At 62.6% G+C, this 56,558-nt stretch carries 53 protein-coding genes and 1 tRNA gene (1 of these 54 only partly in view); 16 read left to right on the forward strand and 38 right to left on the reverse strand.

Annotation, left to right across the window (positions count from 1 at the left end):
• Nucleotides 1–145 precede the first annotated feature (145 nt).
• From ettA to GGQ67_RS05275, 3 genes are all read right to left on the reverse strand, one after another.
• Nucleotides 146–1,795 (reverse strand): energy-dependent translational throttle protein EttA, encoded by a 1,650-nt coding sequence (ettA, locus tag GGQ67_RS05265; RefSeq protein WP_183899145.1) that lies wholly within the window; start codon nucleotides 1,793–1,795, stop codon nucleotides 146–148.
• Nucleotides 1,796–1,929: 134 nt separating this feature from the next.
• On the reverse strand, nucleotides 1,930–3,675 hold the full coding sequence (locus tag GGQ67_RS05270) for a hypothetical protein (protein WP_183899146.1): 1,746 nt from the start codon (nucleotides 3,673–3,675) through the stop codon (nucleotides 1,930–1,932).
• Nucleotides 3,676–3,811: 136 nt separating this feature from the next.
• The gene (locus tag GGQ67_RS05275) at nucleotides 3,812–4,546 is read right to left on the reverse strand and encodes a ribonuclease T2 family protein (protein WP_183899147.1); all 735 of its coding nucleotides are present in this window, start codon (nucleotides 4,544–4,546) and stop codon (nucleotides 3,812–3,814) included.
• 155 nt (nucleotides 4,547–4,701) lie between these two features.
• Between GGQ67_RS05275 and GGQ67_RS05280 the strand changes: the two genes are divergently transcribed.
• Genes GGQ67_RS05280 through GGQ67_RS05295 form a run of 4 tightly spaced genes read left to right on the forward strand, consistent with a single transcriptional unit; the run spans nucleotide 4,702 to nucleotide 9,503 of the window.
• Nucleotides 4,702–5,631, forward strand: coding sequence for an alpha/beta hydrolase (locus tag GGQ67_RS05280; protein WP_183899148.1), 930 nt, complete (start codon nucleotides 4,702–4,704; stop codon nucleotides 5,629–5,631).
• A 42-nt stretch (nucleotides 5,632–5,673) separates the two neighbouring features.
• On the forward strand, nucleotides 5,674–6,633 hold the full coding sequence (locus GGQ67_RS05285; protein ID WP_183899149.1) for a DMT family transporter: 960 nt from the start codon (nucleotides 5,674–5,676) through the stop codon (nucleotides 6,631–6,633).
• A gap of 18 nt (nucleotides 6,634–6,651) precedes the next feature.
• Nucleotides 6,652–7,848, forward strand: a complete 1,197-nt coding sequence (gene caiB / locus GGQ67_RS05290; protein WP_183899150.1) for a succinate--glutarate CoA-transferase — start codon at nucleotides 6,652–6,654, stop codon at nucleotides 7,846–7,848.
• A complete protein-coding gene (locus tag GGQ67_RS05295; RefSeq protein ID WP_183899151.1) occupies nucleotides 7,845–9,503 on the forward strand; it encodes a thiamine pyrophosphate-binding protein in 1,659 nt (552 codons plus the stop codon). Before caiB ends, GGQ67_RS05295 begins: the two co-directional genes overlap by 4 nt.
• 46 nt (nucleotides 9,504–9,549) lie before the next feature.
• Here GGQ67_RS05295 and GGQ67_RS05300 read toward each other — a convergent pair whose 3' ends face one another.
• From GGQ67_RS05300 to GGQ67_RS05310, 3 genes are all read right to left on the reverse strand, one after another.
• On the reverse strand, nucleotides 9,550–9,891 hold the full coding sequence (locus GGQ67_RS05300; RefSeq protein ID WP_183899152.1) for a RidA family protein: 342 nt from the start codon (nucleotides 9,889–9,891) through the stop codon (nucleotides 9,550–9,552).
• 72 nt (nucleotides 9,892–9,963) lie between these two features.
• Nucleotides 9,964–10,302: a protein tyrosine phosphatase family protein gene (locus tag GGQ67_RS05305; protein WP_112427252.1), complete on the reverse strand. Its 339-nt coding sequence runs from the start codon at nucleotides 10,300–10,302 to the stop codon at nucleotides 9,964–9,966.
• A 96-nt stretch (nucleotides 10,303–10,398) separates the two neighbouring features.
• Nucleotides 10,399–11,238 carry a DUF4432 family protein gene (locus GGQ67_RS05310; protein WP_183899153.1) on the reverse strand — a complete coding sequence of 280 codons (840 nt, stop codon included), beginning with the start codon at nucleotides 11,236–11,238 and terminating at the stop codon, nucleotides 10,399–10,401.
• 239 nt (nucleotides 11,239–11,477) lie between these two features.
• Between GGQ67_RS05310 and GGQ67_RS05315 the strand changes: the two genes are divergently transcribed.
• On the forward strand, nucleotides 11,478–12,842 hold the full coding sequence (locus tag GGQ67_RS05315; protein ID WP_183899154.1) for a L,D-transpeptidase family protein: 1,365 nt from the start codon (nucleotides 11,478–11,480) through the stop codon (nucleotides 12,840–12,842).
• A 6-nt stretch (nucleotides 12,843–12,848) separates the two neighbouring features.
• On the opposite strand, the gene GGQ67_RS05320 is transcribed toward GGQ67_RS05315, so the two are convergent.
• The 9 genes from GGQ67_RS05320 to GGQ67_RS05360 form a co-directional block, all read right to left on the reverse strand.
• Complete coding sequence (locus GGQ67_RS05320; RefSeq protein ID WP_183899155.1) at nucleotides 12,849–13,952, reverse strand: helix-turn-helix transcriptional regulator; 1,104 nt, start codon at nucleotides 13,950–13,952, stop codon at nucleotides 12,849–12,851.
• Nucleotides 13,953–14,166: 214 nt separating this feature from the next.
• Nucleotides 14,167–14,880: a ParA family protein gene (locus GGQ67_RS05325; RefSeq protein WP_183899156.1), complete on the reverse strand. Its 714-nt coding sequence runs from the start codon at nucleotides 14,878–14,880 to the stop codon at nucleotides 14,167–14,169.
• Nucleotides 14,881–15,122: 242 nt separating this feature from the next.
• Nucleotides 15,123–16,274, reverse strand: coding sequence for an iron-containing alcohol dehydrogenase (locus tag GGQ67_RS05330; RefSeq protein WP_183899157.1), 1,152 nt, complete (start codon nucleotides 16,272–16,274; stop codon nucleotides 15,123–15,125).
• A complete protein-coding gene (locus GGQ67_RS05335) occupies nucleotides 16,271–17,656 on the reverse strand; it encodes an aldehyde dehydrogenase family protein (RefSeq protein ID WP_183899158.1) in 1,386 nt (461 codons plus the stop codon). The genes GGQ67_RS05330 and GGQ67_RS05335 overlap by 4 nt, the downstream gene beginning before the upstream one ends.
• Before the next feature lie 16 nt (nucleotides 17,657–17,672).
• The gene (locus tag GGQ67_RS05340; RefSeq protein WP_183899159.1) at nucleotides 17,673–18,089 is read right to left on the reverse strand and encodes a type II toxin-antitoxin system VapC family toxin; all 417 of its coding nucleotides are present in this window, start codon (nucleotides 18,087–18,089) and stop codon (nucleotides 17,673–17,675) included.
• On the reverse strand, nucleotides 18,082–18,564 hold the full coding sequence (locus GGQ67_RS05345; RefSeq protein ID WP_183899160.1) for a helix-turn-helix domain-containing protein: 483 nt from the start codon (nucleotides 18,562–18,564) through the stop codon (nucleotides 18,082–18,084). The genes GGQ67_RS05340 and GGQ67_RS05345 overlap by 8 nt, the downstream gene beginning before the upstream one ends.
• A gap of 79 nt (nucleotides 18,565–18,643) precedes the next feature.
• On the reverse strand, nucleotides 18,644–20,011 hold the full coding sequence (locus GGQ67_RS05350) for a glutamine synthetase family protein (protein WP_183899161.1): 1,368 nt from the start codon (nucleotides 20,009–20,011) through the stop codon (nucleotides 18,644–18,646).
• A 149-nt stretch (nucleotides 20,012–20,160) separates the two neighbouring features.
• Entirely contained in the window at nucleotides 20,161–21,708 is a 1,548-nt protein-coding gene (locus tag GGQ67_RS05355; RefSeq protein WP_183899162.1) for an amino acid permease, read from the reverse strand.
• A gap of 126 nt (nucleotides 21,709–21,834) precedes the next feature.
• On the reverse strand, nucleotides 21,835–22,605 hold the full coding sequence (locus GGQ67_RS05360; RefSeq protein WP_183899163.1) for an N-formylglutamate amidohydrolase: 771 nt from the start codon (nucleotides 22,603–22,605) through the stop codon (nucleotides 21,835–21,837).
• Between the two features lie 179 nt (nucleotides 22,606–22,784).
• Between GGQ67_RS05360 and GGQ67_RS05365 the strand changes: the two genes are divergently transcribed.
• From GGQ67_RS05365 to GGQ67_RS05395, 7 genes are all read left to right on the forward strand, one after another.
• Nucleotides 22,785–23,657: an SIS domain-containing protein gene (locus GGQ67_RS05365; protein ID WP_183899164.1), complete on the forward strand. Its 873-nt coding sequence runs from the start codon at nucleotides 22,785–22,787 to the stop codon at nucleotides 23,655–23,657.
• 178 nt (nucleotides 23,658–23,835) lie between these two features.
• On the forward strand, nucleotides 23,836–24,939 hold the full coding sequence (locus GGQ67_RS05370) for an extracellular solute-binding protein (RefSeq protein ID WP_183899165.1): 1,104 nt from the start codon (nucleotides 23,836–23,838) through the stop codon (nucleotides 24,937–24,939).
• Nucleotides 24,940–25,018: 79 nt separating this feature from the next.
• The gene (locus GGQ67_RS05375; RefSeq protein WP_183899166.1) at nucleotides 25,019–25,915 is read left to right on the forward strand and encodes an ABC transporter permease; all 897 of its coding nucleotides are present in this window, start codon (nucleotides 25,019–25,021) and stop codon (nucleotides 25,913–25,915) included.
• Nucleotides 25,912–26,700: an ABC transporter permease gene (locus tag GGQ67_RS05380; protein WP_183899167.1), complete on the forward strand. Its 789-nt coding sequence runs from the start codon at nucleotides 25,912–25,914 to the stop codon at nucleotides 26,698–26,700. Before GGQ67_RS05375 ends, GGQ67_RS05380 begins: the two co-directional genes overlap by 4 nt.
• A gap of 11 nt (nucleotides 26,701–26,711) precedes the next feature.
• On the forward strand, nucleotides 26,712–27,773 hold the full coding sequence (locus GGQ67_RS05385; RefSeq protein WP_183899168.1) for an ABC transporter ATP-binding protein: 1,062 nt from the start codon (nucleotides 26,712–26,714) through the stop codon (nucleotides 27,771–27,773).
• Between the two features lie 435 nt (nucleotides 27,774–28,208).
• A complete protein-coding gene (locus tag GGQ67_RS05390; RefSeq protein ID WP_047505879.1) occupies nucleotides 28,209–28,514 on the forward strand; it encodes an NIPSNAP family protein in 306 nt (101 codons plus the stop codon).
• 76 nt (nucleotides 28,515–28,590) lie between these two features.
• Nucleotides 28,591–29,460, forward strand: coding sequence for a hypothetical protein (locus GGQ67_RS05395; RefSeq protein WP_183899169.1), 870 nt, complete (start codon nucleotides 28,591–28,593; stop codon nucleotides 29,458–29,460).
• A 106-nt stretch (nucleotides 29,461–29,566) separates the two neighbouring features.
• On the opposite strand, the gene metH is transcribed toward GGQ67_RS05395, so the two are convergent.
• Nucleotides 29,567–33,340 (reverse strand): methionine synthase, encoded by a 3,774-nt coding sequence (gene metH / locus GGQ67_RS05400; RefSeq protein WP_183899170.1) that lies wholly within the window; start codon nucleotides 33,338–33,340, stop codon nucleotides 29,567–29,569.
• 173 nt (nucleotides 33,341–33,513) lie between these two features.
• Here metH and GGQ67_RS05405 point away from each other — a divergent pair, with 173 nt between their 5' ends.
• A complete protein-coding gene (locus tag GGQ67_RS05405) occupies nucleotides 33,514–34,773 on the forward strand; it encodes an AGE family epimerase/isomerase (RefSeq protein ID WP_183899171.1) in 1,260 nt (419 codons plus the stop codon).
• Nucleotides 34,774–34,814: 41 nt separating this feature from the next.
• Here the strand turns inward: GGQ67_RS05405 and GGQ67_RS05410 are convergent, their stop codons facing one another.
• The gene (locus GGQ67_RS05410) at nucleotides 34,815–35,393 is read right to left on the reverse strand and encodes a hypothetical protein (protein WP_183899172.1); all 579 of its coding nucleotides are present in this window, start codon (nucleotides 35,391–35,393) and stop codon (nucleotides 34,815–34,817) included.
• Between the two features lie 165 nt (nucleotides 35,394–35,558).
• Between GGQ67_RS05410 and GGQ67_RS05415 the strand changes: the two genes are divergently transcribed.
• Entirely contained in the window at nucleotides 35,559–35,828 is a 270-nt protein-coding gene (locus GGQ67_RS05415; protein ID WP_183899173.1) for an antibiotic biosynthesis monooxygenase, read from the forward strand.
• A 51-nt stretch (nucleotides 35,829–35,879) separates the two neighbouring features.
• Here the strand turns inward: GGQ67_RS05415 and GGQ67_RS05420 are convergent, their stop codons facing one another.
• From GGQ67_RS05420 to GGQ67_RS05445, 6 genes are all read right to left on the reverse strand, one after another.
• Nucleotides 35,880–36,371 carry a heme-degrading domain-containing protein gene (locus tag GGQ67_RS05420; protein WP_183899174.1) on the reverse strand — a complete coding sequence of 164 codons (492 nt, stop codon included), beginning with the start codon at nucleotides 36,369–36,371 and terminating at the stop codon, nucleotides 35,880–35,882.
• Between the two features lie 154 nt (nucleotides 36,372–36,525).
• Nucleotides 36,526–37,266 carry an aspartate/glutamate racemase family protein gene (locus GGQ67_RS05425; RefSeq protein WP_183899175.1) on the reverse strand — a complete coding sequence of 247 codons (741 nt, stop codon included), beginning with the start codon at nucleotides 37,264–37,266 and terminating at the stop codon, nucleotides 36,526–36,528.
• Between the two features lie 4 nt (nucleotides 37,267–37,270).
• Nucleotides 37,271–38,092: an ABC transporter permease gene (locus tag GGQ67_RS05430; protein ID WP_183899176.1), complete on the reverse strand. Its 822-nt coding sequence runs from the start codon at nucleotides 38,090–38,092 to the stop codon at nucleotides 37,271–37,273.
• Between the two features lies 1 nt (nucleotide 38,093).
• Nucleotides 38,094–39,008, reverse strand: a complete 915-nt coding sequence (locus GGQ67_RS05435; protein ID WP_183899177.1) for an ABC transporter permease — start codon at nucleotides 39,006–39,008, stop codon at nucleotides 38,094–38,096.
• Between the two features lie 243 nt (nucleotides 39,009–39,251).
• The gene (locus tag GGQ67_RS05440; protein WP_183899178.1) at nucleotides 39,252–40,559 is read right to left on the reverse strand and encodes an ABC transporter substrate-binding protein; all 1,308 of its coding nucleotides are present in this window, start codon (nucleotides 40,557–40,559) and stop codon (nucleotides 39,252–39,254) included.
• Between the two features lie 34 nt (nucleotides 40,560–40,593).
• Nucleotides 40,594–41,682 (reverse strand): ABC transporter ATP-binding protein, encoded by a 1,089-nt coding sequence (locus GGQ67_RS05445; protein ID WP_183899179.1) that lies wholly within the window; start codon nucleotides 41,680–41,682, stop codon nucleotides 40,594–40,596.
• 268 nt (nucleotides 41,683–41,950) lie between these two features.
• On the opposite strand from GGQ67_RS05445, the gene GGQ67_RS05450 reads away from it, so the two are divergent.
• Nucleotides 41,951–42,664, forward strand: a complete 714-nt coding sequence (locus GGQ67_RS05450) for a GntR family transcriptional regulator (RefSeq protein ID WP_183899180.1) — start codon at nucleotides 41,951–41,953, stop codon at nucleotides 42,662–42,664.
• Between the two features lie 104 nt (nucleotides 42,665–42,768).
• Here GGQ67_RS05450 and GGQ67_RS05455 read toward each other — a convergent pair whose 3' ends face one another.
• Nucleotides 42,769–43,152 (reverse strand): BRA0787 family protein, encoded by a 384-nt coding sequence (locus GGQ67_RS05455; protein WP_183899181.1) that lies wholly within the window; start codon nucleotides 43,150–43,152, stop codon nucleotides 42,769–42,771.
• A 250-nt stretch (nucleotides 43,153–43,402) separates the two neighbouring features.
• On the reverse strand, nucleotides 43,403–44,146 hold the full coding sequence (locus GGQ67_RS05460) for an SIMPL domain-containing protein (protein WP_183899182.1): 744 nt from the start codon (nucleotides 44,144–44,146) through the stop codon (nucleotides 43,403–43,405).
• A 152-nt stretch (nucleotides 44,147–44,298) separates the two neighbouring features.
• Here GGQ67_RS05460 and GGQ67_RS05465 point away from each other — a divergent pair.
• Nucleotides 44,299–44,374: transfer RNA gene (locus GGQ67_RS05465), tRNA-Ile, on the forward strand.
• A gap of 157 nt (nucleotides 44,375–44,531) precedes the next feature.
• Here GGQ67_RS05465 and GGQ67_RS05470 read toward each other — a convergent pair.
• The 13 genes from GGQ67_RS05470 to GGQ67_RS05530 form a co-directional block, all read right to left on the reverse strand.
• Nucleotides 44,532–45,263 (reverse strand): hypothetical protein, encoded by a 732-nt coding sequence (locus GGQ67_RS05470; protein WP_183899183.1) that lies wholly within the window; start codon nucleotides 45,261–45,263, stop codon nucleotides 44,532–44,534.
• A 157-nt stretch (nucleotides 45,264–45,420) separates the two neighbouring features.
• Nucleotides 45,421–46,050: a DUF4376 domain-containing protein gene (locus GGQ67_RS05475; RefSeq protein ID WP_183899415.1), complete on the reverse strand. Its 630-nt coding sequence runs from the start codon at nucleotides 46,048–46,050 to the stop codon at nucleotides 45,421–45,423.
• The gene (locus GGQ67_RS25470; RefSeq protein WP_281393542.1) at nucleotides 45,977–47,356 is read right to left on the reverse strand and encodes a DUF2793 domain-containing protein; all 1,380 of its coding nucleotides are present in this window, start codon (nucleotides 47,354–47,356) and stop codon (nucleotides 45,977–45,979) included. The genes GGQ67_RS05475 and GGQ67_RS25470 overlap by 74 nt, the downstream gene beginning before the upstream one ends.
• Nucleotides 47,357–47,358: 2 nt before the next feature.
• Nucleotides 47,359–47,958, reverse strand: coding sequence for a YmfQ family protein (locus GGQ67_RS05485; RefSeq protein ID WP_183899184.1), 600 nt, complete (start codon nucleotides 47,956–47,958; stop codon nucleotides 47,359–47,361).
• The gene (locus tag GGQ67_RS05490; RefSeq protein WP_183899185.1) at nucleotides 47,958–49,097 is read right to left on the reverse strand and encodes a baseplate J/gp47 family protein; all 1,140 of its coding nucleotides are present in this window, start codon (nucleotides 49,095–49,097) and stop codon (nucleotides 47,958–47,960) included. The genes GGQ67_RS05485 and GGQ67_RS05490 overlap by 1 nt, the downstream gene beginning before the upstream one ends.
• Entirely contained in the window at nucleotides 49,097–49,558 is a 462-nt protein-coding gene (locus GGQ67_RS05495) for a phage GP46 family protein (protein WP_183899186.1), read from the reverse strand. The genes GGQ67_RS05490 and GGQ67_RS05495 overlap by 1 nt, the downstream gene beginning before the upstream one ends.
• Before the next feature lie 63 nt (nucleotides 49,559–49,621).
• The gene (locus GGQ67_RS05500) at nucleotides 49,622–50,137 is read right to left on the reverse strand and encodes a phage baseplate assembly protein (RefSeq protein ID WP_183899187.1); all 516 of its coding nucleotides are present in this window, start codon (nucleotides 50,135–50,137) and stop codon (nucleotides 49,622–49,624) included.
• Entirely contained in the window at nucleotides 50,137–51,342 is a 1,206-nt protein-coding gene (locus GGQ67_RS05505) for a phage baseplate assembly protein (protein ID WP_183899188.1), read from the reverse strand. The genes GGQ67_RS05500 and GGQ67_RS05505 overlap by 1 nt, the downstream gene beginning before the upstream one ends.
• Nucleotides 51,342–52,586, reverse strand: coding sequence for a DNA circularization N-terminal domain-containing protein (locus tag GGQ67_RS05510; protein ID WP_183899189.1), 1,245 nt, complete (start codon nucleotides 52,584–52,586; stop codon nucleotides 51,342–51,344). The genes GGQ67_RS05505 and GGQ67_RS05510 overlap by 1 nt, the downstream gene beginning before the upstream one ends.
• Nucleotides 52,586–54,853: a phage tail tape measure protein gene (locus GGQ67_RS05515; RefSeq protein ID WP_183899190.1), complete on the reverse strand. Its 2,268-nt coding sequence runs from the start codon at nucleotides 54,851–54,853 to the stop codon at nucleotides 52,586–52,588. Before GGQ67_RS05515 ends, GGQ67_RS05510 begins: the two co-directional genes overlap by 1 nt.
• Before the next feature lie 132 nt (nucleotides 54,854–54,985).
• Nucleotides 54,986–55,465: a hypothetical protein gene (locus tag GGQ67_RS05520; protein ID WP_183899191.1), complete on the reverse strand. Its 480-nt coding sequence runs from the start codon at nucleotides 55,463–55,465 to the stop codon at nucleotides 54,986–54,988.
• On the reverse strand, nucleotides 55,462–55,827 hold the full coding sequence (locus tag GGQ67_RS05525) for a phage tail tube protein (RefSeq protein WP_183899192.1): 366 nt from the start codon (nucleotides 55,825–55,827) through the stop codon (nucleotides 55,462–55,464). The genes GGQ67_RS05520 and GGQ67_RS05525 overlap by 4 nt, the downstream gene beginning before the upstream one ends.
• Before the next feature lie 16 nt (nucleotides 55,828–55,843).
• On the reverse strand, nucleotides 55,844–56,558 hold the 3' portion of the coding sequence (locus GGQ67_RS05530; RefSeq protein WP_183899193.1) for a phage tail sheath subtilisin-like domain-containing protein. The gene runs 773 nt beyond the window's last position; 715 of the gene's 1,488 nt are visible here — the last part of the coding sequence; its start codon lies off the right edge, out of view; the stop codon is at nucleotides 55,844–55,846.

The following is a 56,558-nucleotide window of genomic DNA, read 5'->3' on the forward strand; positions in this document are numbered from 1 at the left end:
CTTGGGGCGAAACACTCTCTTCACGGCGCCGACGCGCCGTGGCTGGATCCCGGCTCAAGGCCGGGATGAGGGATGTCAAGGGTTTCCACAGAACAAAGAACCCCGCCGAAGCGGGGCTCTCAAGCATGCTGATGAACAGCAAACCTTATCGCGTCAGGCGCTTGTAGGCCTGGCTGCCCGGGTTCAGCGCGTCGGGACCGAGGCGGCGAACCTTGTCTTCTTCGTAGTCCTCGAAGTTGCCTTCGAACCATTCGACATGGCCGTCGCCTTCAAAGGCGAGGATGTGCGTCGCCAGGCGGTCGAGGAACATGCGATCGTGGCTGATGATGATGGCGCAGCCGGCGAAGGCTTCGAGCGCGCTTTCCAGCGCACCGAGCGTTTCCGTATCGAGGTCGTTGGTCGGTTCGTCGAGGAGGAGAACGTTGCCGCCGGCCTTCAGCATCTTGGCGAGGTGAACGCGGTTGCGCTGACCACCCGAGAGGTTGCCAACCTTCTGCTGCTGGTCGCCGCCCTTGAAGTTGAAGGCGCCGCAATAGGCTCTGGAGTTCATGTCGAACTTGCCGAGCTTGATGACTTCGGCGCCGCCCGAGATTTCTTCCCACACGGTCTTGTTGCCGTCGAGCGCATCGCGGCTCTGGTCGACGTAACCGAGATGAACGGTGTCACCGATGCGGATCGAGCCGGCATCCGGCTTTTCCTGGCCAGTGATCATCTTGAACAGCGTCGACTTGCCGGCGCCGTTCGGGCCGATGATGCCGACGATACCACCCGGCGGCAGCTTGATCGACAGATCGTTGATCAGCGTGCGGCCTTCGAAGCCCTTGTTGATGCCTTCGAGCTCGATGACCACCTGGCCAAGACGCTCGGAAACCGGGATGATGATCTGCGCATCGCCGGGGCGGATGTTTTCAGCCGCGTCGACCAGCTGCTCGTAGGCCTTGATACGGGCCTTCGACTTGGCCTGACGCGCCTTCGGGCTGGAGGCGATCCATTCCTGCTCGCGCGACAGCGCCTTCTGGCGGCCGGCTTCTTCGCGGGCTTCCTGCTGCATGCGCTTGGCCTTCGCCTGCAGATAGGCGGAGTAGTTGCCCTCGTAAGGAATGCCGCGGCCGCGGTCGAGCTCGAGAATCCAGCCCGTGACGTTGTCGAGGAAGTAGCGATCGTGGGTAATCATCATCACGGCGCCCGGATAATCGCGCAGATGTTTTTCAAGCCAGGCGATCGTTTCGGCGTCGAGGTGGTTGGTCGGTTCGTCGAGCAGCAACAGGTCCGGCTGCGAGAGCAGCAGGCGGCAGAGCGCGATACGGCGACGCTCACCACCCGAAAGCAGCGTGACGTCGGCATCCTTCGGCGGGCAGCGCAGCGCTTCCATCGCCATCTCGACCTGCTGTTCGAGGTCCCAGAGGTTCTGGCTGTCGATGATATCCTGGAGCTTGGCGCCTTCGTCGGCGGTCTCGTCCGAATAGTTCATCATCAGTTCGTTGTAGCGGTCGAGCACGGCCTGCTTGTCGGCCACGCCTTCCATGACGTTTTCGAAGGCGTTCTTGGACGGATCGAGATGCGGCTCCTGCTCGAGATAGCCGACGGTAGCACCTTCGGCGAGCCAGGCTTCCCCGGTGAACTCCTTGTCCTGGCCGGCGATGATGCGCAGCACGGTCGACTTACCGGCGCCGTTCGGGCCGAGGATACCGATCTTGGCATCGGGGTAGAACGACAGGTTGACGTTTTCGAGGATCTTCTTGGCGCCGTAGGACTTGTTCAGTCCCGACATGTGGTAGATGAACTGACGTGCCATCGGTAATTCTGCTCCGGGGGAAATTGGTTTGCCGCTATGTAGGCGAATTGGCGGCCGGGAGCAACGCGCCTATGGCAAAATCCAATCGCTTTGTCGCATATCACCCGCCCTTTGCAGCTGAAAATCAGCCCGCGTTACCGCAAGGCGGCATGATCGATCCGGAAAAGCTGAAAATCGCTGCGCGTGGGTGGATTGATCCGCTCCAGTCCCGGCCAGCCATCCCCGCGCGCCAGCGCGGCATAAAGCGGCGCCTGCGCCGGATCAGCTTCCAGGGGAAAGCGGCAGACGGCAACATAATCGAACGGTGCGAGCGCTTCTCGGCGCAACTGCGGGTCCGAGGTCATGAACGCCTGGAACATCCGCTTCATGCCGGGTGACGCCCGATGGAACGGAATCGCACCAACCGAAAAGCCCGTTGGCGCCGCCAGGAGAAGAGGCATTGCAATCCCCTGCGGTGTCGCAACGCGCCCCGGCGGGACGGCTTGGAGCACGGAGAAATCCTGTCGCTCGCATTCGCTCGCCGTCATGTAGTCGACCTCGTCGAACTTGTGCGCAACTGGCGGCAAAAGCACGAAGAAGAGACAAAGCGCGGCGGCAACAGCGGCGGTCGCGACCGCGGAAAGCCGATAAGCCTTGTCGAAAGCCGGCAACTTCATCGTCATCGTCGCAATGACGGCGGGCAGGAAAACCGGCATCAGCGCGATCGGAAAACGAATGTTGCGCGTCACGAAAGCGGTGAGGATGAGGGCGCCCAATGCCATCAGATAGGCGATGAGAGGTCCAAACGACCGCGTCTGCATCCTGAACCGGACCAGCGGACCGGCATAGGCGCCAACGGCAGCCGTCAATGCGAGAAGCAGCAATAGATCATATTGGCCGTTCTCGTAGAAATAGCGGATGCTCTTTTCCTGCCAAACACGGTTGAACCACAGCTCGCGCGACAGCGGGTCGATGATGCCGTACGGCCCCGAAATGCAGGATGGGAAGAGGAAGGCGGCCGCGATCAGAACGGCGCCGGCCGGAATCGCCAATGCCAGTAGCCGCATGACAGGGCCCGCACGATCACTCTGGATCGCCACACATGCGCCGAGAATGGCGGAAAATCCTGACAGCAGGAAAATATAGGGAGCCGAGAAGGCATCGCACTGCGTCGAAACGGCAGCCGCAGGCCCGAGGAACGCCATGGCGGACACAAGCGTCACGGTCGCCATGGAGACGGACGACGCAATGATGACAGTGCGAACCCCCGCGACATTGCCGATGTAGCAAAGGACGAGCCCGCCATAGGCGATGGCGATGAAAGGCAGGCATTCAAGGCCGACCACCGTCGAGATCGCCGCGCCCGCTCCAATCATCAGCCCGCCAGCCCGATCCCACCGCACGAGCCCGGCGATGATCATCATGAGCGCAACGATCTGCATGTTATGATGATCGATGCGACCAGGTGAAAACTCCAGCACACCCATGCTCATCAGCACGGTCGCAAGCATCAGCGATACCGTGAGTGCCGTTCCCGTCAGCGAAAACCCCGCAAGCAGACGCCGTGCTGTCGCAGCCACCAGCAGACAGCAGACCGCGAGCAGCATCGGCGGCCAGAGCTGAAAGGCAACGGAAAGCCCCTGCGAAGGGGCCATGAAAGGCTGCAGCAGCCAGGCAATCGCCACATAAGGGAGATCGACCAGGCGCGACCAGGGCGACACGTAGGTCGCCGGCATGGAGATGAATGGCAGCGAAAGATCGAACCAACTCCCCTGCGCGGACATCAGGTGCCGGATCTGGAGTTCGCGCAACTGATCGTCGATATCGCCGACGAACCTTATGCCATCAGCGAGATCGACCAACACGATCGCCAAGGCGGTGGCATAAACGACCAGAAACATTCGCCACAATGTCATCTCGCCTGCAGCAGCCTGATCGCTTTCACATGCAACCATATCGGACATCGGTCGTCACTCATGCTGTTTGTCACCGTCAGCCTTCATGATAGACGCCAAAAATTGAGATTATGCTACGGCCTCAAAACCCCGCCGCGTCGACGATCCCCTCGTTGCAACCGAACGATGTCTTGCCCGCTCCCTGGATGAGATCGCCGAGATCCCTGGCCTTGCCGTCCGTCGTATCGGCGGAAAGGCCGATCGTCAGTTCGCTGATGACGCGGCTGTCGCCGGACCTGCGGCAGCTCATCTTCACCCGGTCGCCGGCGCCGGGACCGAAGCTCTTGTCGAACGCCGCCCTGATCGCGTCCCCGGTCAGTGACTTTCCGATATTGGCGGCGAACAGCTGCTGGACCGCCGATCCGTTCAGGTCCTCGATCAGCCTGACGGCATCGGCGAAATAGGCGTCGGCGCTCATGCCGCTGCAGGTGCCGTGCTTTATCCATTCATGCCGCTCCAGCGCCGATTGCGTCCCCGGCATCACCCTGTCGAGCGATGCCCTCGTCCCGGCCGAAAGCGTCACTTCCGGCAGCTCCTTCCAGCCGCCATTCTTGTCGGCCGATTGCTGCGCATCGGGCACGCCGCAGTAGTTCTTGCGCATCGGCCAGAGGCCGTGCAGCGCGAAATTGCTGGCGTCGTAACGGTCGCCGCCCTGGCTGGCGCATTCCGGCTTGCGCTGGTTGGTCTGGCAGAAGGCCGGCTGCCAGCTCGCCGCGAGGATGAAGCGCGTGCGCCCCAAGCCCTCCTGGGCAAGCGCCCCACCGGCCATGATCGTCAGGAAGAACAATGCAACGACACGCGAAAGAGACCTGCCCATATCCATCCCCCAGAAAGAACAATTCATGAACATCAAAGCATGCGGCGCCTGTTCCGGCAAGCGGCAAAACGCGACGCGCGAAAATCTCCGGCACAACCCGCCGCGCCTGTTGCATTTGACCGCTGTTCTGGTCTTCTCCCGCCACGGAGGAAATCATGTTTTCAGACACAAGGCGCCTCGACCATGCGGGCGCTTCACTGGCCTATCATTATCAGCCGGCCGAAGGCACCGAGCGCGGCATCCTGCTGGTCAGCCACGGATTGGCCGAGCATTCGAAACGCTACCAGCGCTTTGCGCAAGCGATTGCCGCACGCGGCTACCACGTCTATGCGCATGACCACAGAGGCCACGGCGAGACCACCGCGCCGGACGCGCCGATCGGCCGCTTAGCAAGGCGCGATGGCGCCAGCCGCGTCATCGACGATCTCGAGGCGATGCGCGACGAAGCCGCGACCGAGCACCCCGGTCTGCCGGTCATTCTCTTCGGCCATTCCATGGGCGGGCTGATCGCGCTCAATGCCGCCGTCACCTATCCGCGAAAGTTCGATGCCGTCGCCGTCTGGAACTCGAATTTCAACCCCGGCCTCGCCGGCCGCGCCGCGCAGGCGATCCTCTTGACCGAGCGCGCGCTGAAAGGCTCAGACGTCCCGAGCGACCTGCTGCCGAAGCTGACCTTCGCGACCTGGGCGAAATCGGTCCCCAACCGCCGCACGGATTTCGACTGGCTGTCGCGCGACCCCGAGGAGGTCGACAAATACGTGGCCGATCCGCTATGCGGCTTCGGCGCGTCCGTTTCGCTCTGGCTGGACATTTTCGAGTTGACATTCCGGGCCCCGCGAAGGGAATATCTCGCACGCCTGCCGACCGAGACGCCGATGCATCTGGTCGGTGGCGGCCAGGACCCGGCGACGGAAAACGGCAAGGCCATCCTCTGGCTGTCGGATCATCTGAAGACGCATGGCTTTTCCCGTATCAGCACCGAAATATATCCGGACATGCGCCACGAGACCTTGAACGAGGTCGGCGCCGACGCCGCCATATCGGCATTCGCCGACTGGTGCGACCGGGTCACCACCGCCGCTTGAGCGGCATCCCCCGCCTCTACCTTGAAATCAGAGAATTCCGTCATGAGCAGCAACGCGGCAACCGGCACCGGCAACACGTCATCGGAAGTGATGATGGGGCTGATCCTGATGTTCGTTTCGGTGCTCCTGTCGCCCCTCATCGACATCTTCTCCAAGCTCGCGATCACCACGATCCCGTCCGCCGAGATCACCGCCGCGCGCTTCGCCGTGCAGGCGCTGTGCATGTTGCCCATCGTTCTGTGGCGTCGCAACCTCACCGACATCACCTGGAGGCAGAGCTTCTTCCACGCCATCCGTGGCGCCATCATCACCGTCTCGATGATCTCCTTCGTCACCACGTTGAAATACATGGCGGTCGCCGATGCCATCGCCATTTTCTTCGTCGAGCCGATCATTCTGACGATCCTCAGCAGCATCTTCCTCAAGGAAAAGATCGGCTGGCGCCGCTATACCGCCTGCGGCGTCGGCTTCTTCGGCGCGATCCTGATCATCCAGCCGAGCTTCCAGGAGGTCGGTTACGTCGCGCTGCTGCCCGTCGTCAGCGCCGTCTGCATCGCCATATCGGCGATGATGAACCGGGCGCTGGCGCAGCGCGAGGACCCCTGGGTCATGCAGTTCCACATGGGCCTCTGGGGCCTGCTGATCTGCGCCATCCTTCTCCATCTCGGCCACGGCAGCGGCTCCGACGTGCTCGATCCCGTCATGCCCGATGCCCGCGCCTGGCTCTATCTGCTGGGCGTCGGCGTCACCGCCGCGATCGCAGGAATCTTCGGCGTCTACGCCTATCGCGCGGCGCCCGCCTCGACGCTCGCCCCGCTGCAATATTTCGAGATCGTCTCGGCCACCGCCTTTGCCTGGCTGGTCTTCGGCGATTTCCCGAACGCGCTGAAATGGCTCGGCATATCCATCATCATGGGTTCCGGCTTCTACATCATCTGGCGCGAGCGGAGCTTTGCATCCAGGCCCGTATCCGATACATCTGGGGAGACGCGGGCACCCTGATCTGATCGTGGGAGGAACATGACGCAGACCCAGCCTAACAAAGCGCCGCTCGCGGGCATTCGTGTCATCGAGCTCGCGCGCGTGCTTGCCGGTCCCTGGGCAGGCCAGATGCTGGCCGATCTCGGCGCCGACGTGATCAAGGTCGAGAACCCCGAGGGCGGCGACGATACAAGGCACTGGGGCCCTCCCTTCGTCGAAGGCTCCGATGGCGAGAACCTCTCGGCCGCCTACTACCATTCCGCCAATCGCGGCAAGCGATCCATTGTGGCCGATCTGCGCAGCGACGAAGGCCAGGCGCTGGTCCGCCGGCTGGTCGCGACCGCCGACGTCGTCATCGAGAACTTCAAGCTCGGCGGCCTCGTCAAATACGGGCTCGATTACGAAAGCCTGCGCAAGATCAACCCCAAGCTCGTCTACTGCTCGATCACCGGCTTCGGCCAGACGGGACCCTATGCGAGCCTCGCCGGCTACGACTACATCGTCCAGGGCATGTCGGGTTTCATGTCGATAACAGGCGAGCCCGACGGACAGCCGATGAAGGCGGGCGTCGCCATCGCCGATATCTTCACCGGCATCTACGCGGTCTCGGCGATCGAGGCGGCCCTCATCCACGCGCTGAAGACCGGTGAAGGCCAGCTGGTCGACATGGCGCTTCTCGACGTGCAGTCGGCCGTGCTCGCCAACCAGAACATGAACTACCTGGTATCCGGCCGCCCGCCGACACGCCTCGGCAACGCCCATCCCAACATCTCGCCCTACGAAGTCGTCCCGACCGCCGACGGCTACCTGATCCTTGCCATCGGCAATGACGGCCAGTTCCGCCGGCTCTCAGCCATCCTTGGGCTTACAGGTATCGCCGACGACGAGCGCTTCGCCACCAACAAGGCGCGCGTCGCCAATCGCGATGAGGTCCGGCGGCTGGTCTCGACCGAGACGCTCAAATGGGCGAAGGCCGATCTCTTGAAAGCCTGCGAGGCGAACGCGGTCCCGTCGGGCGCCATCAACACCATCGAGGACATGTTCAACGATCCGCAGATCGTCGCGCGCGGCCTGCGCGTCGATCTCGAAGATAGCGCCGGCACTGTCATTCCCGGCGTCCGAACGCCGGTGGTCCTGTCGCGGACGCCGCTGCGCTACGAAAGACCCAGTCCAAGACTGGGCGAGCACCAGGAGGAGGTGCTGGCCGAACTCATCCAATGGGAGGGGAAGAAATGAAACGGACAGGCGGAGAACTGGTCGTCGAGGCATTGAAGGCAAACGGGGTGAAACGCCTCTCCTGCGTTCCCGGCGAGAGTTTCCTCGCCGTCCTCGACGCGCTCCACGACAGCGACATCGAGGTCGTCGTCTGCCGCCAGGAGGGTGGCGCCGCGATGATGGCCGATGCCTGGGGTCGCCTCACCGGCGAGCCCGGTATCTGCATGGTCACCCGTGGCCCCGGCGCCGCCAACGCGACCGCGGGCCTGCACATATCAAGGCAGGATTCGGTCCCGATGATCCTCTTCATCGGCCAGGTCCAGCGCGATGCCCGCGAACGCGAAGCCTTCCAGGAGGTCGAGTTCCGCCGCGCGCTCACCGAATACGCCAAGTGGGTGGGCGAGATCGACGACGCGGCCCGCATTCCCGAATTCGTCACCCGCGCCTTCGCGCTCGCCACCTCCGGACGGCCCGGCCCCGTCGTCCTGTCACTGCCCGAGGACATGCTGCGCGACATGGTCGAGGCGCCGCGCGCCAAACGCTACGCCCGCGTCGAAGCCCATCCGGGCCGCAGCCAGGTCGACGACGTCTATCTCCGCCTGCTCAAGGCCGAGCGCCCCATGATCATTCTCGGCGGTTCGCGCTGGGATGCCGATGCGGTGGCCGACTTCAGGACCTTCGCCGAGCGCTTCAGGCTTCCCGTCGGCTGCTCCTTCCGCCGCCAGATGCTGTTCGACAATCTGCACGAAAGCTATGCCGGCGATGTCGGCATCGGCATCAATCCGGAGCTGGCGCGCGAGATCAGGGAAAGCGACCTGCTGATCCTGCTCGGCTGCCGCATGTCGGAAATGCCGTCCTCGGGCTATACGCTGATCGATATCCCCTACCCGCAGCAACAGCTCGTCCACATCCATCCCGATCCGTCGGAACTCGGTCGCATCTACCGCCCGGATCTTGCGATTACGGCCAGCCCGCAGGATTTCGTCGCCGCGCTCGCCGATCTCGAAGCCCCCGCCGAAGCGCGATGGGCCGATCGCACCGAGCGCATGCATCGATCCTATCTCGCATGGTCGACACCGCCACGCACAGGACCGGGCGAGGTCCATATGGGCCCGATCATGGCGTGGCTCGAGGAGAATACGCGGCCGGACACCGTCTTCACCAACGGCGCCGGCAACTACGCGACCTGGCTGCACCGCTACCACCGCTTCCGGCAGTTCAACACCCAGGCGGCGCCGACCTCGGGCTCGATGGGCTACGGCCTGCCCGCCGCCGTCGCGGCTGGGCACCTGTTTCCCGATCGCGAGGTGATCTGCTTTGCCGGCGATGGCTGCTTCCTGATGCACGGCCAGGAATTCGCCACCGCCATCCGCTACGGGCTGCCGATCATCGTGCTCGTGATCAACAACGGCATGTACGGCACGATCCGCATGCACCAGGAGCGCGAATATCCGGGCCGCGTCAGCGGCACCGGCCTCACCAACCCCGATTTCGCAGCGCTTGCCCGCGCCTATGGCGGCCATGGCGAGACCGTGGAGAAGACCGGGGACTTCGCCCCCGCCTTCGAGCGCGCCCGCCAAAGCGGCCTGCCCGCGATCATCGAGATCAAGCTCGACCCCGAGGCGATCACGCCGACGCGCACGCTTTCGGACATCGCGCAAACAAAAAGCCGGTGAGCAGTTCACATGCTCACCGGCTTTTCAAATCGCGATAGGAACGATCTTAGATCGCGGCCGTGACGATGAACTCGACCTTGTACTTCGGCGCGGCCAGCTTGGCTTCGCTGGTGGCGCGAGCCGGCGTGTTGGCCGGATCGACCCAGGCTTCCCAGGCGGCGTTCATTTCAGCGAAGTCCGAGATGTCGGAGAGGTAGATCAGCGTCTGCAGGATCTTCGACTTGTCGGAGCCGGCGGCGGCCAGCAGGCGATCGACTTCGGCAAGCGCGTCCTTGCACTGCTCGGTCACAGTTGCGCCTTCGCCAACCTGGCCGGCGAGGTAAACGGTGTTGCCGTGGACGACCGCGCCGCTCATGCGGGCGCCAACGTCGATACGCTTGATGCTCATGATATTCTCCTTGTCATGGCTGAAAAGGCGCCGCGCAAGCGCTGGCGCCGGACTGGCATTCCGCGCCTTAGATTAGGTGCGGATGTGGTGGGTCTTCTGGTAGATCGCCGTCGAGCGGGCGCCGGAGCGACAATAGCCGAGCATCGGGCGCGGAAACTCGTCGAGCGCATCGACCATGCCGGCGACCGCCTCTTCCGTCACGCCCATCGGGCCGACGGGAACGTGGGCGATCTCGAGACCGAGTTCCTTGGCCCGCGCCGCGATATCGGCGAACGGCGTCTGATCCATGCTTTCCTGGTCCGGACGATGGCAGACGATGGACTTGAAGCCCATGGCCTTGATCTCGTCGAGATCATCGACCGTGATCTGGCCGGAAACCGAATATTCGTCGTCGATCTGGCGGATGTCCATCGCAAATACTCCTGAAATCGTGGGCTGAATGACTACGCCGCCCGATCAATGCCGTCAACCGCACAACATGGTTGAATCGGCCTGTTGAATTGCCTGTCAAACGAAAGCAAAGCTGAGCCCGTACTCGCGGCTTTCGCCGGGCTTCAGCATGACGAATTCGCCTGCCTCCTCGAGTTCGGCGCGCGGCACCCAGCGGTGCGAGACCGGTTCGATGCCGAGCACGTCGGCCGGCGCCGTCTGGTTGCGCCATACCTGCAGATGCGGCAGGGTGTCGGCTTTAACCCGCACCCGCAGCGTCTTGCCGCCGACTGCAACCATCGGCCCGAGACGCACTTCCGCAAGCCCATCGCGCGTGGCGGGCGCTTCGACGCAGAAGATGTCGCCGCCATCTTTGCCGAAACGCCAGGGGAAGCCGCCATCCTCGAGCATCGCGCCTTCGAGCCGCGTACCCTCGTCGAACCATTTGCCGCCGATGTTCATATGATACATCAGGAACGCCGGCACGGTCTGGTCACTGGTATTGACCACCCTGTCCTTCAGATGCGTTTCGCCTGTCCCGCCGTCGATGAACCAGTGGCGCTCGATCCGGGCAGGCAGCCCCTCGACGGTGACGATATCGATATCGGCGCGGCATTCCGCATTGCCGTTTTCGAACTTCGTCCAGAGCACCCTGGCGGCATGGCCGGCGGCCGAGCCGTGCAGCGGAAAGACCTTGTTGTCGGACCGGCCGGGGATCGGTTCGCGATGGCGGATGTGGTCGGGCCCGCAGGTAAACAGGAAGCCCTGAACCGAATGCGATATGCGCGCATCGCCGTCATCGGGCACGGCCTCCTTGGGCGCGATATCGATGCCCTCGACCACGCAGCCGCCGATATCCATCAGCGACGTCTCGTCCAGCATCAGCTTCGGCCCCGTCGCGGCGGAAAATTCCATCATGATCTCGTCTCCCTCCTCTGCACGACAGTAGGGTTAGGTGTCGCGCCGGCTTTCGTCAATCTTGGCTATTGTTGCCGCCAACGAGAATTTGATTGGAACCAGGTGGCTCTCTCAAATGTTTATGAGTAAAGGGAAATTCATGCGTTTTTTTATCTTTTGTTCAGCACGATTTCATAAATTCCACACTAGCGTCAAAATTCGCAGGTGTGTGTCGCCAAGTCACTGAAGGATACGAAGACGTGAATCGCTTTCTGAAATCGGCATTATCTGGGACCGTTATCGTGCTGACCATGTCGGCCGCGATGGACAATGCATCCGCGCAACAGTATCGCCGTCAGGGCAGCGTCGTCTTCGTTACGCCGAACGGCGAGATCCTCGACTACATGCCTCAAGGCAGCGGCTATACGCGCGACCGCAGCGGCAACCGCGTGCTGGTCGACGGCTATGGCAACATCATCGCCACGGAAGCGCGTGCGCGCGGCTATTATCCCCCGCCGCCTTCGCGCCAGGTCTACGGCCGGGACGCCTACAACAACGATCCCTATTACAGCGAAGACCCTTACGGCGACACGCGCTATTCCGAGCGCGGCGCGGTCACGGGATCCATCCCGCGCGACGCCTCGATCGATCGCCAGCCGCTAGACAACCAGCCCTATCCTGAGAACGAGGGCGACTACGCATCGATCGAGCCTGATCAGCAGCAGCCCCAGGTCACGCAGCCGACCCGTCCGGCCGAGCCCGTGATCACGCTCAAGAACAAGTCGAAATCCGAGATCGTCGCGCTGCAGGTGTTCCTCGACCGCGCCGGCACCTCGCCGGGCGCCATCGACGGACGCATGGGCGCCAACGTCACCAAGGCCATCTACGCCTACGAGCAGATGACCGGAGAGAAGCTCGACCCGAACAATACCGATGCGATCCTCGAGCAGCTGCGCATGTCCGGCGGCCTGCCTGTCGGGACCTACACCATCACCCCCGCCGACGCTGCCGGCCCCTACGTCGCCGAAATCCCCGAGGACTACGCCGTCAAGGCGCAGATGACCTCGCTCAGCTTCACCTCCACCAGCGAGGCGCTGGCCGAACGTTTCCACATGGACGAGGCATTCCTCAAGGAACTCAATCCCGGCGTCGATTTCACCGTTCCCGGCACGATCATCAAGGTCATCAATCCCGGCGAACCAAAGACCAGCAGCGTCGCGCGCATCGTTGCCGACAAGGCCAAGAAGCAGGTCTTCGCCTATGACGCATCGGGGAACCTGATCTCCGCCTACCCGGCATCGATCGGCTCCAACGATACACCCTCGCCATCCGGCACCATGAAGGTCGATCGCGTCGCCTTCAACCCCGGCTATACCTACAATCCGAAGATCAACTTCCAGCAGGGCGCCAACGACAAGGTCCTCAACATCCCGCCGGGCCCGAACGGTCCCGTCGGCACAATCTGGATCGCCCTGTCGAAGCCGACCTATGGTATCCACGGCACGCCCGATCCGTCGAAGATCGGCCGCACCCAGAGCCACGGCTGCGTCCGCCTGACCAACTGGGACGCGACCGAATTGGCCAAGATGGTCAAGCCCGGCGTCGTCGTCGAGTTCCTCGACTGATCCGAATTAGTTGTTGCGGCGCGCCTGCTCGCTGAAATAGACGAGCCGCAGCAATTCGGATTGCGAATTGACGCCCGTCTTGGCGAACACCGACTTCAGTTGACTGCGGATCGTCTCGCGCGACCGGTTGCTCTCGACGGCGATATCGGTGATCGACGATCCGTGCAGCAACCCCTGCATGATCTTGATCTCCGCCCTGGTCAGCCCGAATTGGCCGCCGAGCCGCGGGACGTCCATCGAAACGGGCTTGGATGACGGCTCGATGATGATCGCCAGACTCGGCGCGTCGAAGAACTGGATGCGGGCACTCTTCTGCAGCCGGATGAGCGTCAGCCTCTCGCCATCGACCATGACGACCTGCTGGCGCTCGCCATCGCGCCACCGCGACAACAGCCTGGCGAGGCAGGCATCCGCGTCGGTTTCGGCAAGGCAAACCCTGCCCTGCAGGTCAAGACGCACGGCATGGCCCTCGGCCAGCAGCCGTTCCCCCACCTCATTGGCCGAATCCAGCCTGCCCCCGTCGCCGACGAGCAGGACGCCGACCCCGATCGCATCGAACAATCGCCCGCCCATCTCGTCGATGCTCTTCTCACTGCGTCCGGCCTCGAAGTAACGCACCGCCCTGTGCAGATGCGGCGCGAGCCGGGTCAGCGTATCGGCGTAGACGCGGTTGTCATCCGGCTCGCCGCCGGCGATCGAACTCGAGATGTTGAACATCTGGCCACCGCGCTTCACCAGCGCCATCCCGATGGCGGTTTCGCCACACTGCTTCCAGAAATCGTTGTAGAACTCGGTGCGGACGAACGCCTCGCGCGGCAGCAGTTCCTCCGACAGGAAGCCGCGCCACATCGGCATGACGCTCATCGCCGGCGACCACGGGTTCACGGCCGCGAAGTGATCGGCGTAGCTTTCCACCCATTCCTCACTGAAACCCTTGTCGATTTGCGAAGCGCCCTGCGCCCGCATCGGGTCATGGCAGAAGAGCGTCGTCCGCCCGCCGGGAACGATCTCGTTCCACCGGCCCAGAAACATGTCCCAGGTCGCCTCGCCGAAAATGACACCGTAGATGGTGTCGACCAGGCTGTCATAGGTATCTTCGGCGACGATCATTGTTCCCCCGGCAAACGCCCGCACCGCAGGCGAGGATACCAGTGTAAACCTTCCGGAAACAACGAAAATTACCCTTTTCGGGTGATACCCACCCGGCGCGAAAACGGGCAGTGATGCGCATGTGCGCGATCGCGTCGACACGGGGGACCGATCCTGCGCCAATGAAAATGCGCCCCAGCGGACCGGGGCGCATTTTCAATCACAAAATGAGTGTTCAGGCAGCCGAGCGGATCAGCGGGCCGGTGATGCGGGCCGCCGCGGGCAACCGCACCGGCAGCTTGCGCATGATCTCCTCGGCGAAACAGAGCGCGTTTTCGCGCGCCTTGTCGAGGTTGCTGGCGCGGGCCGGATCGAGCGTGTGCAGCGTGCCGCCGCAATCGAAGATGTCGCGGAAGGCGGAGCGCTCGATGATCGCGGTGTCGAGCACCGGGACCTGCCGTTCGTTGAGCAGCGACTTGACGATACCGAGCGCCCGTGTCGTCACCATCGAGTTGACGCGCGTCAGCACGACGGAGTGACCGATGCGGATACCGGCCTTCTCGTCGAGATACTGCAGCAGCTCCAGCACCTGCGCGCCGCCGCGCGCATCCATGGCGCAGCCCTGGATCGGGATCAGCACGTGGTCGGAAAGACCGATCGCCGTTGCCAGCATCGGATTGCGGGCGCCCGGCAGGTCGACGATGAAGTAATCGGTGTTGTGCTTGTTCTCGGCGATATGCTGCGGCAGCGACGCCGAGGTCACGAAATCGATCACCGAGACGTTGGGAACGTGGCCGGAGATTTCGTGCCAGCGCGAAATCCAGTGCTGCGGATCGGCATCGAGGACGGTTACGCGGTAGCCCTTGCGGGCAAGCTCCGTGGCGAGAAGAAGAACAGCGGTGGTCTTTCCGGCTCCGCCCTTGGTGTTTGCAAACGTGATGACTGCCATGTTCGGTCCTCGAGGGGAAATATCGTGAGCCGGAATCGCTCTCTTGCGCACATCGGGATGCATCGTGCGGTTACTGCATCCTTTCCAAACATGGTTAACAATTCCTAAACAAGGCATTCGAAATCCGGGTCCGCATTTCTTGCAGCCGCCGCGCGCATTCATCCTGAAAGCCCTGCCCCACAACGAAAAAGGCCCGGAAAGCGACGTGCTTTCCGGGCCAGGTCTCAGGTCCGCATTTTCTGTCAGAAGCAGTCCTTGAACAGCGCCTTGGTGTTTTCGAGCGTCATCGCGACAGGGTTTCCGCCGGCGCTCGGGTCCTCGATCGCCATCGCCGATAGTTCGTCGATTCGATCCGGCTTGATACCCATCGCCGAAAGGCTCTCCGGCACGCCGAGGTCCGAACGCAGCTTCAGCACGTAGTCGTAGAACCCGTCGAAGCCCCCGGCGATCCCGAGATAGGCCGCCGCACGCGCGATCTTGTCTTCGATGACGGCGCGGTTGAAGCGCAGCACCGCCGGCATAACGACGGCGTTGGTCATGCCGTGGTGGGTGTTGTAGACGGCGCCGATCGGATGCGACAGCGCGTGGATGGCACCCAGCCCCTTCTGGAACGCGACCGCGCCCATGGCCGCGGCCGACATCATGTTGGCGCGCGCTTCGAGATCCGTGCCCTCCTTGTAGGCGCGCGGCAGGAACTCCTTGACCAGCCGCATGCCCTCAAGCGCGATGCCGGCCGACATCGGGTGGTAGAAGGGCGAGGAATAGGCCTCCAGGCAATGCGCGAAGGCATCCATGCCGGTTCCGGCGGTGATGATCTTCGGCATCCCGACCGTCAATTCCGGATCGGCGATGACGACGCCGGGCAGGAACTTCGGATGGAAGATGATCTTCTTCACATGCGTCTCGGAATTGGTGATGACGCTGGCGCGCCCGACCTCCGAACCGGTACCCGCCGTGGTCGGCACCGCCACGATGGGCGCGATCCCCTCGATGGAAGCGCGCGTCCACCAGTCGCCGATATCCTCGAAATCCCAGACCGGACGCGTCTGGCCGGCCATGAAGGCCACGCACTTGCCGAGATCGAGGCCCGAGCCGCCGCCAAAGGCGATGACGCCGTCATGGCCGCCATCCTTGAACGCCTTGACGCCGGCCGCGAGGTTCTTCTCGTTCGGGTTCGGATCGACATCGGCGAAGATCGCGCGACCAAGCCCGGCCTCCTCGAGGATGTCGAGCGCGTTCGACGTGATCGCCATCGAGGCCAGGCCGCGATCGGTGATCAGCAGCGGCTTCTTCATGCCGAGGCTCTTGGCGGCGTCCGCCAGCTCCTTGATGCGGCCGCGGCCGAGCTTGAATGAAGTCGGGTAGCTCCAGTTGGCTGTGATATGCGCGCTCATGCTGTGACTTTCTTCAGATGGTAGGATTTCGGACGCGTCAGGTTCTGGAAGCCGATGATCGACAGCGAGCCGCCACGGCCGGTTTCCTTGACGCCGGTCCAGCACAGAGCCGGATCGAGATAGTCGGCGCGGTTCATGAACACGGTGCCGGTTTCGATCTCGCGGCCAAGCCGCCCTGCCCGCTCGGCGTCCCTGGTCCAGAGCGAGGCCGTCAGCCCGTACTGGCTGTCGTTCATCAGTTCAAGCGCCTCGTCGTCGCTCTTTACCTTCATGATGCCGACGGCGGGACCGAAGGTTTCCTCGCGCATGAAGGCCATCGAATGATCGACATTGACGAGGATCTGCGGCGCGAGATAGGCGCCGCCGTCATCCTGCGGGAAGAGCTTCGGATCGACCAGCGCCTTGGCGCCCTTGGCGACGGCATCGGCGATCTGCTCACGCACGACCTTGGCGAAACGCTTGTTCGCCATCGGGCCGAGCGACGTTTCCGGATCAAGGGGATTGCCGAGCCTGTAGTTCGACACCCAGGCGACGGACTTCTCGACGAAGCTGTCATAGAGCTTTTCATGCACATAGATGCGCTCGATCCCGCAGCAGCACTGCCCGGAATTGTAGGTCGCGCCGTCCATCAGCGTATCGACCGCCGCATCGAGATCGGCATCCTCCATGACATAGCCGGGGTCCTTGCCACCAAGTTCGAGGCCGAGACCGGTGAAGGTTCCGGCCGCCGCGCGCTCCATCGAACGCCCGCCTTCGACCGAGCCGGTGAAGTTCACGAAGTTGAAGCTGCCGGCGGCAATCAGCGCCGACGTCGTCTCATGGTCGAGGAAGACGTTCTGGAAGACATCCTCGGGAACACCGGCTTCGACGAAGGCCTGCACCAGCCGCTCGCCGACGAGAAGCGTCTGCGACGCATGCTTCAGCACAACCGTATTGCCCGCCATCAGCGCCGGCGCGATCGTGTTGATCGCCGTCATGTAGGGATAATTCCACGGCGCCACGACGAAGACGACGCCGTGCGCCTCGCGCTCGATGCGGCGCTCGAACTTGTCGCTCTCTTCGACAACCAGCGGCGCCAGCGCGTCGGCCGCGATCGAGGCGACGTAGTTGGAGCGCTCGTTGAAGCCCTTGTACTCGCCGCCGTAGCGGATCGGCCGGCCCATCTGCCAGGCAAGCTCGGGAACGACGACGTCGGACATCTCGTTCAGCCGCGCGACACCCTTCAGCACCAGCTGGACACGGTCTTCCAGGGGCCGCCTTGCCCAGGACTTCTGTGCCTTGCGGGCGCGCGCCACGACCTCCTTCGCCGCCTCCAGCGGAAGCGCCGGACGCTCGGCGTAAACCGATCCGTCGATCGGCGATATGCATTGAATTACAGTCATTTCCAAGCTCCAGTCATTAACAGGCCAGCGTGCGGACATGTCCCGCGACGCCGTAGGAAAGGATCGCGCGGTCGCGCGTGATGATGGTCAGGTCGTTCTCCCGCGCCGTGGCGATGAGAATGCGGTCGATCGGGTCTTTGTGGGCGAGTTGCGGCAAGGAACAGGACGCCATGAAGATGTTCGCGGTCACCGGTTGTTCGTCGATGTCGGCTTCGAGCCTGAAGTCATTATACCACCTCTCCGCGGTCTTGGTTTCGCTAATGCGCCCTCGTGCCAAAAGCATCGCCATCTCCCAGGCCGTCACAGCCGAAACGAAAATCGGTCTCCCGGCAGCCTTTGCAGACGCGAGCGTGGTCAACGCTCCCTCCGCCAAGGGCTCCCTTTTCGCCATCCAGATCGCGGCGCAGGTGTCGAGCAGAAAAGCGCTATTCATTGTAAAGCTTCTCGCCCCACTCCTCGTCCCAATCCATTGGCGCGGTAAGATCGACCCCCGGCATTATGGTCAGCGTCCCCTTCATGCACCCCCAGGCCGGGTGCACCTCGAGCAGCGTGCCATCCTCCAGTTCCATCCAGCGCTTGCCATCCTTGTAGATGACGTCGTCCTCCGTAAACATCTTGACGGGCGGCTCGTCGGGCGCCACCGGACCGGTGTTGCCGCCCTCGTAGCCCGCCTGCTTCTTCTCGGCGAAGCCGGCGACGACACCACGTCGATGCGCCGCCACTTCCGCCAGCGCAACGCCGAGATAATCGGCGATCTGGTCCTGCTCGTCGGCGCTCATCTTCCGCTCGCCGCTCAGCATGCGCGACACCGCGCTCGGATCAAGCCCCATGAACCGGGCCATGTCGCGAAGCGACGCGTCGCGTTCGGAAAGCTTCTCGTAGAACCATGCGCTGTCGATCACACCCATGTCGATCTCCTCTGGAAACGCCGGATTACATTAGCACAATGCGACCAGCGCAACAATCAGAGCGAGTGTTGCGATTATCTCATGCCCGCTCGAATCCGCGCGCCACCTCCCAGTCCGTGATCCGCCGATCATACTCTTCCTGCTCCCACTCCGCCGCGCGAGTATAGTGGTCGATGACGTCGTCGCCGAAGGCATTGCGCAGCATCTTGGACTTGGTCATCGCCGTGGTCGCGGCCCTCAGCGTGCGCGGGATCTCTCGCACCTTGCGCGCGCCATAGGCGTCGCCGACGAAGGGCGCTTCCAGCTCCATCTTGTTCTCGATCCCGTCGATCCCCGCCGCCAGCAACGCGGCGAAGGCGAGATAGGGGTTGAGGTCGGAGCCGCCGACGCGGCACTCGATGCGGATCGCCTTGGTGCCGTCGCCGCACAGACGATAGCCGGCCGTGCGGTTATCCTTGCTCCAGATCGCCTTGGTCGGCGCGAACGTACCGGCCATGAAGCGCTTGTAGGAATTGATGTATGGCGCCAGGAAATAGGTGATCTCGCTGGCATGCGCGAGCAGCCCGGCGATGTAGTGTTCCATCAGTGGCGACATCCCGTACTTGCCCTTGTCGTCGGCGAACATCGGTGTCTTGCCATCCGCGCTCCACAACGACTGGTGGATATGCGACGAGCTGCCGGCGGCGTTGTAATGCCACTTGGCGAGGAAGGTGATCGCCTTGCCCTTGGCCCAGGCGATTTCCTTGCAGCCGTTCTTGATGATCGAGTGACGGTCGGCCATGGCGAGCGCATCGGCGTAGCGCACGTTGATCTCCTCCTGGCCGGCCGAAGCCTCGCCCTTGGAGTTCTCGACGGGAATGCCGGCGCCCTGCAGCCCGGTGCGGATCGCCCGCATCACCTCTTCCTCCTTGGTGGTCTGGAAGATGTGATAGTCCTCGTTATAGGCGCTGGCGAGCTTGAGGTTGCGGTAGCCGGATGCCTGAGCGGATTCGTAGGTCTGGTCGAACAGGAAGAACTCGAGCTCCGAGGCCATGAACGCCTTCATGCCCATGTCTTCCAGCCGCTTGACCTGCCTCTTCAGTATCGCGCGCGGCGAATGCGGCACTTCCTCGTGGGTGTGGTGGTCGAGCAGGTCGCAGAGCACGAGTGCTGTCCCCTCGAGCCATGGAATGCGCCGAAGCGTCGAGAGATCCGGCTTCATCGTGTAGTCGCCGTAGCCCTTTTCCCAGCTGGTCGCCTTGTAGCCGGAGACGGTCTCCATCTCCATGTCGGTGGCGACGAGATAGTTGCAGCTGTGCGTTTCCTTCCAGGCGCTTTCGAGAAAGTATTCGGCCTGGAAACGCTTGCCCATAAGCCGACCCTGCATGTCGACCTGGCATGCCAGCACGGTATCGATGCGTCCGTCGGCAACGTCCTGCTTCAGATCGTCGAGAGTATAGATGCTCATATGGACCTCCCCATAAATTTAAACTGAAATCGGGCCAACGAAACGGCATGCGCCGTGCGGCGATGCCGCGCCGGACTGCGCCTGGTCTATTGTCGGTCAACCGGAATGCGGGGTCGCCGGACGCGGCCCCGCTGTTTTGCAGGAATGCCTCAGCTTTCGCCGACAGCCTTTTCGGCGGCCGCGATCTCCGCCTGGCGGCGCGCCACTTCCTCGCCGATCGGCGGTCCCTTGAAGCGCCGGCTCTCGAAGCCGAACCACACGATAGCAGTCAGCACCAGGAAGCCGACGGTGATGTAGAGCGCCCACTCGTTCGGCGGCTGCACGCCAAGAACGAAGATCAGGATCATCGCCATGATGGTCAGCACCGAGAACAGCTTGTACATGCCCTCGCCGATGTTCCACGGACCCATCTTGTCCCACTTCGACGTGCCCCAGGCGAAGAGGCCGAGCGTGATCGGGATCGCGAAGGAGAAGAACAGGAAGATGACCGTGCAGGAGACGACGATCGTGTAAACCGGCGTATCGCCGATCGACACCAGCGACGAGCCCCAGACGAAGAGCACCGACAAGATGGAGCCCGTCCAGATCGCCGAGACCGGCGTGCGGTACTTCGGGCTGACCTTGGCGAGCGTCTTGGAAGCAGGCAGGCCACCGTCACGCGAGAAGGCGAAGATCATGCGCGACACGGACGTCACGGTCGCAAGGCCGCACAGCCACTGGCTGACGAGGATGGCGAAATAGAGCAGATCCTTGACGATGGGATTGACCTGCGCGTTCATCGCCCAGAAGAACACGTTCCAACCCTGCTTGGCGGCGTCGTCCATGTTCGGCAGCATCAGCACGAACGAGCACAGCATGATGTAGCCGAACAGCGCCGACCAGAGCACGGAGGAGACCATGCCACGCGGAACCGAATGCGCCGCCTTCACCGTCTCTTCGGACGTATGCGCCGATGCATCGTAGCCGGTGATCGTGTAGATCGGCAGCAGGAGACCAAGCAGGAACACCCAGGTTCCAGACGTCTGCGGCCAGACATTGCCGCCCGCTTCGCCGGAATAGTTGGCGAAGGTGAAGAGGCGAGCGAAGTCGAAGGACGGTGCGGCGATGAGGCATACCGCCGACAGCACGATCGCCGTCGCGAAGATCAGGTAGCCCGAGAAGTCGGTGAGCTTCGCCGTCAGGCCGATACCCATGTGGTTCACGAGTGCCTGGGCGCCGGTGATGATCACCAGGAAGAGGATACGGACTGTCGTCGTGTCTTCCAGGCCGAGATAGGTCGTGCCGAACGAGCCCATGAAGAAGTAATAGGTGCCGACGTTGATGGCGCCGAGAACGGTGACGAGGCCGAGCAGGTTGAACCATGCCGTCAGCCAGCCGGTGAAGCGGTTGCCGAGAATGGACCCCCAGTGATAGAGGCCGCCGGCCGTCGGATAGGCCGAGCTGATCTGCGCCATGGCGACGGCGAATACCAGCGAAACGAAGCAACCGATCAGCCAGCCGATGCCGATGGCGGCACCGCCAGCACCCGATGTCGCCTGCGCCAGCGAGTTGATGCCGCCGGACAGAATGCAGATGATCGAGAATGAAACGGCGAAATTCGAAAACGAGCTCATGCGCCGTTCGAGTTCCTGGGCGTAGCCCATGGAATGCAGGATGTGCACATCCTGCTTCTTGTCGAGTTCCGAATAATCGGACATGACGTCCCCCTGTTTAGCCATCAACCGCGGAATTGCGGCTGATTATCCAGTGCCAAAGTGCCCGCGACGTTTTCGCCTGCGGGCGGATCGCAGTTAGACTGCTCCCTGGGGTCTTATCTTTTGTCGTCAGGCGTCCAGGCTCTGCTGGAGCAGCCTTGTCAGATAGCTGGCCATGACCCCTTGGCCAGCCGGGTCTGCGATGAGGTCGTTGCGGACCTCGATCATTACATTGCGCAATCCGTTCGACAGCCCGTGCAGGATCAGCGTGTGCGTCACGCCGTCCGAGGGGCCGTAAGGCTGGTTGCGCTCAACTCGATAGTGCGTCGTCCCCGCCACCGCGGCAAGCATCGCGTCCGCCAACCGGCTATCGTCATCATGCAGGACACCGACCTCGACGGCGCGCGTCTTGCCGTGGAAGACGGGCGTGAAACTGTGGACGGTGACGATAATCGTCTCCTGCCCCCGCGCCTTGCGATCACGAATGAGTGCGCGAATGGCGTCATGAAACGGGATATACAAGGCCTCGGTGCGCGCCGTCTTTTCTTCAGCGCTCAGGCCCGCATTTCCCGGAATGTCGTAGACCTCGCTTTTCTCAGGCATGGCGCCGACCGATTCCGGCGGCCTGTTGCAATCGTAGATCAGGCGCGAAAACCGCTGGTGAACCAGCGTCGCATCGAGCGCCTCGGACATGGCGCTGGCGACCGCGAGAGCGCCGGGATCCCAGGCGATGTGACTGTTGAGCGCGTCCTCGGAAAGACCGAGCGTCCCGAAGCGGGCGGGCAGGAGCCGCGATGCATGTTCGCAGACGAGAAGCACCGGGCTGGCGCCATCAGGTCTCTCGACCGCGACGCACGCCCCTTCCCCTTTTCCGAGCACTTCCAACCGAGCAAGCACCACAGTCGCTCCACCACAACTGTTAATAAAATACTTATAAGAAAAGAATTCTTCAGCTTTCCACGAGTGTCAAGCGCGTACTGAAAAAATCTTTTCATGACAGTGGTTGACATGGATTGTGACAGCGTTGTTAACTTTGAGTGGGAAAGTGGCACAAGACCAATCCCGGGGAGCAAGATCGCGTGACCGTTGCGTCGAAGACAGTTTCAGACGTAATCCACTCGCATTTCGGCGTGCTCACGCGCGCCGAGAAGCAGCTGGCCGAAAGTCTGTTGGACAACTACCCGGTCTCCGGACTGGGAAGCATCACCACGATTGCCGAGAACGCCGGCGTGTCGACGCCGACGGTCGTGCGCATGGTGCAGAAGCTCGGTTTCAAGGGCTATCCCGATTTCCAGGCGCATCTGCATCAGGAAGTCGAGGCAACGATCTCCAATCCGATCGCCAAGCACGATCGCTGGGCATCGAACGCGCCCGGAACCCATATTCTCAACCGCTTCGCCGATGCCATCATCGACAATCTGCGCCAGACGCTGACCGGCCTCGACACCGCGACCTTCGACAGCGTCGCGACCCTTCTGTCGGACCGCAAGCGCAATCTCTATTTCGTCGGCGGCCGCATCACCGGCGCGCTCGCCGAATATTTCTTCACGCACATGCAGGTCATTCGCCCCAATACGGCGCTTCTGTCGGCCAATTCGAGCAGCTGGCCGCAATATGTGCTGAACATGAACCCCGGCGACCTGCTGATCATATTCGACATCCGGCGCTACGAGCAGGAGCTCGTCAGCCTCGCCACCGCCGCCAGAAACAGCGGCGCCGAGATCATCATCTTCACCGACCAGTGGGCCTCCCCCGCGACCAAGCTGGCACGCCATACGTTTCGCGTGCAGATCGAGGCGCCGTCGGCATGGGACAGCTCAGTGGTTACTCTTTTCATCGTCGAGGCTCTGATCGAGGCCGTTCAGAATTCGACATGGGACGAGACGAAGGAGCGCATGAAAACACTGGAGGGCCTGTTCGAGCAGACCCGGCTCTTCCGCAAGCTCGGTTAGGAGGGACAATTACGACAGCGCGGATGAAACAGGTGGAAACAAGGACATGTCGCAATCGAAACATCCTTGCCAAACGCCCACGATACAAAGAAAAAATAGCGTCATCCAACTGTCACACAAGCTTCACGTAACGTCAGTAACAGCATCGTCGGACACTGAAACCCGAAGGAGAACAACAGTGATCTCTAATCTTTCTCGACTGCTCTCGCTCTCTACAGCAATTGTTGTGGCTTCAACCGCAATTGCTGCCGCAGAGCCAAGCGCTGAACTCATCGCCGCCGCCAAGAAGGAAGGCACGCTGACCACCATCGCTCTTCCGAACGACTGGTGCGGCTATGGCAACCTCATCGCTGGTTTCAAGGCGAAGTACGGCATCGAAGTCAACGAACTGAACCCGGATGCCGGTTCTGGCGATGAAATCGAAGCCATCAAGGCCAACAAGGGCAACAAGGGCCCGCAGGCTCCCGACGTTATCGACGTCGGCCTCTCCTTCGGCCCGACCGCCAAGGCCGAAGGCCTGATCCAGCCTTACAAGGTTTCGACCTGGGATTCGATCCCCGACAGCGCCAAGGATCCGGAAGGCTACTGGTATGGCGACTATTACGGCGTTCTCTCCTTCGTCGTGAACACCGACATCGTCAAGAACGTGCCGAAGGACTGGGCCGACCTGAAGAAGTCGGAATACGCCAACAGCGTTGCTCTCGCTGGTGACCCGCGCGCCTCCAACCAGGCCGTTCAGGCTGTTTACGCCGCCGGCATCGCGGCTGGTGAAAAGGACGCGACCAAGGCTGGCGAAGCCGGTCTCAACTTCTTCGGCGAACTCAACAAGGCAGGCAACCTCGTTCCTGTCATCGGCAAGTCCGCTTCGCTGGCACAGGGCTCGACCCCGATCGTCATCGCCTGGGACTACAACGGCCTGTCCTGGCGCGATACGCTGAAGGGCAACCCGCCGGTTGAAGTCGTCGTTCCGGCATCGGGCGTCAACGCCGGCGTTTACGTCCAGGCGATCTCCGCCTACGCTCCGCACCCGAACGCCGCCAAGCTCTGGATGGAATACCTCTATTCGGACGAAGGTCAGCTCGGCTGGCTGAAGGGCTATTGCCACCCGATCCGCTTCAACGATCTTGCCAAGAACAAGAAGATCCCGCAGGACCTTCTCGACAAGCTGCCGCCGGCGGCCGCCTATGAAAAGGCTGTCTTCCCGACGCTCGAAGAGCAGGCTGCTGGCAAGACCGCCATCACCGGCAAGTGGGACAGCGTCGTCGGCGCCAACGTCCAGTAAGACTGTTTGAATCTCGCCTCCCCGCCGTCACCGGCGGGGAGGCTTTTGCCCCTCCGACGCCGCAAGAAGAGCTTTTTCAATGAGCACTGTTTCGACGACGCCCGCGGTGAGCACGGCCCCGCTGATCACCAAGGACCGCGTGATCGACTGGCTGGGCATCGCACCCTTCATTATTTTCGCGCTGCTTTTTCTCATTATTCCCACGCTCTACCTTGTGGTCGGCGCCTTTCTGACGCCCGAGGGCAACTTCACGCTGAAGAATATCGGTGACCTCTTCACGCCGACGATCCTCAGCGCCTACTGGATCAGTATCCGTGTCTCGGTGGCCTCCGCGCTCGGCGGCGCGCTGATCGGCTTCTTCCTGGCCTGGGCGGTGGTGCTCGGCGGCTTGCCGACATCGGTGCGCTCGACGCTTCTCACCTTCTCCGGCGTCGCCTCGAACTTCGCCGGCATCCCGCTCGCCTTCTCGTTCCTGGCGACCCTTGGCCGTACCGGCCTGGTGACCGTCTTCCTGCGCGACTGGTTCGGCTTCAACCTCTACGGCACCGGCTTCAACCTGCTGTCCTTCTTCGGTCTGACCATCACCTACATGTATTTCCAGATCCCTCTGATGGTGCTGATCCTGACGCCGGCGCTCGACGGCATGAAGAAGGAATGGCGCGAGGCGGCCGAAATCCTCGGCGCCAGCAATTTCCAGTATTGGACCAAGGTCGCCCTGCCGATCCTCTGGCCGAGCCTTCTCGGCACCACGCTGCTGCTCTTCGCCAACGCCTTCGGCGCGATCGCCACCGCCTATGCGCTGACGGGCTCCTCGCTCAACATCGTTCCCATCCTGCTCTACGCGCAGATCCGCGGCGACGTTCTTCATAACGCCAACCTCGGCTATGCGATCGCGCTCGGCATGATCGTCATCACCGGCGTGTCCAACGTCCTCTATCTCATGCTGCGCATGCGCGCTGAACGGTGGCAGAAATGAAGGCTCAAAAGCTCGGCGCCTGGATCGCCATCATCATCGGCGCGACCTATTTCATCGTGCCGCTCCTCGGAACCATCGAGTTCTCGCTGCGCATGCGCCGCGACGCCTACAGTTTCGACGCCTACCTGTCGGTCTTTTCCGACGAGCGCTTCCGCGCCACCTTCGGCTATTCGATGCTGATGGCGCTCCTGACCATCGTCTTCGGCATGCTCCTGATCGTGCCGACGGCCTATTGGGTGCGCCTGCGCATGCCGCAGATGCGCCAGGTGGTCGAGTTCATCACGCTGCTGCCGCTGGTCATCCCGGCCATCGTCATCGTCTTCGGCTATCTGAGGATGTACAACTCCTCGTCCTTCCTGCCGATGACCGCGACGACGATGGGCACCAACATCCTGCTCGTCTTCTCCTACATCACGCTATCGCTTCCCTACATGTATCGCTCCGTCGATACCGCCATGCGCGCCATCGACGTCCGAACGCTGACCGAAGCCGCCCAGAGTCTGGGCGCCAGCTGGTGGACGATCATGTTCAAGTGCATCTTCCCGAACGTGATGAGCGGCGTTCTCTCGGGCGCCTTCATCACGCTTGCGATCGTCATGGGCGAATTCACCTTCGCGGCGCTGCTGAGCCGCCCGGCCTTCGGCCCCTACCTGCAGCTGGTCGGCGCCAACCGGGCCTACGAGCCCTCGGCGCTCGCCGTGATCGCCTTCTCCATCACCTGGCTCAGCATGGGCCTGCTCAATCTCGTTTCGCGCTTCGGCAGATCCCGTCCGGCCAAGGCTTAAGGTATTTCGACATGTCTTTTCTCTCGCTGACCAACATTCAGAAATCCTTCGGCCAGGTTCAGGTCGTCAAGAACTTCAACATGAACATCGAGAAGGGAGAATTCGTCTCCTTCCTCGGTCCGTCGGGCTGCGGCAAGACCACGGTTCTGCGCATGATCGCCGGCTTCGAGAACCCGACCGGCGGCAATCTCAGCATCGCCGGCAAGGACATCGCGCCGCTGAAGCCCAACCAGCGCAACATCGGCATGGTGTTCCAGGCCTACGCGCTCTTCCCGAACATGACGGTGCATGACAACGTCGCCTTCGGCCTGAAGATCGCCGGCAAGCCGAAGGCCGAGATCGATGCCCGCGTCAAGGAAATGCTGGCGCTGATCCACCTCGGCCACCTCGCCGACCGCTACCCCTACCAGATGTCGGGCGGCCAGCAGCAGCGCGTGGCGCTCGCCCGCGCCCTCGCCGCCAAGCCGCAGGTGCTTTTGCTCGACGAGCCGCTGTCGGCGCTCGACGCCAAGATCCGCGTCTCGCTGCGCGAGGAAATCCGGCAGATCCAGCAAACGCTCGGCATCACCACCATCTTCGTCACCCACGACCAGGAAGAGGCGCTGTCGATCTCCGACCGCATCGTCGTCATGAACGGCGGCCGCGCCGACCAGATCGGCACCCCCTTCGAGATCTACAACACGCCGGCCACGCGCTTCGTCGCATCCTTCGTCGGCACGCTGAACATCATCGAGGCCAAGGTGGTCGATCCCGCCGCCAACCGCATCCAGATCGGCGACCAGGGCGTCACGCTGAAGCAGTCGGTCGCCACCTACAAGGCCGGCGACACCGTCTCGCTGGCGCTGCGCCCGGAAGCGGGTTCGCTCGCCGAGAGCACCCCGAGCGACACGAAGCTCACGGGCGAAGTCGTCTCCGCCCACTTCCTCGGCTCCGTCATCCGCACCCGCATGAACGTCGGCGGCAATGTCATCTCCTTCGACATGTTCAACAGCCCCGGCGTCAGGCCGCCGGCCACCGGCGAGACGGTGACGCTGCGCTTCATGGCGGCCGATCTGCTGGTTATCAGGGACTGAGATCGGCGGCGCTGCATGAATTCAGCGCCATTTCACCGTTTTCACCCTCATTCCTGTGCTCGTCACGGGAATCCAGTCAGCCCAAGTCCTTGGACTGGAAAGACTCCTCCGCGTCGCAGACGCGACGCTGCTGGATCCCTGTGACGAGCACAGGGATGAGGGTGTTTAGGTTTGCGCGAGTGCCCGATCTTGCCCGCTGAATTGTTCGCTTTGCCACACGCAACCGACTGGTCAGCGATCGTGTTCCCAAAACACCAGAAAACGCTTGAAATCCCCACCCCATTGCGCGACGACGGCCAGACGAAGTCATCTCGACAACGTCAGCCCGCACCCTGTCGCCCAAACCAGCGGCTTGCCTTCGGCGCGGGACGACAACACACCAAGCGGACAACGGCCGACGGGCGTTTCACCGGCTCCCCCAATGCGAGTATGTCAATGATCACCTGCCATCTGCGTTATGTCATCGATCCCTACAAGGTCGCCGAATTCGAGGAATACGCCAGGCTCTGGATTCCGATCGTCAACCGCATGGGCGGCAACCACCACGGCTATTTCCTGCCCTCGGAAGGCGCCAATAATATCGCTGTCGCCTTGTTCTCCTTCCCGAGCCTTGCCGCCTACGAAGACTACCGCACCCGCATGGCCGTCGATCCCGAGTGCCAGGCAGCATTCGATCTCGACAAGCGCAACCGCAGCATCATCAGCTATGAGCGCAGCTTCATGCGCCCCGTTCTCGGCTGACCGAGACGTCACCACATCAGCGAAGGCCGACCCGCTCGGCCTTGCATTGGCACCCATGACGAGGAACTGAAGAACGATGCCGGCACCTCAGATCAAGATCCTCGACGCGCTCTCCGTACCGGGAAATCCGGCCAAGCCGAACGACGACCGCTTCAGCTATAACGAGGCCTGCGCCTTCGTGATCGATGGCGCGACGGGCCTTGGCGACCGCCAATACATGGACGCATCGGGCAGCGACGCCGCCTGGGTCGCGGCCCGCTTCGCGGACGGCTTCAGGCAACGGATCACGCGCCAGACGCCGGTTTCCGATGTCGCGCGCGCCGTGTCGCAGGAGGCCAGGGCAATGTTCCTCGGCAACAATCCCGATGTGCCGCGCTACGCCTGGCCGCTATCCGCCTTCTCGATGATCCACGCCACCGACGACCGCCTGACCTTCTACGGCCTCGGCGATTCCTGCGTCTTTCTCCTGCAGGAAGATGGATCGGCGCGCTTTCACATGGCCATTCCCGACGCCTATGTCAGGGAGCAGGCACACGCGCAAAGCCATATCGCCCGTACCGGCGGCATCACCAGGGATGGCGGCGCGCTCGGCAATGCGGAAACGCTGGCGGCCCTGCGCCGCCACCGCGAAAGCCAGAACACCGCGGGCGGCATCTGGACCTTGGGTCTCGTGCCGGAATCGGCGGACCATCTCGTGTCGGAAGAATTGAAGATAAAGGGCCGCGCCCACGCCATCATCTGCAGCGACGGCCTCGCCGATCTGGTCGTGCTCTACGAAGCCTACGACGCCGCAAGTCTGGTACGCACGGCGCTCGACAAGGGCCTCGCCCCGATGATCGAGGAACTCCGCCGCTTCGAGCGCGAGACCGATCCCGAGGGCCTGCGCTATCCCCGCTTCAAGCAGAGCGACGACACGACCGCGATCCTGGTCGAACTCACAGCCTGACATCGGACCGACGAAACAGCGATTTCCGATTCAGGATCAGGCCCTTGGCGGGTGGTCCTGAATCATTTTCTCCGGCAATTGAATCAGTGCCTGAAGACGCGCCCGATCAGGCCGCGTCTTCCACTTCATCGCGCGGCTTCGAGGGCACGTAGTTGAGCACCGGCCCGAGCCAGCGTTCGACCTCGGAGATCTCCATGCCCTTGCGGCCGGCATAATCCTCGACCTGATCCCGCTCCACCTTGGCAACGCCGAAGTAGTAGGCGTCGGGGTGGCCGATATAGATGCCCGAGACGGACGAGCCCGGCCACATGGCGTAGCTCTCGGTGAGCTTCACGCCGGCGGCGTTCTCGGCATCGAGGAGCGCGAACAGCGTCTTCTTCTCGGTGTGATCGGGCTGCGCCGGATAGCCGGGCGCCGGGCGGATACCGGCATATTCCTCGGTGATCAGCTGCTCCTTGCTGAGCGCCTCGCCCTTGGCATAGCCCCAATACTCGCGACGCACCTCTTCGTGCATGCGCTCGGCGAAGGCTTCCGCGAAACGGTCGGCCAGCGCCTTGACGAGGATCGACGAGTAATCGTCGTTGGCGCGTTCGAAGCGCTCGGCTATCGCCACTTCCTCGATACCGGCGGTAACGACGAAGCCACCGACATAATCCTCAACGCCACTGTCGACCGGCGCCACGAAGTCCGACAGCGCCACGTTCGGCCGGCCGTCGCGCTTCGAAAGCTGCTGGCGCAGTGTGTAGAAGGTCGCGAGCTCTTCCTTCCGGCTGTCGTCCTTGTAGAGGCGGATATCGTCGCCGACGGTGCCGGCCGGCCAGAAGCCGATGACGGCGCGCGGCCGGAACCACTTCTCGTCGATGATCTTCTTCAGCATCGCCTGCGCATCCGCCCAGAGCGCCCGTGCCGCCTCGCCCTGCTTCTCATCCTCGAGAATGGCGGGATAGCGGCCCTTCAACTCCCAGGTCTGGAAGAACGGCGTCCAGTCGATATATTCGGCGAGCGTCGCCAGATCGTAATCCTCGAACACCTTGGTTCCGAGGAAGCTCGGCTTTGCGGGCGCGTGCGCCGACCAATCGACTTTCTGCGCGTTCTCGCGGGCACGCGCCAGCGGCAGGCGCACCTTCTCGGCCTCGCTGCGGGCGTGCGCTGCCGCGACCTTGGCGTATTCGGCGCGAATATCGGTTATGTAGCCGTCACGGTTCTCGGGCGAGAGCAGCGACGAGACCACGCCGACCGCGCGGCTGGCGTCGGTGACGTAAACCGTCTGGCCCTTGTTATAGCCGGGATGGATTTTCACGGCCGTATGGACGCGGCTGGTCGTGGCGCCGCCGATCAGAAGCGGCAGATCCAGACCCTGGCGCTCCATTTCGGCCGCCACATGCACCATCTCGTCGAGCGACGGCGTAATCAGGCCCGACAGGCCGATGACGTCGACCTTCTCGGCCACCGCCGTCTCCAGGATCTTCGTCGCCGGCACCATGACGCCGAGGTCGATGATCTCGTAATTGTTGCAGGCGAGCACGACGCCGACGATGTTCTTGCCGATATCGTGGACGTCGCCCTTGACGGTCGCCATCAGGATCTTGCCGGCCGACTTGCGGTCGTCGCCGCCGTTCAGCCGCTTCTCTTCTTCCATGTAAGGAAGGAGCACGGCCACGGCCTGCTTCATCACGCGCGCCGACTTGACGACCTGCGGCAGGAACATCTTGCCCGAGCCGAACAGGTCGCCGACCACGTTCATGCCCGCCATCAGCGGGCCTTCGATGACATGAAGCGGACGGGCGGCGGCAAGGCGCGCCTCTTCGGTATCGGCATCGATGTATTCGGTTATGCCGTTGACCAGAGCATGCTCGAGACGCTTCTCGACCGACCATTCGCGCCAGGAGAGATCCTGCACGCGTCCCTCGCGGGCAGCACCGCCACGGAACTTCTCGGCCACCTCGAGCAGCCGTTCGGTCGCGTCGCTGCGGCGGTTCAGCACCACGTCCTCGCAGGCCTCGCGCAGCTCCGCGTCGATCTGGTCGTAGACCGCCAGCTGGCCGGCATTGACGATGCCCATGTCCATGCCCGCCTGGATGGCGTGGTAGAGGAACACGGCATGCATCGCCTCGCGCACCGGCTCGTTGCCGCGGAACGAGAAGGAGAGGTTCGAAACGCCGCCCGATATGTGCACCAGCGGCATCGTCTTGCGGATCGTGCGCGTCGCCTCGATGAAGTCGACGCCGTAATTGTTGTGCTCCTCGATGCCGGTCGCGACCGCGAAGACGTTCGGGTCGAAGATGATGTCCTCGGGCGGGAAGCCCGCCTTTTCGGTCAAGAGCTTGTAGGCGCGCGTGCAGATCTCGACCTTGCGGTCATAGGTATCCGCCTGCCCCGTCTCGTCGAAGGCCATGACGACGACAGCCGCGCCATAGGCATGCAGCAGCCTCGCCTGCGCCAGGAAGTTCTCTTCGCCTTCCTTAAGCGAGATCGAGTTGACGATCGGCTTGCCCTGAACGCGCTTCAGGCCGGATTCGATGATCGAGAACTTGGAACTGTCGATCATCACGGGCACGCGAGCGATATCCGGCTCGGCGGCGATCAGGTTCAGGAACTCGACCATCGCCTTTTCGGAATCGATCAGGCCTTCGTCCATGTTGATGTCGATGATCTGCGCGCCGTTTTCCACCTGGTCGCGCGCGACATCGAGCGCTGCCGTGTAATCGGCATTGGTGATCAGCTTGCGGAAACGCGCCGAGCCCGTGACGTTGGTGCGCTCGCCGACGTTGACGAAGGGAATGTCCTTGGTGAGCTCGAAGGGCTCGAGGCCCGAGAGCGACATGAACGGACGATGCTCGGGGATCGGGCGCGGCTTGTACTTGGCCACGACCTCGGCGATCGCCTTGATGTGCTCAGGCGTCGAGCCGCAGCAGCCGCCGACGATGTTGACGAGGCCTTCGCGGGCGAACTCGTCGATCTGGGCCGCCATCAGCTCGGGCGTCTCGTCATACTGGCCGAACTCGTTGGGAAGGCCGGCATTCGGATAGGCGCAGATGAAGGTATCGGCAACGCCCGACAGCTCCTGCAGGTGCGGACGCATGGCGTTGGCGCCGAGCGCGCAGTTCAGGCCGATCGTGAACGGATTGGCGTGGCGCACCGAGTTCCAGAAGGCCGACGGCGTCTGGCCCGACAGCGTGCGGCCGGAAAGGTCGGTGATCGTGCCCGAGATCATCACCGGCAGGCGGATGCCTTTCGCTTCGAAGCGCTCCTCGCAGGCAAAGATCGCAGCCTTGGCGTTCAGCGTGTCGAAGATCGTCTCGATCAGGATAATGTCGGCGCCGCCGTCGATCAGGCCGTCGATCTGCTCGGCATAGGCGATGCGCAGGTCGTCGAAGGTGACGGCGCGGAAGCCCGGATTGTTCACGTCAGGCGAGATCGAGGCCGTGCGGTTGGTCGGACCGATGGCACCGGCCACGAAACGGCGGCGGCCATCCTCACGCTCGGCGCGGATGCAGGCGCGCCGCACGACTTCGGCACCTTCCTTGTTCAGCGCATAGACCTCGCCTTCCATCGCGTAGTCGGCCTGCGCGATGCGGGTGGAGGAGAAGGTGTTGGTCTCGAGAATATCGGCGCCGGCCTTGGCGTATTTGTAATGGATCTCCTCGATCGCATCCGGCTGCGAGAGGATGAGAAGGTCGTTGTTGCCCTTCTGGTGGCAGGAGCAGCCGATGAACCGGTCGCCGCGGAAATGATCCTCGTCGAAACCGAGCCCCTGGATCTGCGTGCCCATGGCGCCGTCAAGGACCAGAATGCGTTCGCTGGCGGCTTTCCTGAGCGCCGCGAACACTTCACTGCCGTCGCGCTTTTCCCCTTCGGGGCCAAACAGATTGTTGAACACGGGCGGACTCCTTGACGTCATTATAAAGACAAGCCGCCCAAATCACATAAAGATATCTTTATGTCAATATATCAGCGACATTTTCGCCATTGCCGGCGCACGGCGGATGACAGACTCGAACGCCCCCTATATAGGCAATTTCAAAGCATTGTGTATGAAATCGGAGGAGTATCATGGCACCTGCAATCGGCGACGCCGCGCTCGGCAACTGGACGACGCGCGCCTACCACCGCGACTGGCTGGTCGCCCAGGCCAACGGCCTGTTCGATTTCTTCCAGCATGACTCGATCAATCCCAAGGGTGGGTTCTACGATCTCGACGACACCGGCAAGCCGCTCGACGCCGAGGGCCAGGTGCGCGGCATCCATATCGCCGCCCGCGCCGTCCATTGCTTCTCGATCGGCACCCTGCTCGGCCGCCCCGGCGCATCCGATGTCGTCGATCACGGCATGCGGTACATCTGGAACCAGCACCGGGACCGAGAGAATGGCGGCTATTTCTGGTCGCTGAACAATGACGGCCCCGTCGACACCAACAAGCAGGGCTACGGCCACGCCTTCGTGCTCCTCGCCGCCTCCTCCGCCAAGACCATCGGCCACCCGCTCGCCGACGGCATGCTGGCCGACATCACCGAGGTGCTGAACACCCGCTTCTGGGAAGAAAGGCACGGCGCCATCGCCGAGGAGTTCACCGCCGACTGGCAGCCGCTCGACGGCGGCACCTATCGCGGCCAGAACTCCAACATGCACCTGACCGAAGCCCTGATGGCGGCCTTCGAGGCGACCGGTAACCACGATTACCTCACCAAGGCCGAAAGCATCGCCGACCTCGTCATCCGCCGGGCGGCCGGCTCCGTCGGCTGGCGCGTCGCCGAGCACTTCGACACGGAATGGGCGCTCGACAAGAATTACTACCACCCGAACGAGATGTTCCGTCCCGCTGGCACCACGCCCGGCCACTCGCTGGAATGGGCGCGCCTGCTGCTGCAGCTCTGGGCGCTCGGCGGCAAGACACTGGAATGGCTGCCGGATGCCGCCAAGGGCCTGTTTTCGCAGGCAATGACCCTCGGCTGGGACGACGACAAGGGCAGCTTCTTCTACACGCTCGACTGGGAGGACCGTCCGGACAAGCGCCAGAAGATGTGGTGGCCCGCCTGCGAAGGTGCGGCTGCCGCCCACTATCTCAACGAACACCTGCCGAGCGACTACCACGAGGACAGCTACCGCAAGATCTGGAACGTCATCGAGCGCCGCTTCATCGACCATAAAAACGGCGGCTGGCACGAGGAACTGACGGAAGACATGGTCCCCGCTCACACCATCTTCCCCGGCAAGGGCGACATCTACCACGCCCTGCAAGCCTGCCTCATCCCCCTCTTCCCGGCCACAGGCAGCCTGACCAAGGTCATCCCTGAAGCCGGCGGCAAGATCTGATGATGAACAAGGCGGCGCCGCATCCACGGCGCCGTCTTCAATCACGACGACGGAATACGCGGTTCCTCCACCAGATAGAACTCCGCGACCGGCGTGACGTCGGAAACGAAGAAGCCGAATTTCGATTGCTCACCGGGATCGAGATGCCCCTCGTCGAAATTCAGCCGGTCGAAGCTCTCGAAGCGGCTTTCGAAATGCGTGAAACGGCTGGACGAAATCAGCGACGGATTGGGATCGGCCTGCCCGAAGGACAGCCCGTCGTTGAAGTCGCTCGGCTTGCCGCGGATTTCCTGCAGCTCGAAGCCGAAGCCGATCCATGCCAGACCGCTCCGGTTCTCTGTCACCACCCGCAGATGAAACGAGCCCGGCACCGTCGCTTTCAGCTCGGCGGGTTTGGCGAAGCGGATCACCAGCGTCACCGGCGCGAGGCTGTCGAACGCCTCGCGGATCTCGATCGGGTCCTCCCGCGTGCCGGAACCTGAGATCGACAGGATGCGGAAACCGCCGAGTTCGTCGGAAAACGAGTAGTTCCCCGCATACCACCGCCCGTCATCCGCCGGCCCGGCGCCGATCAGCGCCAGGGAGAGCAACGCCGCAAGAATGCGCAAACGACGCGTCATCGCCCCTCTTCCCTGATCGAGATGTTGCCACCATACATGCAATTTCAGCGGCGTGCGATGCGCAATGCCTTCGAGCCGATTTTCACGCGCGCGAACCCCTCATCGGTGGTACCCTGACGCCTGGGCTTCCAAACGAAACATGTGAATGCAACGCAGGAGCGGAACATGACGACAGTGTTCGTAAGGCATGAGGTTTCGGACTATGCGGCCTGGCGCAAGGTGTATGACGGCCTCCGGTCGGTTCAGGCGGAAAACGGCGTGATATCGGAGGCGGTCTTCCAATCCGCCGACAATCCCAACGACGTCACCGTCACCCATGAATTCGCGACACCGGAAGCCGCGAAGGCCTTCATGCAGCTGGAGGAGCTCCGCTCGGCCATGCGCACCGGCGGCATCCTTGGCGCCCCGAGCGTCTGGCTGGTCGAAAAGGCGTAAAGCCGTTCCGGCCCGGTCGGCATGACGTGCCGGCGCGTTTCCGTGAGGGCGTCACGCCAGGCGCAGCGCGTCCAGATCCTTGGCCAGCATCAGCGCCAGCGCCTCGACGACGAGATTGTGGTCGTCGCGCTGCGGCAGACCGGAAACGGTGACCGAGCCGATGCAGCCGGTGCCCTTGACATTGATCGGGAAGCTGCCGCCGTGCGGCGCGTAATCGGCGTCCGACAGACCGTTATCCGCGATCGTCTTGCCCTTGGCCTTCAGGTCGATGCCGATGGCATAGCTGCTGCGGAAATAGCGCAGCACCAGATTGCGCTTGCGGCGCACCCACTGAACGTTGTCGGGCGTGACCCCGGGAAGAGCCACATAGAAGACCGGCATCGAATGCAGGTTGATATCGATCGCGATACCCAGACCACGCTCGGAACCCAGCTCCTGCAGCAACTTGCCCAGCTGCCATGCCGTCGCCAGATCGAAACTGTCGAAGCACAGCACCTTCTCCTGCTCGGCAATGCGCGCGAGATCGTCGTCCGGCATGGTCATGTCTGTTTCCTCTCCTCGAATGCTTTTCGCTGAGCATCGTCAGGAGCGCGAAAAAGTAAAGCGGAATCGTGGTGATCCGGCCGCGCCGGAGATGTCTGACACGAGATGAGAAAATGGCCGAAGGCCGTCTTCACGGAACCGCGACCGGCCGACCTCAGCCCGCTGCCTGCATCGGCGTGAACCGGCTCATCTCGCCGATAAACGGCTTGGCGAGCGGCGGCGCGTAGGAACCGCGCTTGCTGGTCGAAAGACCAAGCGACACCAGCGCTTCGGCCTGCTTGACGGCCGCCGCAACGCCGTCGACCACGGGCACGCCGTAGATCTCCCGCAGCTCGCGCGCCAGATCGGTCATCCCGGCGCAGCCGAGCACGATCGCTTCCGCGCCATCCTCCCTGAGCGCCCGCTCGATCTCCGCGCGAAGCTTGCCGATCGCGCCCGACGCCTCGTCCTCCAGTTCCAGCACCGGAATGTCAGACGCGCGGACCTTCGCCCGGTCCCCCATGCCGTAGCGGTGCACGAGGTTGTCGATCAGCACCCGCGAGCGCTCCAGCGTCGTCACCACGGTGAAGCGCTGCGCCAGGAAGCCGGCGGTGGCGACGGCGGATTCGCAAAGCCCGAGCACCGGCACGTCGGCGAAACTGCGGGCTGCCTCGAGCCCCGTATCGTCGAAACAAGCGATCACGGCGGCGTCATAGGTCCCCGCCCGCTCCTTCAGCTCCATCAGCAGCCCGGGGATGGCGAGCGCCCCGTCATAATGCCCCTCGATCGACACCGGCCCCATTCTTGACGTGGCGGCGATGATCTCGGTGCCGGAGGCGGCGACGAGCCGTGCGGCGGTCGCCGCCTTCTCGGTCATGCTTGATGTCGTGTTCGGATTGACGATGAGAATGCGCATGGGATCAGCTTGTCTTTGCCTGGCGCCCGCGCAGCAGCATCATGATGCCGAGCGCGACCAGAATGATGGTGAAGGAAAACAGCGTCGTCACCGTACCGAGCGCGTAGAGCACCGGCGTCGTCACGTTGGTCGTCATCCCGTAGATCTCGAGCGGTAGCGTGTTGTAGCTGCCTGAGGTCATCAGCGTGCGGGCGAATTCGTCATAGGAGAGCGTGAAGCCGAACAGGCCGACGCCGATCAGGCTGGGCGCGATCATCGGCAGCGCGACATGCACGAAGGTCTGCCACGAACTCGCCCCGAGATCGCGCGCCGCCTCTTCATAGGCCGGCGAGAAGCGGTTGAAGACGGCGAACATGATCAGCACGCCGAAGGGCAGCGTCCAGGTCAGATGCGCGCCGAAGGCCGACGAATACCAGGCCGGCTTCAGCCCGCCCTGCTGGAACACGACACCGATGCCGAGCGAGATGATGATCGACGGCACCACGAGGCTGGCGACCGTCGCGTAGAACAGCAAGGTGGCGCCGCGAAACCGGCGACGGAAGGCAAGGCCGGCCAGCAGCGACACCACGACGGTGACCACCATGACCATCAGGCCGAGCGAGAAGGAACGGCGGAAGGAAGCCCCGAAATCGCCCACCGCCTGCTTTTCGAACAGATTGTAGAACCAGTGGACGGAAACGCCGTTGAGCGGGAATGTCAGGCCGCCATCCGGCCCCTGGAAGGACAGGATCAGGATCGCCGACAGCGGGCCGTAGAGGAACAGCACGAACAGGATGAAGAAGGCGGCGAGCACGTAGAATTCGAGCGTGCGCTTTTCGTGGCTCATCTCAAAGCTCCTTGCGGATATCGACGACGCGCAGGATGGCGGCGACCATCATCAGCACGACGATCAGGAGCACCACGGCATTGGCGGCGGCGGCCGGATATTGCAGCAGCGACATCTGGTTCTTCATCATCAGCGCCACCGAGGCGCTCTGCCCGCCGGACATGACCTGCACCGTCGAGAAATCGGCCATGACGAGCGTGACGACGAAGATCGAGCCGATGGCGATGCCGGGCTTGGCGAGCGGGATGACGACGTTCCAGAGGATCTGCCAGCCGCTGGCGCCGGCATCGCGCGCCGCCTCGAACAGCGAGCGATCGATGCGCATCAGCGTGTTGAAGATCGGCGTCACCATGAACAGCGTGTAGAGGTGCACCATGGCGAGCACCACGGCGAAATCGGAATAGAGCAGCCATTCGATCGGCTGCGGAATGATGCCCATCTCAATCAGCGCCGAGTTGACCAGCCCGTTGCGGCCGAGCACGGGAATCCACGAAATCATGCGGATGATGTTTGATGTCATGAACGGCACGGTGCAGACCAGAAACAGGATCATCTGCGTCGATGTGCGACGGATGTGGAAGGCGAGGAAATAGGCGACCCAGAAACCGATGAAGACAGTCAGCGCCCAGACGATGACGGTGAATTTCAGCGTGTTCAGATAGGTCTTCCACGTCACCCACGAGCCGAGCGTTTCGGTATAGTTCATCGTCAGGAAATCGGGATAGAGACCGGCGAAGTCGTAATCCCAGAAACTGACGACGGCGATCATCAAAATCGGCAGGATGAAGAAGAAGCCGAGGATCAGGATCAGCGGCACCGCCTGCAGATAGGAGGCGGCCCACGGCGCCAGCCGAAAGCCCGGGCTGCGCACCCGCTCGGTCGTCTCGTTTGTCTCTGCTGAAGCGATCGTCGCCATCGCTGATCCCTTTTCCAGTTGGCATTGCGTTGCGTGACGCCCCCCTCTGCCCTGCCGGGCATCTCCCCCACAGGTGGGGAGATTGGCTGGGCGCAACCGCTCGCTCCACACTCATTGCTTGCGTGGGGAGCAGGCCACGGGTCGATCTCCCCCCTTGTGGGGGAGATGTCCGGCAGGACAGAGGGGGGTAACCCACGGCAGAACCTCCCCTCCCGCGATTGGAAGGGGAGATCCCAGATCGCCTTAAGCCGCGATGAACTCGTTCCAGCGGCGAACCATGTAGCGGTCCTCGTCCATGACGGAGTTCCAGCACGCGACATTGCCCATGCGCCCTTCGAACGAACCACCGTCGCGCACCGCGCCGGCCTTCTCCATGACCTTGCCCTCGGGCGAAAGGATATCGCCCTGGGCGGCCTTGCCTTCGATCCAGTAGCCCCACTCGTCCGCCGTCATGAAATTCTTGGCCGTATCCATGCAGGCCGAGTAGTAGCCCTGGCGGTTGAGGTAGCCGCCGACCCAGCCGGATGTGTACCAGTTGATGTACTCGTAGGCGGCGTCGAGCTGCGCGCCCTTGAGGTGCGAGGCAAGGCCGAGACCGCCGCCCCATGAGCGGTAGCCTTCCTTGAGCGGCTGATACTTGCAGGCGATGCCCTTGGAGCGGACGGCGGCGACGGCGGGCGACCACATGGACTGGATGACGACCTCGCCCGACGCCATCAGGTTGACCGACTCGTCGAACGACTTCCAGAAGGCGCGGAACTGCCCGTCCTGCTTGGCCTTGATCAGGAACTCGATCGTCTTGTCGATCTCTTCCTTGGTCATGTTGCCCTTGTCGGCGTACTTGATGTTGCCCAGCGCTTCCATGATCATCGCGGCATCCATGATGCCGATCGACGGAATGTTGATGATCGAGGTCTTGCCCTTGAACTTCGGGTCCATGATATCGGCCCAGCTGGTGATATCGCGGCCGACGAGGTCGGGACGAATGCCGAGCGTATCGGCATTGTAGATCGTCGGCATCATGGTGAAGAGTTCGGTTTCGCCCTTGGCGAAGGTCTTGGCATCGGCGCTCTCGACATAGCCGACGGTATGCGGCGCGGTACCCTGCGCGATCACGCTGTCCGGCTTCAGCTTGCCGTTCTTGAACAGCGGAACGACCTTGTCGTAATATTTCAGCTTCTTCACATCCATCGGCTGGATGACGCCGGTCGGATAGACCTTCTTGAGGATCCAGTATTCGATGTCGGCGATGTCGTAGCTGTCGGGCTGGGTGACGGCGCGCTGGGCGGCGGCGTCGGAATCGGTCGCCGTCATCTCGAGCGTGATGCCGAGGTCCTTCTTGCACTGTTCGGCGACGGCGTTGATGTTGGAAACGCCGGTGCCGAACTGGCGAAGCGTGATGTTCGACTGCGCCCAGATCGTCGGGAAGCCGGTGATGAGCCCCGAGCCTGCGGCGGCACCAAGCGCTGCGGCACCCGTCTTAAGCAGGCCGCGGCGCGACACGCCCTTGTCCATCAGACCCTTCCCGGTGGTTTTCGTTGTATCAGTCATGTCAGTTCCCTCTGGTTTTTGTGGTAATTGATAGTCATGCCGAAACGCGGCCCAGGAGAACGGCGTCCTCCAGGGCCCAACTCAGGGACACCGCATCGCCGACCGATGCGGGGTTGGCGAAATAGTCGCCATCGCTGGCGATGACCGTGAAGTCATCGCTGCCCGCGCCGACCACGGTGATCTTCACCGAGGCGCCGCGATATTCGATGTTGGAGACGATACCGTTGAAGCCGAGCGTCTTGTCGGTGGCGCTGGCGAGGCGAACACGGTCGGTGCGGATGCCGATATCGACGACCTCGCCCGCAAGCCTGCCCTCGCCCCGCACCGAAAACGTCTGCCCCTCAGGCACCTCGAGCGTCAAAACGCCGTCGCCAACGGATCTCACGCGACCCGTCAGCACGTTGTGATCGCCCATGAACCGCGCCACGAAGGCGGTGGCAGGCTCCTCGAACACCTTGCGTGGGGTCGCCGCCTGCTCGATCTTGCCGTCGTTCATGATGACGATGATATCGGCGAGCGCCATCGCCTCTTCCTGGCTGTGCGTCACATGCACGAAGGTGATCCCCAGCGTCTTCTGCAGCTTCTTGAGCTCGGCGCGCATGCGGATCTTCAGGAACGGGTCGAGCGCCGAGAGCGGCTCGTCGAGCAGCAGCGCCTCCGGGTCGGTGATCAGAGCGCGGGCAAGCGCCACGCGCTGCTGCTGGCCGCCGGAAAGCTGCGCCGGACGCCTGTTGGCATAGGCCTCCATCTGCATCAGCTTCAGCATCTCCAGCGCCTTGGCCCGCCGCTCCTCCTTCTCCACGCCCTTCATCTTCAGGCTGAAGGCGACGTTGTCGATCAGGTCGAGATGCGGGAAGAGCGCGTAGGACTGGAACATCATCGCCGTGCCTCGCTTGGCCGGCGGAAAATCGGTGACGACGGTGTTGCCGAGGCGAATATCGCCCGACGAAATGCTCTCGTGCCCGGCGATCATCCGCAGCGTCGAGGTCTTGCCGCAGCCCGATGGTCCCAGGAAGCAGCAATAGGAGCCAGCCGGTATCTTCAGGCTGATCGCATGCACGGCGGTGGTTGCGCCATACACCTTCGAAACGGATGCTATATCGATCTCTGCCGCTTTCGACATCGTGTCTTCCCCTGTTCGAGGAAGACGATGCATTCGCCGTGCCAGTTTCCGCGAGGGAGTATCAAGCCTCTAGGAAGATTGAGTTTTCGCCCAAAACACACGAATGACCAAAAATAGACCTCTGCATATGCTTGCACATCAAATAGGCTTTCGTCTGCAATTTACGCAAAAAATCGTATACAATTTGGCATCTGGATTGATTGCAAATTCCGTTTAACTTTCCGGCCGATTGTGGCTATCATCGACCGACCACAGGACATCCCGCTTCATGAACCCGACCTCCAGCGCGCTTCCGACGCCCGACGAGCCGACAGAAACCGGCACGCGGCAGATCCGCGACGCCATTCGCGACGCGATCGTCGAACGTCGCCTGTCACCGGGAACCAAGCTGTCGGAAAGCGATGTCGGCAACCTCTTCAACGTCAGCCGCACGCTGGCGCGCGCGGCCCTGCAGGCGCTCTCCTACGAGGGGCTCGTCAGCGTCGAGAAGAACCGCGGCGCCTTCGTGGCCTACCCCTCGCCCGACGAAGCGCGCCAGATCTTCGCCGCCCGCCGGCTGATCGAGCCCGGCATCCTGCGCGAGGCGGCGGCCAGGATCACGCAATCGCAAATTCAGCACCTCCGACAGCTGCTGCTGGAGGAGAGCCGCTTGATCGGCGAGCGTGGACAGACGGCCCGGCGCGCCGAAATCAAGGCATCCGGCGATTTTCACCTGACGCTTGCGGCGATCTCCGGCAATACGATCATGCAGCGCTTCATGGAAGAACTCGTGGCCCGCTCCTCGCTCGTCATCGCGCTCTACGGCCAGTCGACCATATCGAGCTGCGGCCACAGCGAGCATGGCGACATCGTATCGGCGATCGAAAACAAGGATCTCGACCGCGCCTGTCACCTCATGCTGCACCACATCGCGCATATCGAGGCCGACCTCGATCTGCGCGAGCGCAAGGGACAGGGATTGAAGGAAGCGTTCGATCTTTAGAGCGCGCGGCGCATCAAGGGCGCGCCCGCAACTCAGCAAAACCCGCGACCTCGATCGGGGCTCGGGCGAGACGCGACCGCCGTAGCGGCCGCGTCATCGTAAAATCAACCGCGCGAGCGGCGTTCGTCGGGAACGGCGGCAACGGCCACGATATCGGGCGTTCCGGTCGCATGCAGGCGCTTGCGCACCAGCACGCCCATGACGCGGGCGGCGGTGGAAAACGTCATCTGGTCGAGCGGGCCTTCGCCCTCCCAGGGTTTCGTCAGTCGCTCGGTCACGGCACCGACGATATTCATCGGCACGATGTCGTCGCACTGGCGCATGGCCTCGAAGACGCTGCTGATCGGAACAACCCGGCCTTCGAACGTGACGATCGGTTCGGTCAGTTCCGTATCCCACTCTTCAAACGCATAAAGAGCATCGCGAAAGAGCTCTTGAAGGGTGAACGGGGCGTGCCCATTGTGAAGTGGCGGCAAGGCATTCGACATGTCTGTCTCCTCTTTGCAGGGATAAAGCCAATTCCTCCTCATCGGTCCGCACTAACGCCGGAAGCAGAACTCAGGTTCCCGGCAGGACCGAATAACACGATCGATGTTATAGTGTAATATACGCGTGATAAAGCGCTTTTCTGCCCCGGCCTGGCGAGCGCGGCGGCCGCAAAAAGATAAGCCGTTGATATTCAAAGGAATATCAACGGCAATCTTTTGGTAACTTAAATTAACGGATATGGGCGCCGCGCTACTGCGCGATCGCGAATGTAACGTTGACGCTGATGTTGTAGCTGCTTTCGCCACCCTGGATCGGCACGCCCGCATCGGCCTCCGTCTTCATCATCGCCGCCCGCATGACGGGCATCGGCTGCGGCCGCGGACCGCTTTCGTTGATCTCGATGACGTTGCCGAGCTTGACGCCGGCGGCGGACGCAAGCGTCTTGGCCCGCGCGACGGCATCGGCCACCGCGTTCTTGCGCGCTTCTTCCATGGCGCTGTCGGGCTTGTCATTGGTGAACTGGATATCGCCACCCTGGTTGACACCGAGCGTCACCGACTGGTCGATGATCCCGCCGAGCTTCGAGAGATCGCGCACCCGGACCGTCAGCGTGTTGGAGACCTGGTAGCCGATGAGCTCGGGCGGCAGCTGCTGCCCGTCCGTCCCCTGCGGATAGCGATATTGCGGCTGCACGGAAAAGCCCGATGTCTGCAGGTCGCGCTCGGCGATGCCGGCCTTCTTCAGCGCCGCGAGCACGTCGCTCATCGCCTTGTTGTTACCGTCGAGCGCCTCGCGCGCGGTCTTCTCCTGCTTGACGACGGAGAAGGTCAGGACAGCCATGTCGGGCGCCATCGTGGCCCGCCCCTCGCCGATCACGCTGATGACCGCCTGGCGCGGCGCATCGGCCGCGAACGCCGACACAGAGGCGGCGGCAAGCACCGGCAGGCTGAAAAGGAGACCGGCGGCAAAGCTTTTGGTATTCGGCAATGGCATTGTTTCACTCCGCGATTGTGACTTACCGATCCCTCTTGCCGTTTGATTGTGAAGCTATTGCGGCAATGACTTGTGACCGCTCTTAATTTGCGTTAGACGCAACGAGCACCGGCGAACCATTGCGCCGCTGCCAGGCGCCGTCACAGTCGCCAGGGCCTGTAGCTCAATGGTTAGAGCCGGCGGCTCATAACCGCTTGGTTGGGGGTTCGAGTCCCTCCGGGCCCACCATTTATTTCAAAGGCTTAGCAGGAATTTACGCAGTTCCGCTAAGCCCTTGTAGCCGGACGCGAATTTTCGGAATTTTGACACGCAAGTCTGGAATTATCATTTTTCTAAAGAGGGCTTCAAAGTTGCTTTGAAGCTGACCTGAGCCCGCCGCATCCGTTTAGTTTGCGTCGACGGTAACTACGGCCTCTGCAATAGGGTCATAATCGCAGGTATAGGTGACACGCTTCCAAGCTCCGAAGCCGTTCTGCATCTTGGCCTTGTCCCCGATCAGGGTGACGACACCGCGCTTCTGATCTTTCCAGCGGTACTTTGCAAACTTCGGCTCGAACGTACCATCCGTCCACTGGAAATCCCACTTCGCAAGTTTCTCAATAAATTCCGGGCACCGCACCGAGGCGCCGATCCACGCCTTCTCCCCCCAGCACTGAAGATCCTGTCTGCATTTTTCTGCTTCGGCTTTCTCGGCGACCGCTTTCTCGGCCTCTGCTCGGGCCGCTGATTCTTTCTCAGCGGCGGCAACGCGGGCGGCCTCCTTGGCTGAGGCTTTGTCCTCAGCGGTTCGAGCGGCGGCTTTAGCAGCGGCTGCGGCATCATCATCAGCCTTCTTTTTGGCTAACAGAGCACCTTTCTGTTGCGCCCAAGCGGCAGGCTCATTAATGCCGGCCTCTTTCGCCAGACGCTGATCAGTGGCGCTTTCGAAGCCCAGCGAGCGCGCCTCGCGATCGGCGTCGATCGTTAACGCCACTAGAATCGCAATCAGAGCGCAGAAGCCAAGCCCAGCCCGCTTCAGCCGCATGTTCCTCCGTTTCCAAGAAAACGGGATCGCGAGAATGGACCACGCGATATAGAGAACGAGTATTACAATCGACAAAGCTAAGGCAGTCTGCATTTCGCCCCCCGGCAACTAATGAGTTCGCTCTAGTGGTAAGATGCAAAATCAACCCTGCATAGGTCCATTCTGCTCGATGAATTAGACACCCAATCGAAACGCCCGGCTCATCACCGGGCGTTGGGTCTTCCTCGATCCTGATATGACCTCTCTCGGATTACCAATTGATTGAGGTAACGGTCTCTTCCGAGGTTGCAGTAGTGACCTGGGCGGTCAATCCTTCAAGCTTTGCTTGGCACGTCACTACGTGCATTTTTCCATCCGATCCGGCCTGTTGGATCTGCTCGGCGGAATGCATGCGGAAGGCCCAAATGCCAGCGTCGTCCTCGCACCAGAACGGTGTCGCCCAACCCTGCGTTAGTTCCGGCAACAAGCTGGCCGTCACACTGCCCATCATATTGATCTGATCTGTAACGCCACTCGGATACGTGTGCCGGGAGCCAAGGGCAGATGACAAATAACCGCCCACAATCGCCGCAGCACAATCCGCTGTGAGAGTGGCGATCCTCGCTGCCTTCAAATCGTCGATGAGCGGCGCGGGAGGAGCACTAAAAACGCCCTCCATATATGTCCATCCCACATCAACTTCTGAAATCGCAGCAACAAACTCCGCCGCCACCTCGGGAACATAGATTTCCTCAACATTGAACTCCTCGGGAAGGTCGATGACCTCAACGATAGTCCCGTCGATCACTCGTGCGTAAATCATGTTCTCACCACTTGATAAAGATTGCGCCGACGGCACCAGCGCCACCGGAGTTAGCGCCTGCGCTGCCAGATCCACCACCGCCGCCGCCCGGCGATGCGCCACCACCCGCGATACCAAAGCCACCACCGCCCCCGGCGCCGCCGAACGATGATGTTCCACCTGGGCCACCACTGACGCTCGCGCCTGCCGCACCGGCCGTGCCAGCGCCACCCGTTGCGTTGATGTCACCCCCGGTAGATCCGCCGCCACTGCCGCCGTTACCGGTCGGATTTGGAGACCCACCGGTACCGCCGTTGCAGGTAACGACGCCACCGAACGAAGTCGTTCCGCCTGCGCCGCCGCCGCCGCCTGCGCCGCCGCCGTTACCGTTCGCTCCGACGGTGCCAGTGAGAACCTGCCCCGGCGTGACATTGATGCGCTTCCGGGCGTAACCGCCTGCGCCACCGCCGCCCGCAGAGCCATTGCCACCGGCACCAACGCCGCCGCCGCCTGCGCCGCCGCCCCAGCATTCGACCTCGATGATGGTAACACCGACCGGGACAGTGAAAGACATTGCGCCAGCAACGTTGAAATACTGCTGACCAGCACCGAAGCCGTAACGGATTGCGGAGGTTATAATCCAGCGGTCGCCCGCCAGATCATAATCGAGGCGGGCTATAGTGCCGCCGATCAGCTCGCCACGGCTCAAGGCGCCGCCGTCAAATTTGACGATTGGCTTGGCACCAAGGCCGTTGAGATTGAACGTGGCCGCTGCAGTGTTGGTATCGGTCAGGAGAAGCGTGACGGATAGACCGGAGGTCAATGCGGACGGCGCCGGCGTGAGCGAGGCCGTCAACGCATTTGCAGTGCCAGCAGCGGTCGCAAACCACCATTTGCCGGACTGCGCGTCCAAGGCGATTTTTTCCACGTAGGCGCCAGCGACGCGCTCGTAGACGCGGCCATCAGGCAAGCTTATTCCGTGTCCATTTGGGGGCGTGACGTACGACCAGGTTGTACCCGTCCACTCAGCGATCTTGCCGATATTAGCAGCCCAGGTCCCGGTCGCGTTCGAAGGAATGAGGTAGATGTCACCTGCGGTCGGCGCACCGGGCGCGGACGACAGCGTCATGGAAACCACCGGGAGCCAAGGCAGGCGAAGCAGCTTTGTCAGGGCGACCGCATTGTTCGATATCATCGAGCGCAAAGCTTGATAGAGCTGCGTCCAGTCCGCCGGATCGAGAACCAGGCCAGCGGACTCGATAACTTTCGCAACCTCCTCCTGGACCATGTTCATAAACAGCGCGGTTACCTCGGTCCCCTCATTGCCTACTTCCAGATTTTCATCACGGAACCCGCGACGGCCGCCGCCGATGTCGATGGTTCCCGCGCCGTTGATGCGATCCATTATCAGGCCTCCTGGGCATAGTTAAAGACGAGGACGGTGTGCGCGGGTTTCACCCGCTGCAGCTCGCACTCGATGTCGGAAATCTTGAAGGTGCCGAGGCGATGTTTGGTGACACTCGCGCCAGTGCGGAACTTCACCACGGCCATCAGCCCAGGGATGTTGATCCGCCACAGGAACTGCGTCCCTTCCGGACGCAGCCGTTGGCCGCAACGCAGTCCGCCAGTGCGGCTCGGCCAGAACTCATCGACAGTGATGGTCACGCCGAGCTTGGCCGCAAGCGAGATCATGTAGGGGATCGACTGACCGCCGGTGCCCGTCCAGCGCTGGTGAGCCAGCCTCTGCCGGTCTTCGATGGTGCGCGCATTGAGATCTCGGCCGCAAGGGTCGGGACCGAGAACACGCTCAAAGTCTGCAAGAAAGCGATAGGCGGTGCGGGGATCGACCTCGCGCATCATCGCTTCGGCGTCTGCCTCGATTGTCTCGATGCGGGCGGCAGCAGCCGCCAGCAGGACGTCCAGGACGCCATCGCGATAGCCGAGAGCAAAGCCCGGCGCCAGCTTCGAAATCAAGCTTTGAAGGATCGTTGAAGCGGTTCTCGCCATCACGCGTCCTCGTAGGTGATAGCACCGGCGACGGGATACTCGACGTTGGCCAAAGTGAAGGGCGCTGCCGGCGAGATCAGGTCATGGGCATATTCACCGTTCGCCGCCGATATCGCCTCGGAGATCCGCGAAGGCTCGATGAGCGCGCCAATCGGGCCAGCGTTCACCGTGTCGTCAGCATCGCCGATCGTGGCAACGAAGCGATTCCAGGCATCGTTCACGGCAGCGCGGGTCAAGGCAGTGTCCGGACGCAGGCGGATGACCGGTGAGAGGACGCGCAACTCCGCGGCGATTACGATGACGCGCGCGGTCACAGGCCGAACGCCGGTCTGGCTTCCCAACGGGCCGAGGAAGGCGAGGATTGCATCGCGCTCCGCGTCAGATGGCACGCGAGCAGATCCATCGGCGTCCTTCATGGCCACGACCAGGCCAACGGAGCCACGGCCGATCCATTCCGGAATGACCGCGACGGCCTTGACCGCAAACTGCCCTTGCACCCAAACGGGATAGTCGAAACCAGCGCCGCCATGAGGCGGCTGGCGGATGCGTTCCAACGTCGCTCCCTGAAGTTCCGGCATGTCCTGCTCGTCGGCGCCACCGACAATCTCGATCGAGACCGATACCCTTGTGATCTCCGGAAAGGGTGTCACGACCGTCAGCTGCACGCCTTCCTCAAGGTTGCCCGAGGTGCCGGCGACAACGGCGATCACCGGGACCGCGACGGTGCCGCCGCCTGCGATCGTTGCGGCGGATGTCGTCAGGTAGGTGACCGCGTTCGATGCGGAAAGCTGCAGGCCTGCTGGCAAGGCAGTTCCCGGCACGCCTTCGACGAGGACCGCGCCCAGTGCTTTGGTCGCTGCCCGCTGATTGACGCCCCAGATCCCAGCGTGCCGCAGGACAAACTCTTCCTCGGCTGTATCAACGAAATACTGCCGACCCCACCAGGCCAGATGATCATGGGCTTCGCGCAGCTCCAGCGAGAACGCGCGAGTGATCTGCGAGAAGACGCCCTTGGCGGAACGCACCGCGCGCGACACGCCGGTCGCGTCCAGGTCCGGCCGAATACGAAGAAGGCCCGCTTCGAGCGAACCTGCGATCTTGGATGCGATTTCCTTAGCGGTCGGGATCGGCCAAGCCATTATGCCTCCACACGGCGACTGAGAGTGACGCTGGCGTCCTGCACCTGGACGCGATAGCCGAGAACGCCGTCGCGCAACCACGCGACCTCGATGTCCGCAGGCTCTCCGGTTTCCTGCTTCGCCCAGGCGAGCGATTCCTGAAGCCAGAAGTCGCAAAGCTGCCGGGTCGTTTCGGTCTGCTTGGCACGATCGAGCAGCCACAAGCGGCTTCCGGTCATCGCGCCGGTCGGGTCGAGAGCATCGCCTGCGCAGCCTCGACGCTCGGAATAGGAGACGGGCGCAAGGAACTGCGAGCGGCCTTCCGGAAGGGGATCGTCAGGCGCGGCGCGGCGATCGAGACCGATGGAAAGGAGGATGGCAGGGATTGGGGTTTCGTCGATCGCAAGATCGCAATCAGCGCCGAGCGTCAGGTCGCAGCGGCGCTTGTCGGGATCGTAGGTGAGAGCCAGATCGAAGAACATGGCGCGAAACATACGCGCGCGCGCAAGGTGAACGTCATGCCCGCCGAGGCGGGCGGGAATGGATCAGTTCGACGGGACGTCGGTGTCTTCGCCGCCGGGAACAACGCCGCCATGAACGTGGGTGTCGCCAATGTTCTTGCCATTGTGGCGGACATAACCGCCGGTGATATCGACACCGTCGGCCGAGACGCGAAAGTTGACGCCGCCAACGGTCACATCGAGCGCCGTGCCGGCGGCGACCTGAACGGTGCCATCGGGAAGGATCAGAACACGATCGCCGTGTTCGTTGTAGTTCCCGACCGCTCCCTCCGGAAGCTTGCCCAGGCGCTTGGAAGGGTTGGAGACATTCATGATGACAAGATCGCCCTGATCGCCGCCGATCGCCAGAACCACGGCGAGCGATCCATCTACAGGAACATGCGACGCTAAACCGTATGGCTGCATGATCTCGACATCGTCGCGCCAGACACCTTCAGCGACCTCGGCCGACGCAGTCTGGGTCTGGCCGTCATCCTTAACATTCTTCAGAACGACGCGGCGAATCATGCCACGCGTCTTGTCGGCGGTTTCCTTGTCCATCAAAGAGCCTCTGCGCTGCTGTCGAGGCTGCCGGCAGCGGCCTTCTTCTTGCGGGTGCGGTTAGTGCGACGCTTGCCAACCGGCTTGTCGTCGAATGCTTCAGGGCTCGACAGCGTCAACTCCGTGAAATTCCCGCTTCCATCCGATCGGTTCACGACACGCGTAATGAGCATGTCGCGCTCGATGTTCTGGAAGGCGTCCGACACATAGGCGATCTCATTGACGCGCCAGAGCTTGCCATCGACTGAGAAGCCTTTGACGGTCTCGGTAACCTCTTCGCTCTCGCCGCGTGCCGTGCGCATGCGGAAATCGGCTTCGTCCTGGGCGCTGGTGGCATCTGCCTTGCTGCGGGCGAGATGAACGGCCGGACGATAGCGAGTGATCTCATCGTCGACGGCGATGCCCGTCGCGGCGGTTCCCTTGCGCTCGGCTTCGGTTGCCGAACCGTCGCCGGACTGCCGATCGGCGGGATCGAGCGGCGCGGCCGTGCTGTCGAGCGCGGCCGATCCGGAACGCGACTTGCCGGCCTTTTCGCCCTGGCCGCGCACATAGGTCTTGGAGTAGCGGTTTTCGTTGCTGTAGGTGCCGGAAGAGGCGATGACGTTCCCTGGAAGCGTGAGATCAGCCGGCGCGCGGTTGCTGCCGGTGCGGGTGATGACAAGGCCGCCGACGCCATCGGATAGCACGAGCGCATGCCGGGAGCGCGCGCCCTTCTCGATCGCGGAGAACGCGGTCTCGGCAAGATCCAGCCCGTAGCGCGTGAATGGCTCGCCAGTGTCGATCTCGCTGCGCACGCTCAAACCGAACGGCTTGGAGATCTGGCCGGCCGCGTCCTCGAGCTTGACGTTGCGAAACTCCGACGGGCCGTCGGTGAGGGCCGCGCTGTCAACGAGGTCACCGGTCTTGTCCCGGCCGGAAATGCTGACCTCGGCCTGCGTCTCGCTGATCGACGGCGAGACCTTGTCGATATAGCCCTTGAGAACGACAGTGCCTTCGACCAGGACGTCGACCGCCAACCCGGGACGCATATCGAAAGCCGTGCCAGCGCTGGCGTAGGCGAAGGTCTGCAGCGAGCGTTTGGTATCGCGCAGTGTGAAGTTGAACGAACCGCTGAAGTCCTTCAGGTCGCGCGTCACCTCGGCCGAGGTCCATTTCTCGTAGACCGTGCCCGCGACGCGAAGCTGGATCGGGAGGATGGTCGCCATCAGCCAAGCACCTCGATGTTGCCTGCGGGCAATGCCGAGGCGTGACGTGGATTGTTGCGTGCGACGATGTCGCGATAGCCCGCCTCGATGAGGTGTGGGGTGTCGCCGAAGACGTGCTGCGCGAGAAGCCAGGCATCGAGCGGCCGATCGGCGCGGAAGATGAGGACGGCAGGCAGGCGGCCGATGCTCTCGTTGATGTCCGCGATGATCGACGACTGAAGGTCGCGGGCCGATCGGCGCAGGACGGTGCTCGCTGCATCGAAGGTCGATCCGGAGAACTGGTCGAGACTATCACACAAAGCCTCGATCGCGGCGGTAACGCGCCCCCGCATGGCTTGCGCTTCCTTTCGAGACGCATAGTCGGCGAAGGTCGATTGCGCGGCGAGCTGCGCGAGGAACTGCGCGCCGGCCGTAAGAAGAAGCGCGCGATCGGCATCACTTGGCGCGTCTAGTGAGTCAGCGTTCAGCTGCTCGACGAGCGTCAGGCCCATGCTCATTGTAGGGACGGGTCTAGGCTGCTCCTGGATGACGGCGCCGGCGGCCGGCGAGACGGCCGGCGTCGAGGTGTCGCTGTTGATCAGCGCCGCTGCGGTCTGCATCAGCAAGTCAAAGGCAACAGGGTCAGCCGGGTCGCCGTCCGCGATCGATGCCTTCAGGCGCGGCAACAATCGCCCGGTGCCCGCCGGCGCTGTCAGTCCATCGATGGCGCTGGTGACAACGCGATACGAGCGCCCAGCCGACAACGTCCGGACGGATGAGATGACCGCCCCAACGGCCACTGCCAGCGATGTTGCGGCGGAAACGATGGACGATATCGACGAGGAGAGATTGGCGAGGCCGGTCGCAAAGCCCGCGGCGATCGAGGAGACGCGTTTGAAGCGGGCAGAGAACCGGACGACGCGCAGTTCACGATCGGAGAAGTAGATTTGCGCCGGCTCTTCCATGATGACGGTCATTGGGCCGAGCCAAGGATGGATGAGGGTTGCCGGTCCTGCCTTCTCGAATGCAGCCTGCAGCAACGCGGCCTGAAGCTGATAGTCGTCCCCCACGATAATCCCGTTCACCGACACCAGACCAGGTGCAAGGCCGAAGTCGTCGTAATCGGCGGCATCGACGCCCGGAAACAGGTATTCGACCACGCGCCGGCCGACATCATTGCTCGCGTCCGGAACGTGAAACGTGATGCCGCGATAAGAGCCAGGCAGAAGGCCGGGCAGAACCCAAGAGATGCTGTCGAGCTGCATTAGTTTCTCCCGACGGCGCGGCCGGTGTTGGCGGTCTGATAGTTCATGCTGCTGCTGTTTGGCTCGGCGCTGGTGACCTTGAGACCCGGATCGGCCGAGATGCGCAGCGTGCCGCCGGCGTCGAGCTTGACGGTATTCTGCGCGACTGCCGGAGACAGACCGTTGCCGAGCGACGCGCGCTTGTCAGGCGTGCCCAGCCCATCGGACGCGGGTGCATTGTCGTTCGAAGGCAGATTGATCGCCGGCGGCTTCGCGGCATCACTCCCGAATCCGAAGTTCGGAATATAGTCCCTGAAGTTCGGCATGACGCTCGATATGTCGATCTTGCCGATCGCCTCGACGATGCGTGCGCCGAGACCTGAAAACCAATCCATCAGCGCGCCGAAGGCCGCCTTGATCGCATCGACCATGGCCTGACCGGCGCGGGTGCCGGCGTCGCGGAAGCCGGCCTCGGCTTCATCGGAGTAATCCTTCCGCGTGAAGATCTCCGACAGGAAGTTTCCGACGGCTGCGGGAATGGCCTTGATCGTCTGGACGATGGTATCGGCAAAGGCGCCGATACGACCGGTGACAGCGCCGACCGCCGCCTCGTCCAGGCCGAGCCACTGGGCGAAGTCAAGAAGCTTCTGCCCGGCCCACCCGGCGACCTTCCCGGCGAAGTCGGTCATCGCCGCCAAGGGCACGGCCAATCCTGCTGCTATGGCGCTGCCAAAGCCCGCGACCCAATTGCTGATCGGCTCCCAATAGCGATTGATCGCAATGGCCACGGCGGCAACGGCGGCGACGACCGCCCAAATGGGCGCGCTGATGCCCGTGATGACGGTGCCCAGCGCACTAAGGGCCACCCTGGCTTGCCCAACATACGGGGTTCCAAGCGTCTTTATTCCCTGACCCAAAAGGCGCATTGGCGAGAAGAGCAACGACATTCCGGCGGCGACAGCTGGCAGGACGATGCCGATCGCGCCGAGGGCGCCAGCAAGCAATATTGCACCACCAGCCGCCACAAGCGCGGCGCGGCCCATGCCACCGGTCGCCTTATCCCACTCTCGAAGCCACTTCAAAGTCTCCATGAGGAGCCGATTAATCGGCGGCAACCAAGCACCAAACGCCAATCCCACTTCACGCGCCGCCTGCGTTCCGATCTCCCCGAGCGTGACGAGCTGCGTGTTCAAGCTCTCCATCTGCGTTGCGAAGTCTTCGTCGCTCATCGCGCCGGTCGCGTCACCGACAGCCTGCTTGATGCGCTTGTACTCGTCGATGTTGGCAAGCATCGGAATGAGGAAGCCCATAACCTGCATGTCGGCGAACAGTCCGCCGAGGGCGCCGGCACCATATATGGCCTCGAGCTGCTTGCGGACCTCTTCAAGCGCGTCCGCACCTTCCAGGCCGTTCGCCTTCGCCTTATTCATCAGCCCTTCGATTTCCTTACCCGAGATCCCGCTAAGTTTGGAAATCTTCTGGATAACGGCCTCGATCGGGTTGATGCCCTTCGTGGCTGCGTCCTGCATGACGCCCTGAATATCGACACCCATCTTCTGGAAGTTGCGCCTGGTCTCCGGAGACGTGATCTTCGACAGGAAGTTGTTGAGGTTGTTCGCCGCCTCGGCCGGGTCCGCCGTGCCCTTCTTCGCGATCTCCAGCATGGTTGCGAGTTGGGTCGCGGCGTTACGGCCGGTGATGCCGAGCTTCGCCATCTGTCCGGTCAACGTCGGGAAATACTTCGCCATGTCCTTCAATTCGAAGGAGCCTTCCTTGCCCGCGACGATCAGGCCAGCGAAGGTGTCGTCGAGCTCGCTGGCCGGAAGCTTCAGCGTCTGAAGAAGCGAAACGGCCACACCCGCCATGTCGTTGAAGTCGGCATTGGCCGCCTTGGTCGCCTTGCCAATCCCCTTCAACGAGCGATCGACGAGCGCTTCGTCCAGGCCGGCGGCAATCATCTTGCCGGAGCCCTTGGCGATGGTGTCGGACGTCTGCCCGATCTGGAGCGCGAGGCCCTCATAACGTGCCTTCAGATCATCGACCATCTGGTAGGCGGCCGAGCCGCTTTTGCCTGCGGTGCCCGCTATGTCGATAAGCTGCTGCTGGAACGCCGCAGCCTCCTGCATCGGCGCCATGAAAGAGATCGCCGCAATCGCGGTACCGACGACGCCGATCCGCCGTGCCATGTCGGCGACGCCCTGGAGGCTGCGGCGGAGCCCGCGCAATGGCGAGGAGAGCATGTCCTTCAGCCGGACAAGAACATCCAGGGCCATATTGCGAGACGCCATTTCAACTCTCCAAGTTTGCGGCGTATCTCCGCCACTCCATTATGCAGTCCCACCAGAAGATGAGTTTTTCGGCGTCGAAGCTATCGATCTCCGACGCCGAGAGGCTTGTCCCGTCGGCCAGCGCGCCAAACATCACGCGCCAGTTTTTGGGCCATTGTTCAAAAAATAGTTGAGCACCCGGCCGCCACGCGTCACGTCGGACAAGTCCATCTTGTCGAACAGCGCGTTCATGATCGCCTGGTTTAGGCGCGTGGTACGAGCGAACGACGTGACAACCGTATGCTCTTCGGAAGCGGCCGCGATCGCCCGTTGGTCTGCACCGACGAGACGATGGAAGACGAGCTCGTTGAACACCCGTTCCTTGATCTTGCCGTCCTTCTTTGTCTTCAGCGTCACGCTGACATTCAAAGGCAGGGTGACAGAGCCGTCGGCGTTACGGATGGCATCCTTCGGCAAAGTGTCGAGCGGATTGACGTCCTCATCGATGACATCGGAATCGACCTTGTTGCCGTCCAGGGCAACAGGGCGATCAAGATCCACGACGGCGGCAGTGGCAACCTCGGCGTCTTCGTCGAGGTCAATGGAGATGTTCTTCGAAATCGCCGCCGTCATGCCAGGATCTCCTCGGGCGAAGAGCCTGCCCATTTGAGCTCGATCTTGCCGCCTTCGCCGCCGGTGATCTCGGGAATGTCATCGACGAGAAAGGCGTCGGCGATGACGAAGGTCTGGCCCGTGTCGCAGACAACCTGCAGCTCGCCCTCACTCGAATCCCAGAGGTTGCCCCAGCGCTGGCCGGCTTCGAGGTTGGTCGTGGCCGTCACCTCCGAGCCCTGGTACTCCTGGGCGCGGCCGACCTTGCGGCCATAGGTGACTGCGTTGTTCTTGATACCACCGACGCGGATCTTCGCGCCCTTCTCGACAGGGATGTTACGCCCCCGCCAGATGATATCGACGATGCCCAAAGTCTGAGCCATGTTTTAAGATCCTTCCTTAGACCTGAAATTCGAGGGAGCCGGCGAGCACCATCAGATTGCCGACGATGCGGATCTGCTGACGGCTTTCGAGGCGGTTCTTGTCGTCGGCGGAGCGAGCGAACACGCTCTCCTTGACGGTGCGGCTCACATCCTCGATCCACACCTTTTCACCGTAGAGCTTGCAACGCGCCCCCCAGGAGGCGTGCATGCGGCGCGGCGTGACGACGGCGCTGCCGGCGTCCTCGTCGCTATCGTAACGGCTGGCGAAAGCTGCCTCGCTTTCGTCATCGACCAGCTTGGAGCGGGGATACTGCAGCGTGACATAGGCCGCCCAGTCGTAGCGGATGCGCGACAGCGTCTTCGGCGTCATGATGTCCAGCCAGGCGCGATCGGCGACGCCAAGGCTCGATGTCTTGTACGTCGTGATGAGCCGCGAGATGACGAGCGAGCCGTCCGAAAGCCCGTCGAAGGTGGAGATGCCCTTGTTCAAGAGCAGGTTCTGTTCCTCCTCGGTGAACTGGTCAGCGGCGTTTGGAGCCGTGACGCCCGGCACGACGAGCGAGCGGAGCTGGCGTGCCGGATCGTTCGTGAGCTGGAATGTCGCGACGCCGGCGACTGCGGCGGCAAGAACCCACGGGCTGGTCGGGCAGTTCTTCAGGCCCATTGCCGTGAGGAACGGCGAGTTGGTCAACTGGCCGAAGGTGCCGAGCTGGCCATAAGTTCCGCGGGTC

It is taken from the genome of Rhizobium metallidurans, assembly GCF_014196505.1.
Lineage (GTDB): Bacteria > Pseudomonadota > Alphaproteobacteria > Rhizobiales > Rhizobiaceae > Rhizobium > Rhizobium metallidurans.

Coding starts and splice junctions, on each gene's coding strand:
- GGQ67_RS05410 (WP_183899172.1), bottom strand. CDS start 35,393: ATGACGCGTCGTTTGCGCATTCTTGCGGCGTTGCTCTCCCTGGCGCTG.
- GGQ67_RS05490 (WP_183899185.1), bottom strand. CDS start 49,097: ATGGCTTGGCCGATCCCGACCGCTAAGGAAATCGCATCCAAGATCGCA.
- GGQ67_RS05280 (WP_183899148.1), top strand. CDS start 4,702: ATGTTTTCAGACACAAGGCGCCTCGACCATGCGGGCGCTTCACTGGCC.
- GGQ67_RS05430 (WP_183899176.1), bottom strand. CDS start 38,092: ATGAGCCACGAAAAGCGCACGCTCGAATTCTACGTGCTCGCCGCCTTC.
- GGQ67_RS05285 (WP_183899149.1), top strand. CDS start 5,674: ATGAGCAGCAACGCGGCAACCGGCACCGGCAACACGTCATCGGAAGTG.
- GGQ67_RS05375 (WP_183899166.1), top strand. CDS start 25,019: ATGAGCACTGTTTCGACGACGCCCGCGGTGAGCACGGCCCCGCTGATC.
- GGQ67_RS05470 (WP_183899183.1), bottom strand. CDS start 45,263: ATGCAGACTGCCTTAGCTTTGTCGATTGTAATACTCGTTCTCTATATC.
- GGQ67_RS05300 (WP_183899152.1), bottom strand. CDS start 9,891: ATGAGCATCAAGCGTATCGACGTTGGCGCCCGCATGAGCGGCGCGGTC.
- GGQ67_RS05270 (WP_183899146.1), bottom strand. CDS start 3,675: ATGTTTCTGGTCGTTTATGCCACCGCCTTGGCGATCGTGTTGGTCGAT.
- GGQ67_RS05305 (WP_112427252.1), bottom strand. CDS start 10,302: ATGGACATCCGCCAGATCGACGACGAATATTCGGTTTCCGGCCAGATC.
- GGQ67_RS05340 (WP_183899159.1), bottom strand. CDS start 18,089: ATGAATAGCGCTTTTCTGCTCGACACCTGCGCCGCGATCTGGATGGCG.
- GGQ67_RS05460 (WP_183899182.1), bottom strand. CDS start 44,146: ATGCCATTGCCGAATACCAAAAGCTTTGCCGCCGGTCTCCTTTTCAGC.
- GGQ67_RS05310 (WP_183899153.1), bottom strand. CDS start 11,238: ATGATGGAATTTTCCGCCGCGACGGGGCCGAAGCTGATGCTGGACGAG.
- GGQ67_RS05345 (WP_183899160.1), bottom strand. CDS start 18,564: ATGGGTGTGATCGACAGCGCATGGTTCTACGAGAAGCTTTCCGAACGC.
- GGQ67_RS05510 (WP_183899189.1), bottom strand. CDS start 52,586: ATGCAGCTCGACAGCATCTCTTGGGTTCTGCCCGGCCTTCTGCCTGGC.
- GGQ67_RS05320 (WP_183899155.1), bottom strand. CDS start 13,952: ATGATCGTCGCCGAAGATACCTATGACAGCCTGGTCGACACCATCTAC.
- GGQ67_RS05440 (WP_183899178.1), bottom strand. CDS start 40,559: ATGACTGATACAACGAAAACCACCGGGAAGGGTCTGATGGACAAGGGC.
- GGQ67_RS05395 (WP_183899169.1), top strand. CDS start 28,591: ATGCCGGCACCTCAGATCAAGATCCTCGACGCGCTCTCCGTACCGGGA.
- GGQ67_RS05335 (WP_183899158.1), bottom strand. CDS start 17,656: ATGACTGTAATTCAATGCATATCGCCGATCGACGGATCGGTTTACGCC.
- ettA (WP_183899145.1), bottom strand. CDS start 1,795: ATGGCACGTCAGTTCATCTACCACATGTCGGGACTGAACAAGTCCTAC.
- GGQ67_RS05495 (WP_183899186.1), bottom strand. CDS start 49,558: ATGTTCTTCGATCTGGCTCTCACCTACGATCCCGACAAGCGCCGCTGC.
- GGQ67_RS05435 (WP_183899177.1), bottom strand. CDS start 39,008: ATGGCGACGATCGCTTCAGCAGAGACAAACGAGACGACCGAGCGGGTG.
- GGQ67_RS05380 (WP_183899167.1), top strand. CDS start 25,912: ATGAAGGCTCAAAAGCTCGGCGCCTGGATCGCCATCATCATCGGCGCG.
- GGQ67_RS05425 (WP_183899175.1), bottom strand. CDS start 37,266: ATGCGCATTCTCATCGTCAATCCGAACACGACATCAAGCATGACCGAG.
- caiB (WP_183899150.1), top strand. CDS start 6,652: ATGACGCAGACCCAGCCTAACAAAGCGCCGCTCGCGGGCATTCGTGTC.
- GGQ67_RS05515 (WP_183899190.1), bottom strand. CDS start 54,853: ATGGCGTCTCGCAATATGGCCCTGGATGTTCTTGTCCGGCTGAAGGAC.
- GGQ67_RS05485 (WP_183899184.1), bottom strand. CDS start 47,958: ATGGCGAGAACCGCTTCAACGATCCTTCAAAGCTTGATTTCGAAGCTG.
- GGQ67_RS05330 (WP_183899157.1), bottom strand. CDS start 16,274: ATGAGCGCGCATATCACAGCCAACTGGAGCTACCCGACTTCATTCAAG.
- GGQ67_RS05295 (WP_183899151.1), top strand. CDS start 7,845: ATGAAACGGACAGGCGGAGAACTGGTCGTCGAGGCATTGAAGGCAAAC.
- GGQ67_RS05525 (WP_183899192.1), bottom strand. CDS start 55,827: ATGGCTCAGACTTTGGGCATCGTCGATATCATCTGGCGGGGGCGTAAC.
- GGQ67_RS05355 (WP_183899162.1), bottom strand. CDS start 21,708: ATGTCCGATTATTCGGAACTCGACAAGAAGCAGGATGTGCACATCCTG.
- GGQ67_RS05385 (WP_183899168.1), top strand. CDS start 26,712: ATGTCTTTTCTCTCGCTGACCAACATTCAGAAATCCTTCGGCCAGGTT.
- GGQ67_RS05325 (WP_183899156.1), bottom strand. CDS start 14,880: ATGGCAGTCATCACGTTTGCAAACACCAAGGGCGGAGCCGGAAAGACC.
- GGQ67_RS05405 (WP_183899171.1), top strand. CDS start 33,514: ATGGCACCTGCAATCGGCGACGCCGCGCTCGGCAACTGGACGACGCGC.
- GGQ67_RS05390 (WP_047505879.1), top strand. CDS start 28,209: ATGATCACCTGCCATCTGCGTTATGTCATCGATCCCTACAAGGTCGCC.
- GGQ67_RS05415 (WP_183899173.1), top strand. CDS start 35,559: ATGACGACAGTGTTCGTAAGGCATGAGGTTTCGGACTATGCGGCCTGG.
- GGQ67_RS05445 (WP_183899179.1), bottom strand. CDS start 41,682: ATGTCGAAAGCGGCAGAGATCGATATAGCATCCGTTTCGAAGGTGTAT.
- GGQ67_RS05275 (WP_183899147.1), bottom strand. CDS start 4,546: ATGGGCAGGTCTCTTTCGCGTGTCGTTGCATTGTTCTTCCTGACGATC.
- GGQ67_RS05350 (WP_183899161.1), bottom strand. CDS start 20,011: ATGAGCATCTATACTCTCGACGATCTGAAGCAGGACGTTGCCGACGGA.
- GGQ67_RS05420 (WP_183899174.1), bottom strand. CDS start 36,371: ATGACCATGCCGGACGACGATCTCGCGCGCATTGCCGAGCAGGAGAAG.
- GGQ67_RS05500 (WP_183899187.1), bottom strand. CDS start 50,137: ATGGACAAGGAAACCGCCGACAAGACGCGTGGCATGATTCGCCGCGTC.
- GGQ67_RS25470 (WP_281393542.1), bottom strand. CDS start 47,356: ATGGATCGCATCAACGGCGCGGGAACCATCGACATCGGCGGCGGCCGT.
- GGQ67_RS05450 (WP_183899180.1), top strand. CDS start 41,951: ATGAACCCGACCTCCAGCGCGCTTCCGACGCCCGACGAGCCGACAGAA.
- GGQ67_RS05505 (WP_183899188.1), bottom strand. CDS start 51,342: ATGGCGACCATCCTCCCGATCCAGCTTCGCGTCGCGGGCACGGTCTAC.
- GGQ67_RS05520 (WP_183899191.1), bottom strand. CDS start 55,465: ATGACGGCGGCGATTTCGAAGAACATCTCCATTGACCTCGACGAAGAC.
- GGQ67_RS05455 (WP_183899181.1), bottom strand. CDS start 43,152: ATGTCGAATGCCTTGCCGCCACTTCACAATGGGCACGCCCCGTTCACC.